General features: G+C 71.5%; 57 protein-coding genes (2 of these 57 running past the window's edge). 24 read left to right on the top strand and 33 right to left on the bottom strand.

Translation table 11 applies throughout. The features are described 5' to 3' along the window. Both Q8A52_RS40625 and Q8A52_RS40620 read right to left on the bottom strand, forming a co-directional pair. Position 1: a 1-nt sliver of a GNAT family N-acetyltransferase gene (locus Q8A52_RS40625; RefSeq protein WP_316761523.1), read on the bottom strand. Its footprint begins 1,100 nt before the window's first position; only 1 of the gene's 1,101 nt is visible here; only part of the start codon is in view: it crosses the left edge, with 1 base visible at position 1; its stop codon lies off the left edge, out of view. 345 nt (positions 2-346) lie between these two features. Next, a complete protein-coding gene (locus tag Q8A52_RS40620) occupies positions 347-1,162 on the bottom strand; it encodes a DUF427 domain-containing protein (protein ID WP_316761520.1) in 816 nt (271 codons plus the stop codon). A gap of 205 nt (positions 1,163-1,367) precedes the next feature. Here Q8A52_RS40620 and Q8A52_RS40615 point away from each other — a divergent pair, with 205 nt between their 5' ends. Together Q8A52_RS40615 and Q8A52_RS40610 are read left to right on the top strand one after the other, a co-directional pair. Next, a complete protein-coding gene (locus tag Q8A52_RS40615; protein ID WP_316761517.1) occupies positions 1,368-2,066 on the top strand; it encodes a type 1 glutamine amidotransferase domain-containing protein in 699 nt (232 codons plus the stop codon). Positions 2,067-2,259: 193 nt separating this feature from the next. Continuing rightward, positions 2,260-2,949 (top strand): DUF4232 domain-containing protein, encoded by a 690-nt coding sequence (locus tag Q8A52_RS40610; protein WP_316761514.1) that lies wholly within the window; start codon positions 2,260-2,262, stop codon positions 2,947-2,949. Positions 2,950-2,960: 11 nt separating this feature from the next. Here Q8A52_RS40610 and Q8A52_RS40605 read toward each other — a convergent pair whose 3' ends face one another. Together Q8A52_RS40605 and Q8A52_RS40600 are read right to left on the bottom strand one after the other, a co-directional pair. After that, positions 2,961-4,175: a GDSL-type esterase/lipase family protein gene (locus Q8A52_RS40605; RefSeq protein ID WP_316761510.1), complete on the bottom strand. Its 1,215-nt coding sequence runs from the start codon at positions 4,173-4,175 to the stop codon at positions 2,961-2,963. 62 nt (positions 4,176-4,237) lie between these two features. Next, positions 4,238-4,807 (bottom strand): TetR/AcrR family transcriptional regulator, encoded by a 570-nt coding sequence (locus Q8A52_RS40600; protein ID WP_316761508.1) that lies wholly within the window; start codon positions 4,805-4,807, stop codon positions 4,238-4,240. Positions 4,808-4,878: 71 nt separating this feature from the next. Between Q8A52_RS40600 and Q8A52_RS40595 the strand changes: the two genes are divergently transcribed. Both Q8A52_RS40595 and Q8A52_RS40590 read left to right on the top strand, forming a co-directional pair. Then, the gene (locus Q8A52_RS40595) at positions 4,879-5,373 is read left to right on the top strand and encodes an FBP domain-containing protein (RefSeq protein WP_316761506.1); all 495 of its coding nucleotides are present in this window, start codon (positions 4,879-4,881) and stop codon (positions 5,371-5,373) included. Positions 5,374-5,588: 215 nt separating this feature from the next. After that, a complete protein-coding gene (locus tag Q8A52_RS40590; RefSeq protein WP_316761502.1) occupies positions 5,589-6,728 on the top strand; it encodes a YbfB/YjiJ family MFS transporter in 1,140 nt (379 codons plus the stop codon). A 23-nt stretch (positions 6,729-6,751) separates the two neighbouring features. Here Q8A52_RS40590 and Q8A52_RS40585 read toward each other — a convergent pair whose 3' ends face one another. The 4 genes from Q8A52_RS40585 to Q8A52_RS40570 form a co-directional block, all read right to left on the bottom strand. Next, the gene (locus Q8A52_RS40585; protein WP_316761501.1) at positions 6,752-7,372 is read right to left on the bottom strand and encodes a TetR/AcrR family transcriptional regulator; all 621 of its coding nucleotides are present in this window, start codon (positions 7,370-7,372) and stop codon (positions 6,752-6,754) included. Between the two features lie 185 nt (positions 7,373-7,557). Further along, complete coding sequence (locus Q8A52_RS40580; RefSeq protein ID WP_316761498.1) at positions 7,558-8,124, bottom strand: PadR family transcriptional regulator; 567 nt, start codon at positions 8,122-8,124, stop codon at positions 7,558-7,560. Positions 8,125-8,180: 56 nt separating this feature from the next. Beyond that, positions 8,181-8,975: an SGNH/GDSL hydrolase family protein gene (locus Q8A52_RS40575; RefSeq protein WP_316761496.1), complete on the bottom strand. Its 795-nt coding sequence runs from the start codon at positions 8,973-8,975 to the stop codon at positions 8,181-8,183. Positions 8,976-9,104: 129 nt separating this feature from the next. Continuing rightward, positions 9,105-12,479, bottom strand: coding sequence for a pyruvate carboxylase (locus tag Q8A52_RS40570; RefSeq protein WP_316761577.1), 3,375 nt, complete (start codon positions 12,477-12,479; stop codon positions 9,105-9,107). A gap of 463 nt (positions 12,480-12,942) precedes the next feature. Here Q8A52_RS40570 and Q8A52_RS40565 point away from each other — a divergent pair, with 463 nt between their 5' ends. Beyond that, the gene (locus Q8A52_RS40565) at positions 12,943-14,148 is read left to right on the top strand and encodes a chitinase (RefSeq protein WP_316761494.1); all 1,206 of its coding nucleotides are present in this window, start codon (positions 12,943-12,945) and stop codon (positions 14,146-14,148) included. A 13-nt stretch (positions 14,149-14,161) separates the two neighbouring features. Here Q8A52_RS40565 and Q8A52_RS40560 read toward each other — a convergent pair whose 3' ends face one another. Genes Q8A52_RS40560 through Q8A52_RS40555 form a run of 3 tightly spaced genes read right to left on the bottom strand, consistent with a single transcriptional unit; the run spans position 14,162 to position 15,981 of the window. Beyond that, complete coding sequence (locus Q8A52_RS40560; RefSeq protein ID WP_361620427.1) at positions 14,162-14,410, bottom strand: hypothetical protein; 249 nt, start codon at positions 14,408-14,410, stop codon at positions 14,162-14,164. After that, on the bottom strand, positions 14,302-15,069 hold the full coding sequence (locus Q8A52_RS49320) for an LLM class flavin-dependent oxidoreductase (protein WP_408649339.1): 768 nt from the start codon (positions 15,067-15,069) through the stop codon (positions 14,302-14,304). Before Q8A52_RS49320 ends, Q8A52_RS40560 begins: the two co-directional genes overlap by 109 nt. Positions 15,070-15,111: 42 nt before the next feature. Next, positions 15,112-15,981 (bottom strand): hypothetical protein, encoded by an 870-nt coding sequence (locus tag Q8A52_RS40555; RefSeq protein WP_316761491.1) that lies wholly within the window; start codon positions 15,979-15,981, stop codon positions 15,112-15,114. Between the two features lie 240 nt (positions 15,982-16,221). On the opposite strand from Q8A52_RS40555, the gene Q8A52_RS40550 reads away from it, so the two are divergent. The 3 genes from Q8A52_RS40550 (at position 16,222) to Q8A52_RS40540 (ending at position 20,451) form a co-directional block, all read left to right on the top strand. Beyond that, positions 16,222-16,626 (top strand): hypothetical protein, encoded by a 405-nt coding sequence (locus Q8A52_RS40550; RefSeq protein WP_316761487.1) that lies wholly within the window; start codon positions 16,222-16,224, stop codon positions 16,624-16,626. Continuing rightward, on the top strand, positions 16,623-18,533 hold the full coding sequence (locus tag Q8A52_RS40545; protein ID WP_316761485.1) for a GMC family oxidoreductase: 1,911 nt from the start codon (positions 16,623-16,625) through the stop codon (positions 18,531-18,533). Before Q8A52_RS40550 ends, Q8A52_RS40545 begins: the two co-directional genes overlap by 4 nt. 61 nt (positions 18,534-18,594) lie before the next feature. Continuing rightward, positions 18,595-20,451, top strand: coding sequence for a peroxidase family protein (locus Q8A52_RS40540; protein ID WP_316761483.1), 1,857 nt, complete (start codon positions 18,595-18,597; stop codon positions 20,449-20,451). A gap of 133 nt (positions 20,452-20,584) precedes the next feature. Here Q8A52_RS40540 and Q8A52_RS40535 read toward each other — a convergent pair whose 3' ends face one another. Next, positions 20,585-20,857, bottom strand: coding sequence for a hypothetical protein (locus Q8A52_RS40535; protein ID WP_316761480.1), 273 nt, complete (start codon positions 20,855-20,857; stop codon positions 20,585-20,587). On the opposite strand from Q8A52_RS40535, the gene Q8A52_RS40530 reads away from it, so the two are divergent. Both Q8A52_RS40530 and Q8A52_RS40525 read left to right on the top strand, forming a co-directional pair. Further along, positions 20,850-22,472: a trypsin-like serine peptidase gene (locus tag Q8A52_RS40530; RefSeq protein ID WP_316761477.1), complete on the top strand. Its 1,623-nt coding sequence runs from the start codon at positions 20,850-20,852 to the stop codon at positions 22,470-22,472. The two genes, Q8A52_RS40535 and Q8A52_RS40530, sit on opposite strands and share 8 nt — an antisense overlap. A 200-nt stretch (positions 22,473-22,672) precedes the next feature. Beyond that, positions 22,673-23,539, top strand: coding sequence for a YhjD/YihY/BrkB family envelope integrity protein (locus Q8A52_RS40525; RefSeq protein ID WP_316761475.1), 867 nt, complete (start codon positions 22,673-22,675; stop codon positions 23,537-23,539). A gap of 46 nt (positions 23,540-23,585) precedes the next feature. Here the strand turns inward: Q8A52_RS40525 and Q8A52_RS40520 are convergent, their stop codons facing one another. The 6 genes from Q8A52_RS40520 to Q8A52_RS40495 all read right to left on the bottom strand — a co-directional run bounded on the left by Q8A52_RS40520 (position 23,586) and on the right by Q8A52_RS40495 (position 29,369). Further along, positions 23,586-24,821, bottom strand: a complete 1,236-nt coding sequence (locus Q8A52_RS40520) for a cytochrome P450 (protein ID WP_316761473.1) — start codon at positions 24,819-24,821, stop codon at positions 23,586-23,588. A 55-nt stretch (positions 24,822-24,876) separates the two neighbouring features. Beyond that, on the bottom strand, positions 24,877-26,268 hold the full coding sequence (locus Q8A52_RS40515; RefSeq protein WP_316761471.1) for an NAD(P)/FAD-dependent oxidoreductase: 1,392 nt from the start codon (positions 26,266-26,268) through the stop codon (positions 24,877-24,879). Then, positions 26,258-26,503 carry a ferredoxin gene (locus Q8A52_RS40510; RefSeq protein WP_316761468.1) on the bottom strand — a complete coding sequence of 82 codons (246 nt, stop codon included), beginning with the start codon at positions 26,501-26,503 and terminating at the stop codon, positions 26,258-26,260. Before Q8A52_RS40510 ends, Q8A52_RS40515 begins: the two co-directional genes overlap by 11 nt. Positions 26,504-26,664: 161 nt before the next feature. Next, entirely contained in the window at positions 26,665-27,339 is a 675-nt protein-coding gene (locus Q8A52_RS40505; protein ID WP_316761466.1) for a hypothetical protein, read from the bottom strand. Positions 27,340-27,483: 144 nt separating this feature from the next. After that, positions 27,484-28,431, bottom strand: a complete 948-nt coding sequence (locus tag Q8A52_RS40500; protein ID WP_316761464.1) for a MerR family transcriptional regulator — start codon at positions 28,429-28,431, stop codon at positions 27,484-27,486. Between the two features lie 68 nt (positions 28,432-28,499). Then, complete coding sequence (locus tag Q8A52_RS40495; RefSeq protein WP_316761461.1) at positions 28,500-29,369, bottom strand: helix-turn-helix transcriptional regulator; 870 nt, start codon at positions 29,367-29,369, stop codon at positions 28,500-28,502. 184 nt (positions 29,370-29,553) lie between these two features. Here Q8A52_RS40495 and Q8A52_RS40490 point away from each other — a divergent pair, with 184 nt between their 5' ends. From Q8A52_RS40490 to Q8A52_RS40475, 4 genes are all read left to right on the top strand, one after another. Continuing rightward, positions 29,554-30,324 (top strand): SDR family oxidoreductase, encoded by a 771-nt coding sequence (locus Q8A52_RS40490; RefSeq protein ID WP_316761457.1) that lies wholly within the window; start codon positions 29,554-29,556, stop codon positions 30,322-30,324. A gap of 107 nt (positions 30,325-30,431) precedes the next feature. Then, positions 30,432-31,340 (top strand): SDR family NAD(P)-dependent oxidoreductase, encoded by a 909-nt coding sequence (locus tag Q8A52_RS40485; protein ID WP_316761454.1) that lies wholly within the window; start codon positions 30,432-30,434, stop codon positions 31,338-31,340. 60 nt (positions 31,341-31,400) lie between these two features. After that, a complete protein-coding gene (locus tag Q8A52_RS40480; protein ID WP_316761450.1) occupies positions 31,401-31,616 on the top strand; it encodes a 4-oxalocrotonate tautomerase family protein in 216 nt (71 codons plus the stop codon). A gap of 36 nt (positions 31,617-31,652) precedes the next feature. Further along, the gene (locus tag Q8A52_RS40475) at positions 31,653-32,387 is read left to right on the top strand and encodes a YqjF family protein (protein ID WP_316761447.1); all 735 of its coding nucleotides are present in this window, start codon (positions 31,653-31,655) and stop codon (positions 32,385-32,387) included. Between the two features lie 13 nt (positions 32,388-32,400). Here Q8A52_RS40475 and Q8A52_RS40470 read toward each other — a convergent pair whose 3' ends face one another. From Q8A52_RS40470 to Q8A52_RS40455, 4 genes are all read right to left on the bottom strand, one after another. Next, on the bottom strand, positions 32,401-32,814 hold the full coding sequence (locus tag Q8A52_RS40470) for a DUF7144 family membrane protein (protein ID WP_316761445.1): 414 nt from the start codon (positions 32,812-32,814) through the stop codon (positions 32,401-32,403). Positions 32,815-32,902: 88 nt separating this feature from the next. After that, entirely contained in the window at positions 32,903-33,319 is a 417-nt protein-coding gene (locus Q8A52_RS40465; protein WP_316761442.1) for an SHOCT domain-containing protein, read from the bottom strand. Between the two features lie 114 nt (positions 33,320-33,433). Next, the gene (locus Q8A52_RS40460; RefSeq protein ID WP_316761440.1) at positions 33,434-34,075 is read right to left on the bottom strand and encodes an HdeD family acid-resistance protein; all 642 of its coding nucleotides are present in this window, start codon (positions 34,073-34,075) and stop codon (positions 33,434-33,436) included. A 49-nt stretch (positions 34,076-34,124) separates the two neighbouring features. Continuing rightward, positions 34,125-34,322, bottom strand: a complete 198-nt coding sequence (locus Q8A52_RS40455) for a hypothetical protein (protein WP_316761438.1) — start codon at positions 34,320-34,322, stop codon at positions 34,125-34,127. Positions 34,323-34,563: 241 nt separating this feature from the next. Here Q8A52_RS40455 and Q8A52_RS40450 point away from each other — a divergent pair, with 241 nt between their 5' ends. Further along, entirely contained in the window at positions 34,564-36,657 is a 2,094-nt protein-coding gene (locus Q8A52_RS40450; protein WP_316761435.1) for a SpoIIE family protein phosphatase, read from the top strand. Between the two features lie 20 nt (positions 36,658-36,677). On the opposite strand, the gene Q8A52_RS40445 is transcribed toward Q8A52_RS40450, so the two are convergent. Then, entirely contained in the window at positions 36,678-38,024 is a 1,347-nt protein-coding gene (locus tag Q8A52_RS40445; protein WP_316761433.1) for a hypothetical protein, read from the bottom strand. A 133-nt stretch (positions 38,025-38,157) separates the two neighbouring features. Here Q8A52_RS40445 and Q8A52_RS40440 point away from each other — a divergent pair, with 133 nt between their 5' ends. Beyond that, positions 38,158-39,378, top strand: coding sequence for a PP2C family protein-serine/threonine phosphatase (locus Q8A52_RS40440; protein ID WP_408649338.1), 1,221 nt, complete (start codon positions 38,158-38,160; stop codon positions 39,376-39,378). A 482-nt stretch (positions 39,379-39,860) separates the two neighbouring features. Further along, the gene (locus Q8A52_RS40435) at positions 39,861-40,484 is read left to right on the top strand and encodes a GNAT family N-acetyltransferase (RefSeq protein WP_316761428.1); all 624 of its coding nucleotides are present in this window, start codon (positions 39,861-39,863) and stop codon (positions 40,482-40,484) included. Here the strand turns inward: Q8A52_RS40435 and Q8A52_RS40430 are convergent. Continuing rightward, complete coding sequence (locus Q8A52_RS40430) at positions 40,472-41,368, bottom strand: aminoglycoside phosphotransferase family protein (RefSeq protein ID WP_316761425.1); 897 nt, start codon at positions 41,366-41,368, stop codon at positions 40,472-40,474. The two genes, Q8A52_RS40435 and Q8A52_RS40430, sit on opposite strands and share 13 nt — an antisense overlap. 24 nt (positions 41,369-41,392) lie before the next feature. Beyond that, the gene (locus Q8A52_RS40425; protein WP_408649337.1) at positions 41,393-41,584 is read right to left on the bottom strand and encodes an AbfB domain-containing protein; all 192 of its coding nucleotides are present in this window, start codon (positions 41,582-41,584) and stop codon (positions 41,393-41,395) included. Between the two features lie 72 nt (positions 41,585-41,656). Between Q8A52_RS40425 and Q8A52_RS40420 the strand changes: the two genes are divergently transcribed. Beyond that, a complete protein-coding gene (locus Q8A52_RS40420; protein ID WP_316761422.1) occupies positions 41,657-42,526 on the top strand; it encodes an SCO6745 family protein in 870 nt (289 codons plus the stop codon). Positions 42,527-42,590: 64 nt separating this feature from the next. Here Q8A52_RS40420 and Q8A52_RS40415 read toward each other — a convergent pair whose 3' ends face one another. Both Q8A52_RS40415 and Q8A52_RS40410 read right to left on the bottom strand, forming a co-directional pair. Then, complete coding sequence (locus Q8A52_RS40415; protein WP_316761420.1) at positions 42,591-43,817, bottom strand: cytochrome P450; 1,227 nt, start codon at positions 43,815-43,817, stop codon at positions 42,591-42,593. Further along, positions 43,814-44,524 (bottom strand): cyclodityrosine synthase, encoded by a 711-nt coding sequence (locus Q8A52_RS40410; RefSeq protein WP_316761419.1) that lies wholly within the window; start codon positions 44,522-44,524, stop codon positions 43,814-43,816. The genes Q8A52_RS40415 and Q8A52_RS40410 overlap by 4 nt, the downstream gene beginning before the upstream one ends. Before the next feature lie 243 nt (positions 44,525-44,767). On the opposite strand from Q8A52_RS40410, the gene Q8A52_RS40405 reads away from it, so the two are divergent. Together Q8A52_RS40405 and Q8A52_RS40400 are read left to right on the top strand one after the other, a co-directional pair. Further along, on the top strand, positions 44,768-45,235 hold the full coding sequence (locus Q8A52_RS40405) for a hypothetical protein (protein ID WP_316761416.1): 468 nt from the start codon (positions 44,768-44,770) through the stop codon (positions 45,233-45,235). 21 nt (positions 45,236-45,256) lie between these two features. Continuing rightward, positions 45,257-46,144 carry a fructosamine kinase family protein gene (locus Q8A52_RS40400; RefSeq protein ID WP_316761413.1) on the top strand — a complete coding sequence of 296 codons (888 nt, stop codon included), beginning with the start codon at positions 45,257-45,259 and terminating at the stop codon, positions 46,142-46,144. 78 nt (positions 46,145-46,222) lie between these two features. Here Q8A52_RS40400 and tap read toward each other — a convergent pair whose 3' ends face one another. Further along, positions 46,223-48,547, bottom strand: coding sequence for a telomere-associated protein Tap (gene tap, locus Q8A52_RS40395; RefSeq protein ID WP_316761411.1), 2,325 nt, complete (start codon positions 48,545-48,547; stop codon positions 46,223-46,225). Positions 48,548-48,563: 16 nt separating this feature from the next. Then, positions 48,564-48,935: a hypothetical protein gene (locus Q8A52_RS40390; protein ID WP_316761408.1), complete on the bottom strand. Its 372-nt coding sequence runs from the start codon at positions 48,933-48,935 to the stop codon at positions 48,564-48,566. A 149-nt stretch (positions 48,936-49,084) separates the two neighbouring features. Between Q8A52_RS40390 and tgmA the strand changes: the two genes are divergently transcribed. Genes tgmA through Q8A52_RS40375 form a run of 3 tightly spaced genes read left to right on the top strand, consistent with a single transcriptional unit; the run spans position 49,085 to position 51,197 of the window. Then, positions 49,085-49,276 carry a putative ATP-grasp-modified RiPP gene (tgmA, locus tag Q8A52_RS40385; protein ID WP_263205316.1) on the top strand — a complete coding sequence of 64 codons (192 nt, stop codon included), beginning with the start codon at positions 49,085-49,087 and terminating at the stop codon, positions 49,274-49,276. Between the two features lie 14 nt (positions 49,277-49,290). Beyond that, entirely contained in the window at positions 49,291-50,274 is a 984-nt protein-coding gene (tgmB, locus tag Q8A52_RS40380; protein WP_316761400.1) for an ATP-grasp ribosomal peptide maturase, read from the top strand. A gap of 35 nt (positions 50,275-50,309) precedes the next feature. Continuing rightward, on the top strand, positions 50,310-51,197 hold the full coding sequence (locus Q8A52_RS40375; RefSeq protein ID WP_316761398.1) for a Gfo/Idh/MocA family protein: 888 nt from the start codon (positions 50,310-50,312) through the stop codon (positions 51,195-51,197). Between the two features lie 15 nt (positions 51,198-51,212). Here Q8A52_RS40375 and Q8A52_RS40370 read toward each other — a convergent pair whose 3' ends face one another. Next, a complete protein-coding gene (locus tag Q8A52_RS40370) occupies positions 51,213-51,536 on the bottom strand; it encodes a hypothetical protein (RefSeq protein ID WP_316761396.1) in 324 nt (107 codons plus the stop codon). 47 nt (positions 51,537-51,583) lie between these two features. After that, positions 51,584-52,492 (bottom strand): GNAT family N-acetyltransferase, encoded by a 909-nt coding sequence (locus tag Q8A52_RS40365; RefSeq protein ID WP_316761394.1) that lies wholly within the window; start codon positions 52,490-52,492, stop codon positions 51,584-51,586. 224 nt (positions 52,493-52,716) lie between these two features. Here Q8A52_RS40365 and Q8A52_RS40360 point away from each other — a divergent pair, with 224 nt between their 5' ends. Beyond that, on the top strand, positions 52,717-53,817 hold the full coding sequence (locus Q8A52_RS40360) for a PP2C family protein-serine/threonine phosphatase (protein WP_316761392.1): 1,101 nt from the start codon (positions 52,717-52,719) through the stop codon (positions 53,815-53,817). A gap of 5 nt (positions 53,818-53,822) precedes the next feature. On the opposite strand, the gene Q8A52_RS40355 is transcribed toward Q8A52_RS40360, so the two are convergent. Further along, positions 53,823-54,263, bottom strand: coding sequence for an Lrp/AsnC family transcriptional regulator (locus Q8A52_RS40355; protein WP_316761389.1), 441 nt, complete (start codon positions 54,261-54,263; stop codon positions 53,823-53,825). 50 nt (positions 54,264-54,313) lie between these two features. Further along, positions 54,314-55,078 carry the 3' portion of a transaminase gene (locus Q8A52_RS40350; RefSeq protein WP_316761387.1) on the bottom strand. The gene runs 585 nt beyond the window's last position, so only the last 765 of its 1,350 coding nucleotides appear in the window; the start codon falls outside the window, past its right edge; it ends in the stop codon at positions 54,314-54,316.

Here is a 55,078-nt window from a genome sequence, read left to right as displayed (position 1 = left end):
CTCAGATCGACCGCCCTTCCGCAGCATCCGCGTGAGACGCGACTGTGGCGGCACGAGCCGGTCGGGCGTGTGGATCATGGCTGTTGGATCGCATCGGCGACCGCTCCCCCCTATGACGCGATGTCCGCGTCCTGCCACTTCTCTCTGCCACTTCGTTGGATCTCTGCTGATCCACGCGGTGTACGCGCTGGTTTTGCGATCGACGACCGAGATTCCGAATTGCCGGGCAAGGCTCAAACGTCGCGAAACAGTACGCACGCTGTCAAGGGTGCCTCCCGCAATGGGAGAATGCAGGGCGAATGACCGAGCCAGGTGAGGCCGCGGAGGCCGGGCGCAGGCGGATGCGTCAGGCCCTGGAGCGGGTCGACAGCGCCCGGCTGAAGGGTGTGGCGGGGCGCTCGAGGCGCTCGCCGTCCACGACGATGTCGACAACTTCGTTGTAGAAGGCCAGGAGTCCCTTGACCGCGGCCACCGCGGGAAGCGGATCCCGGTAGCTCCAGACGACGTTGGGCGGCACGTCGGCCTCGCCGCGCCAGGACCAGTACTCGGCCGTCCCCTTGTACGGGCAGCCGGTGCTGTGGTCGGTGGGGGCGAACAGGTCGAGACGGACGTCCTCGCGGGGGAGGTAGTAGCGGGTGGGCAGGCCCGTCTCGAACAGCAGTACCGGGCGGCGGGTGTCCGCCACGACCGTGCCGTCGATCTCGACCACGACATGGCGGCTGCTCGGCAGGGCGTCCACGCGCTTGTGCGGGTCGCGAGGGTGGATGAAGATCTCTTCCTCCTCCTCGTACCAGTGGTCGAGGCCGCGGCCGGTGCGCTCGAACCACTCGAAGGCGATGTGGCCGGCCAGGTCGGCCGCGGGGTACGTCCAGGCCGCGTTCTCCGTCCGGTCGCCGTCCACGTCGAGGTCGTAGAAGAGCCGCGATCCGCCGTGGGCGCCGGCGGGCGGGTTCTTCGCCGGGCGGAGCAGGTCTGTGCGGACCTCCTCGCGCGGGAAGGCGTACAGCGGCACGGGGAGGCCGGGCTCCCAGACCAGGACGGGGTGCCGGCTGTCCACGACGTTGACCTCACCCTTGTGGCCACGCACCCAGCGTTCGCTCGGTTCCCACAGAAGGCCCTCGGGCGTGGTCCGGACGGTTGCCGCGGTGCGGAGTGTGGTCATGGCCCGTTCTCCCTTCCGGTACTCCTGCAACGCACTCGACCGCCCGACACGTTCCCACCCATTGGGAATCCAATGGCAGGCATGTGATTCCTCATTGGAAACGTATGACATGCGGACCTACCTTCGAGGACATCGCCACACCGACGATCTGCGTCCGCAGGGTCAGGAGGCGCCCCAAGGCCCGCAGCTCTCTTGGAGAAACAGCATGTCGAAGATCCTCTTCGTGATGACCGGCGTCGACCACTGGACGCTCGCCGACGGAACCCGGCACCCCACGGGCTTCTGGGCCGAGGAGGCCGTCGCCCCGTACCGGGCGTTCAAGGCCGCCGGCCACGACATCGTCGTCGCGACGCCGGGCGGCGTGGTCCCCACCGTGGACAAGAGCAGCCTGGCCCCGGAGGTCAACGGCGGCCAGGAGGGCGCCGACGACATCGCGAACGGTCTCGCGGCGATGACCGAGCTGCAGCACCCGATCACGCTGGAGGCCGTCGACCTCGACGAGTACGCGGCCGTCTTCTACCCCGGCGGTCACGGCCCGATGGAGGACCTCGCCGTCGACGCCGCCTCCGGCCGGCTGCTCATCGACGCCCTCGGCTCGGGCAAACCGCTCGGCGTCGTCTGCCACGCCCCTGCCGCGCTGCTGGCCGCCGCCCTGGAGGACGGCTCCAACGCGTTCGCGGGATACGAGGTGGCCGCGTTCACCAACGCCGAGGAGACCCAGGCCGGTTTCGCCGACAAGGCGAAGTGGCTGCTGGAGACCCGGCTCGTCGAGGCCGGCGTGCACGTCCGTGCCGGCGAACCGTGGGCCCCCAACGTGGTCGTCGACCGGAACCTCGTCACCGGCCAGAACCCGTCCTCGTCCGCCCCGGCCGCGGTCGAGGTCCTCAAGCAGCTGGCCGGCTGAGCACCTGCTCACGGACTTGTTCGCCGAGGCCAAAACCATCGGCGATGCCGAGCCCGGCGACGCGGACGGCTCGCTTTGTCACTGCCGTGTCACAGGTGATCAACAGCGGAAACCCGCAGTCCAGGACCCCTGTCTACATGGGCGAGTGGCCGGCGACGGGCCGGCCCCGTGCAATCCGAATTCGGGGGGCGTCATGCAGTACGGAAGCAGCATCCGCAGAACGGCGATGGCGATGGCGGCGATCTCGGCCGCGCTGGTGGTGACCGCGTGCCAGAACGACAGCGACGATTCCGCGGCCAAGTCGCCGTCGCAGGCGCCGAGCAAGGCGGCGACCTCGTCCCCGGTGGCGGGCACCCCGGCCGCCAAGCCGTCCACCGCCGGCACGCCGAAGGCGCCCGCCGCGAGCGCTTCCACCGGATCGGGCTCGTCGGGCACGACGGCCAAGGCGTGCGCGGCGACCGCACTGAAGGTGACCGCCTCCCAGGCCGCCAACCGTCCCGTCGGCACGGGAACCGGAGCGGCGATCGTGGAGTTCACCAACGTCTCCGCACAGGCATGCGTCCTGCAGGGACATCCGACGGTGGCCGGGGCCGGCAACGGCTCGCCGGAGCGCAACAAGCCGCTGGCCGTCACCCCCACGGGCACTGCCGCGCCGGTGACGGTGGCGCCGGGCGCCAAGGCCTGGGTGAAGCTGACCTTCGTCCAGGTCCAGGGTGAGGCCGACGGCTACTGCAAGTCGGGCGCCGAGCCCGTCGTGTATCCGACGCTGGTGATCGGCCTGCCCGGCTCCGGGGCACAGCAAATCGCCCTGGACGACGGCGAGGTCGCCCAGTGCGACAACAAGGTCACCGTCACCGCGGTGTCGGCGGCGAAGCCTTCCTGAGCCGGACCGTGTCACCGGGCCGATCGCGTGTCGCGGTCGGCCCGGCCGCGTTCCGCGAAGGGGCCCTCGGAGGCGAAGGCCAGCCGGGCGAAGCGCTCGCCGATACGGCGGTGGCCGGCGGCATCCGGATGGAGCGCGTCGGGCAGCGGAAGCTCGGCGAAGTCGCTCCGGCCGTAGAGGTCACGGCCGTCCAGGTAGTGCAGATTCGGGTCCTCGGCCGCCCGCTGCTCCACGATCCGGGCCAATGCGTCCCGTACGACGCCCAGGGTCAGCTTCCCGCTCGCGCACTCCGCCGGATCGCCCGCGGCCCGGAACCGCAGCCGTCCGTCGCCGAGGGCGCTCAAGTCCGGGAGGCTGGGTCCCGGCGTGTCCTCGTGGATGGGGCACAGGATCGGTGAGACGACCAGCAGCGGCGCGGTGGGGTGGCCGTCCCTGATCGTGTCCAGGAAGCCATGGACGGCGGGAGTCAAGGCGCGCAGGCGCATCAGATCGGTGTTGACCAGGTTGATACCGATCTTGACGCTGATCAGATCCGCGGGGGTTTCCCGCATCGCGCGGGCGGTAAAGGGGTCGAGCAGGGCGCTGCCGCCCAGGCCCAGGTTGATCAGTTCCACCCCGCCGAGGGAGGCGGCGAGCGCGGGCCAGGTGGTGGTGGGGCTCGCCGCGTCGGAACCCTGGCTGATCGAACTCCCGTGATGCAGCCACACCTTGCGGCCCCGATCCGGCGCGGGCTCGATGGGGGCGTCGGTGCGCAGGGCGACGAGTTCGGTGGTCTCGTTGTGCGGAAGCCAGATCTCGACGTCCTTCTCTCCGTCACCCAGACCCGTGAAACGAAGGGTGCCGGGCGGGCCGGGCCGGGTCTCGGTGGCTCCGGTGCGCATGTCGATGGTCAGGGTGTTGCCGCCGGTCACACCCGACCGGCCGGCCAGGCGGCCGTCGACGAGCAGGTCGTAGACGCCGTCGGGGCGGGGCGGGGCGCCGGTGTAGATCCGCTTGGTGGGCAGCGTGTCCAGTTCGACCGCGGAGGCGCTGGTCCGGAAGACCAGCCGCACGCCGGAGGGCTGGGCCTCCGCCATGGCGAGCTGTTCGTCGGGGACCTGGGCGCGGGCCCTCGCAGGCAGCCGGTGCGGCAGCAGCCCGTGCGCGGTGCGTTCCACATCGAGGGCGCCGCGCAGGAGGCGTGCCGTGAGGGGCGTGGTGATCCAGTCGCGCTCGGTGGAGTGCATGACCTCGGCCTGTTGTCGTCGTACTCGGGTCGATCGGATGCGCCGCTGCGCCGTGGTCCGGGTCAGGCCCCGGGCCAGTTCCGCAGCAGGGCGTCCAGGGCGTCCAGGATCCGCGACCAGGTCTCCTGTGTGTCGGGGGCGCTATGGCTGAACCCCCCGCCCATCTCCAGGCTGACGTAGCCGTGGAAGACGCTGCCCAGCAGCCGGACCGCATGGGTCTGGTCCGGCTCCGTGAGCTCGTAGCCGCGCAGGATCGCGCGGGTCATCTGGGCGTGCCGGCCGCCCGCGCCCGCGGCCGCCGACTGCGGGTCGAGCCTGAACTGAGCCGCGGCGTAGCGTCCGGGATGCTCGCGGGCGTAGTCGCGGTAGACGTTCGCCAGTGCGGTCAGGGCGTCCTTGCCGGCCCGGCCGGCCACCGCGTTGGCGGCCCGGTCGGCGAGTTCCTCCAGGGCGAGCAGGGCGATCCTGGTCCTGAGGTCCTGGGAGTTCTTCAGGTGCGAGTAGAGGCTCGCGACCTTGACGTCGAACCGCCTGGCGACCGCCGAGACGGTCACCTGGTCGAAGCCGACCTCGTCGGCCAGCTCCGCGCCCGCCCGGGTCAGGCGTTCCGTGGTCAGTCCTGCGCGCGCCATAACCTTCCTCCCGCCAGACAGAAAGGATTATGCGTTTGCCTGCACCCTTTAGGCAAATTAGCGTGACCCTTATGAAACCACTGACCGAGCAAGAGATCCGTGCCGCGTTCGTCAACTGCACCAAGGGCGAGGCGAAGCGCCTGTCCGTCCCGCGCGACCTGGCCGAGCACCCCTGGGAAGACCTCGACTTCCTCGGCTGGCGAGATCCCCGTGCCCCCGACCGTGCCTACCTCGTCACCGAGCTCGACGGCCGCCCGAGGGCCCTGGTGCTGCGCGGCTCGGGCAACCCCGTCGCCGGGCAGACGAGGCGCAGTATGTGCTCGATGTGCCTGACCTCCCACACCGGTGGCGTCTCGCTGATGGTCGCGCCGAAGGCGGGGAAGGCCGGGCAGCAGGGCAACTCGGTCGGCGCCTACATATGCAGCGACCTCGCCTGCTCGCTGTATGTGCGGGGGAAGAAGGACGCGGGCGCCGGCGCCCGGCTCCATGAGTCGCTCACCCTGGAGGAGAAAATCCAGCGGACCGTGGCGAACCTCGCCGCGTTCATCGCCAAGGTGACCTCATGACCGCCGGGCGCCGGCGCCCCGACCGAGGCGGGAGACCTGGTGGTGGGTGACGTCGGTGCCGGTGGCGCACTGTCCGGGCCGCCCGTCCTCGCCGTGCGTTCCGTCGTCGTACCGGCGTGCCGCCGGGCGGGCCGCGGCCGCGCTCGCCGCCCTTCTGACCGTCGCCTCCTGGCGGCTGCAACCCGCGGCAGCGCCGACGGCATCCAGGGAGTCCGGTGACGAGGTCTCCGGTGGGCCGCGGCGCCTGGGTGCTGGTCGGTCCGGCAGCCGTCCCGTCCCCGGAGCGGTGGGACCGGCTCGGGCTGCGCCGGTCCCGCCCCGGCCCGCTGCTCCCCGCGCTCGCCATCCAGACGTTCGGTATCGCGCTCCCCGCCCTGCCCGGTGGCACGGCGGCCGCCCTGGTCTCGGCGCTCCTGTTCGGCGCGACGTTCATCGGCGTCAGCACCCTCGCCCTGGCGATCGGCGCCGACCTGCGGTTTCCCCGCTCCGTCGCGCGGCTCACCACCGGTTGGTCCGTCGGCCAGATGCTCGGACCCTGGCCGCAGCACCACTCCTGCGCCATGACTGCCGGCAGGCGCTGGTCCTGGCCTTCGTCGTGGTCCTCGCGGCCGCCGCGACCGCCGCCGTGCTGCGCATCGGCTTCCCGCACCACATGGTGGTGGTGGGACCTGCCGCACCGGTACGACGACCCGCTCCGGCAGACTGCTCGGCGACCGGTTGCCGACGACGCCTCTGACATGGAGTCCGACATGACCACTGCACGGGACCTGTTGATCACCGCCCTGAACGTCGCCTCCGACCGTCCCGTCGAGCAGGGCGACCTCTCGCTGGCCCTCGCCGGAGCCGAACTGATCGACCTCGTCGAGGCCCGGGCCGTCACCCTCGACGGCGACCGCGTCGTTCCCGGCGCGCCGCTGGACATGGCTGACCGTCTGCTGGACGACGCGGTGTCGTCGCTCAGCCGGCAGGAGCCGTACGAGTCCGTCGAGGACTGGCTGTGGCGCCGCGGGCGTGGGCTGTCGGCGGCCTATGTCTCCGCCCTGGAGGCGAAGGGCGAGCTCACCCGGCGACGCCGGAGCTGGTTCCCGCTGCGGAGCGACCGGACGGCACCGGCGGATTCACCGGAGCTCCACCACGCGACCGAGCGCCTGGCCTCGGGCGACCCCGTCCTGGTCGGCCTTGCGGCCGCCGTCGGCACCCACGACGAGCCGACCGAGAACCTCGAGGGCCTCACCGACGACGCGATCGTGACCGTGCTGGCCGCCGTCAACGACGCGGTGACGGAGCTGACGGCCGTACGGCAGCGACGCGAGATCGAGGACGCGGCCTTCGACAACATCTGGCGGGCCCCATGACGCGGACGCGGGCAGGGGGGCCGTCAGACGCGGACCACGGGCGCCCCTGCCGCCGGGGCGCCGAGCAGGGCCAGGCAGTTCGCCCACAGCGGGCCGAGCCGTCCGGTGTTGTTGTAGAGCTTGGCGAACAGCACCTGCCCCTCCAACTGGGCGACCACGGACCGCGCGGCCTCCCGGGTGTCGGTCACGGTGACCTCGCCCCGTCCGAGGGCCTCGGTGATCACCCCGTCGACCATCTCGACCTGTGCGTCGAAGATCTGCTGCAGCCGTGCACGGATGGCCTCGGTGTGGTTGCTCATCTCCAGCGAGAGGTTCCCGAACAGACAGCCCGACACGGTCCCGCAGCTCTGCTGCCCCGCGCGCTGTTCGGCCTCCGTCTCCTCGAACAGCAGGCGCAGCCGGTGCAGCGGCTCCGCCTCGCTGGTCAGAACGCGCGTCCAGTCGCGTCGCTGGGCGGCCCAGTGCTCGTCGATGACGGTCAGAGCGAGGGCTTCCTTGGACTCGAAGAAGTAGTAGAAGCTCCCCTTGGGCACACCGGCGGTCTTGCAGATCTCGGCCACCCCCAGGGCGGAATAGCCACGCAGCTCGATGAGCGATTGCGCGGCGCTGAGGATCTTCCCCCTGGCGTCGCTGGTGCGTCCCATGGTGCGAGTGTACGACCGGTCGACTATGTGCCGGTGCGAGCGCGGGCCTGTCGAGCGGATGGGGGGGGTGCGGTCGGGCCACTGGCCGGCCGCCAGCTCCGCCGGCGTCCTCGAAGGCGAGGGTATGACTGCCGAAGGGCGGCGTGAGCGCCGGCCTGCGATCTACGTGAGCGCCGGCCTGCGATCTAGATGGGCATCGAGGCGCGCCGCTCCAGCGTCTTCAGGACCGTCTGACCCCATTTCACGTTCGCCCGCTCCAGGGCCAGACCGCCCAGCAGGGTCAGGTACGGGCCGACGCGCTCTGCCGTGACGAGGTACTCCTCCTCGGTGCGGCCGGCCAGCAGACGTTCCCGCATGCGTTCGAAGCGGGCCAGCTTGGCGGCCGACCGCTCCACCCGCTCGGTGATCCCGGCCCGTACGGCCGCCAGGTCGCCGACGTCGACGCACTGGACCTTGACCATCAACTCGTCCCTGATGGCCATGGGTTTGCTGGAGGGTTCGGCAGTGTAGGCACGCACGGCTTCACGGCCGGCCCCGGTGAGGGAGAAGAGCCGCTTGTTCGGCCTGCGCTCCTGGTGGACCAGGCGCGCGCAGACCAGGCCCTCGCTCTCCATGCGCTCGAGTTCCCGGTAGATCTGCTGCGGTGTGGCCATCCAGAAGTTGGCGACCGAGGCCTCGAACCCCTTCGCGAGGTCGTATCCGGACGCCTCGCCCTCCAGGAGTGCCGCCATCACCGCATTGCGCAGAGCCATGAACTCAACCTAACAGCTCGTTGATCACTGATTGAGGGGAGTTGTCCGGGGCTCGGTCAGGAGGGTTCCTCGGCGAGCGCGGCCACCGGGAGCAGCGCGGGTCGCTTGGCCCTGCGGCCGTCGCCGGACGAGCGGCCCCGGATCCGGCGGACGAGCCAGGGCCCCAGGAAGGAGCCGGCCCAGCGGAGTTCGGCGCCCGCGGCCCGCAGCGCCGAGGGCGTCCGCCCGTGGGGAAGGGGTCGCGTCCAACTGTCGTCGCTGCCCGGCAGTTCGAGGGCGTGGGCCATCGCGGCCGCGATGCGTTCATGGCCGAGGGGGCTTGCGTGCAGCCGGTCGGGGCTCCACAGCCGGGGATCGGTCACCACCGCATGGTGGGAAGTCTCCGCCACCACGACGCCGTGGCGCCCGGCGGCTTCCCGGATGCGGTCGTTGAGGGCGAGCACCCGGTGGGCGAGGGGGCGGGCCAGCGGGGTGATGCGGGAGACGTCGGGGAAGGTGAGCGTCGCCACGCGGGCGCCCTGTCCCCTCAGCGCGGCATACATCGCCTCCAGGTGGGCGGCCACCTCGTCGGCGTCGAAGCGGGGACGCAGCACGTCGTTCACTCCGGCGACCACGGTCGCGAGGTCCGGCCGCATCGCGAGCGCCGGGGCGAGCTGTTCGGCCCGCACCTGCCCGGCCAGGCGGCCGCGTACGGCGAGGTTGGCGTAGAGCAGATCAGGATTTCCGCCGGCGATCAGCTCGGCCAGGCGGTCGGCCCACCCTCGCAGACCACCGATGTCGTCCCCGTCACCGAGGCCTTCGGTCTGGCTGTCGCCCAGGGCGACGTAGCGCGGATACTCCCCGACCGGCACCGGGCGACCGCCTTCCCACGCCTTAATCACTTCGGCACCTATGTGCACAGTTGACTATAGCAGGGGTGCGCAGATCGGCGGCCGGACCGATTCCTCCGGTCCGGCCGCCGGGGCGCCGGGGCGAGCGGGTCAGGAGAGTTCGACCAGCAGGTCGCCGCCTTCCACCTGCTGGATCCGGTTGATGGCCAGCCGCGACACCGTGCCGCCCTTCGGGGCGGTGATCGTGGCCTCCATCTTCATCGCCTCGATGGTGGCGACGGTGGCACCCGCCTGCACCTCGTCGCCCTCGGCGACCGCGAGGGTCACCACACCGGCGAACGGTGCCGCCACATGGCCCGGGTTGGCCCGGTCGGCCTTCTCGGTGACCGGTACGTCGGAGGCCGCCGCGTTGTCGCGCACCTGGATCGGCCGGAGCTGGCCGTTGAGGGTCGACATCACGGTGCGCATACCGCGCTCGTCGGCCTCGCCGATGGCCTGGAGCTCGATCAGGAGCCGTACGCCCGGCTCCAGGTCGACGGCGTACTCCTTGGCGGGACGCAGACCGTAGAAGAAGTCCTTGCTGTCCAGGACGCTGGTGTCGCCGTACGCCTGGCGGTGGGTGTCGAAGTCGCGCGTCGGGCCGGGGAACAGCAGCCTGTTGAGGGTCGCGCGCGGCGACTTCTCCAGGCCCTCGCGGTCCTCGGCCGCCAGCTCCTGCACCGGCTTGGCGTCGGCGCGCCCCTGGAGCGCCTTGGTGCGGAACGGCTCGGGCCAGCCGCCGGGCGGGGTGCCCAGCTCGCCGCGCAGGAAGCCGATCACGGAGTCGGGGATGTCGTACTTGTCGGGCGTCGTCTCGAAGTCCTCCGGCTTCACTCCCGCGCCGACCAGGTGCAGCGCGAGGTCACCGACCACCTTCGACGACGGGGTGACCTTCACCAGGCGGCCCAGGATCCGGTCGGCGGCGGCGTACATCGCCTCGATGTCCTCGAAGCGGTCGCCGAGGCCCAGGGCGACCGCCTGGGTACGCAGGTTGGACAGCTGGCCGCCGGGGATCTCGTGGTGGTAGACGCGTCCGGTCGGGGAGGCGAGGCCCGCCTCGAACGGCGCGTAGATGCGGCGGACGCTCTCCCAGTACGGCTCCAGGTCGCCGACCGCCTGCAGGTCGAGGCCGGTGGGCCGCTCGGAGTGGTCGGTCGCGGCCACGAGCGCCGACAGCGACGGCTGCGAGGTCGTCCCGGCCATCGAGGCCACCGCCCCGTCCACCGCGTCCGCGCCCGCCTGGATCGCGGCGAGGTAGGTGGCCAGCTGGCCGCCCGCGGTGTCGTGGGTGTGCAGGTGCACCGGCAGGTCGAACTCCCGGCGCAGCGCCGAGACGAGCTTGGCCGCGGCCGGGGCACGCAGCAGCCCGGCCATGTCCTTGACGGCCAGGACGTGGGCGCCCGCCGCCACGATCTGCTCGGCCAGGCGGAGGTAGTAGTCCAGGGTGTACAGGCGCTCGTTCGGGTCGGACAGGTCGGAGGTGTAGCAGAGGGCGACCTCGGCGACGGCCGTGCCGGTCTCCCGTACGGCGTCGATGGCGGGCCGCATCTGGCCGACGTCGTTGAGGGCGTCGAAGATCCGGAAGATGTCGATGCCGGTGGCCGCGGCCTCCTGGACGAAGGCGTCGGTCACCTCGGTCGGGTACGGCGTGTAGCCGACGGTGTTGCGGCCGCGCAGCAGCATCTGCAGACAGATGTTGGGGACGGCCTCGCGCAGGGCGGCCAGCCGCTCCCAGGGGTCCTCGGCGAGGAAGCGCAGGGCGACGTCGTAGGTGGCGCCGCCCCAGCACTCCAGGGACAGCAGCTCGGGCAGGGTCCGCGCGACGACCGGGGCGACGGCGAGCAGGTCCTTGGTCCGCACCCGGGTGGCGAGCAGCGACTGGTGGGCGTCGCGGAAGGTGGTGTCGGTGACTCCGATGGTCGGCGACTCGCGCAGCCAGCGGGCGAAGCCCTCCGGGCCGAGGTCGACGAGGCGCTGCCGGGAGCCCGCGGGCGGCTCACCGGCGTGCAGCGGCGGCAGCTTGGTGAGCGGGTCGAGCAGCTCGGGACGCTCGCCGTGCGGCTTGTTCACCGTGACGTCGGCGAGGTAGGTGAGCAGCTTGGTGCCGCGGTCCGCGGAGGATCGGGCGGTGAGCAGGTGCTGCCGCTGTTCGATGAACGATGTCGTGACCCGCCCGGCCTGGAAGTCCGGGTCGTCGAGGACGGCCTGCAGGAACGGGATGTTCGTGGCCACACCGCGGATGCGGAACTCGGCGACGGCACGCCGGGCCCGGCCGATCGCGGCCTTCAAGTCCCGTCCCCGGCAGGTGAGTTTCACCAGCATCGAGTCGAAGTGCGCGCTGATCTCCGTACCCGCGTGCGTGGTGCCGCCGTCGAGGCGGATGCCCGAACCGCCGGGCGAGCGGTAGGCGCTGATGCGGCCGGTGTCCGGGCGGAAGCCGTTGGCCGGGTCCTCGGTGGTGATACGGCACTGCAGCGCGGCTCCACGCAGGGTCACGGTCTCCTGCGACAGCCCGAGGTCGGCCAGCGTCTCACCGGAGGCGATGCGCAACTGAGCCTGCACCAGGTCGACATCGGTGACCTCCTCGGTCACCGTGTGCTCGACCTGGATGCGCGGGTTCATCTCGATGAAGACGTGGTTGCCGTCCCGGTCGAGCAGGAACTCCACGGTGCCCGCGTTGCGGTAGCCGATCTCGCGGGCGAAGCGCACCGCGTCGGCGCAGATCCGGTCGCGCAGCTCCGGGTCGAGGTTGGGTGCGGGGGCCAGCTCGATCACCTTCTGGTGACGGCGCTGGAGCGAACAGTCGCGCTCGAACAGGTGGATGACGTTGCCGTCCCCGTCGGCGAGGATCTGCACCTCGATGTGGCGGGGCTCCACGACGGCCTTCTCCAGGAAGACGGTCGGGTCACCGAACGCGGAGGCCGCCTCACGCGACGCCGCCTCGATGGACTCGCGCAGCTGGGCGGGGTCCTCGACACGGCGCATACCGCGTCCGCCGCCGCCGGCGACCGCCTTCACGAACACCGGGAAACCGATGTCCTCGGCGGCGCGCACCAGTTCGTCGACGTCGTTGGAGGGGGCGGAGGAGCCGAGCACCGGCACGCCGGCCGCGCGGGCGGCGGCCACCGCGCGGGCCTTGTTCCCGGTGAGCTCCAACGTCTGGGCGCTCGGCCCGACGAACGTGATGCCCGCCTCCTCGCAGGCGCGGGCCAGTTCGGGGTTCTCGGACAGGAAGCCGTAGCCCGGGTAGACAGCGTCCGCTCCCGCCCGGCGGGCGGCGCCGACGATTTCCTCGACGGAGAGGTACGCCCGCACGGGATGGCCCGGTTCCCCGATCTCATAGGCCTCGTCGGCCTTCAGCCGGTGCAGCGAATTGCGGTCCTCGTAGGGGAAGACGGCTACCGTCCGCGCCCCCAGCTCATAACCTGCGCGGAACGCGCGAATCGCGATCTCGCCACGGTTGGCGACCAGCACCTTGCGGAACATTCTCGATCCCTTCAGCCTGCCGGCGACGAACACCATGGTGTCGGCCATCCCCTTGCCGTGCCACGCGGCCACGTTAGGGGTGTGCCCGTGGCTCGCTGAAGGCGGGAAACATCACATTGACATCGCGGCCGGGGTCGGGAGGGTGCAACTCGGCAGGCCCGGTCGGGTGATTTCGGCATGTTGAACGCAAACCCTGACTTCTCGCGCCAAAGCTGCACTCGGTATCCCGTCTTGCCTTTCACATATGCCCATGGGATGCCCGCCGATGCCGTTGCGTCAACCACGTTCCGGGCGAATGATGCGCCGCCCGCCCGCACCGATCGGCTTCGTCGGTACGGGCGACGGTAAAGAAAGCGTATGGTCTAGTCCAAAGTGCATCCTGGACTAGACCAACCTATTGACGTGGTCGCGACAGCTCCCGGAGGCTGGGGCAACTCTCCCCCCACCCCTCTGGAGGCAGGCAGTGAGACGTCTTCGCGCATGTCTGGGCGCGGCGGCCGCCGTCGGGCTCGCCGCGGCGGGCACGACCGCGCTCGTCGCGGGCAACGCCTCGGGCGCGACCACCGCATTGAGCAACCGGTGGTACGCCGCCGCCCCCTATCTGATGCCCCTGGACAACGACCCGCCGGACCCGGCGGCCATCATGGACGCCACCGGCCTCAAAGCCTTCCAGCTCGCCTTCGTCCTCGCCCCCAACGGCGGCGGCTGCTCCCCCACCTGGGGCGGCACGGCGCCCGTCTCCTCGGACACCGCCGTCCAGTCGGTCGTCAACACGATCCGCGCCAAGGGCGGCGACGTCTCCGTCTCCATCGGCGGATACGGCGGCACCAAGCTGGGCCAGACGTGCCCGGACGCGGCATCCACGGCGGCGGCCTACCAGCAGGTCATCACCAAGTACGGGCTGCACGCCATCGACTTCGACCTGGAGGAGCCGGAGTACGAGAACACGGCGGCGATCAGGAACGAGATCGGCGCCGCCAAGATGCTGCAGCAGAACAACCCCGGCCTCTACGTCTCCGTCACCACGGCGGGCACCGCGGACGGCACCGGCTGGTTCGGCAAGCAGATGCTGCTGGAGGCGAAGTCGCAGGGGTTCACCCCGAACAACTTCTCCATCATGCCGTTCGACGGCGGGTTCAACGGGGCGGCCTCCCAGACCGGCGCCCTCACCAACTTCAACTCCATCCTGCAGTCCACCTTCGGCTGGGACCAGGCGACCGCCTACGCCCATGAGGGCTTCTCCGGGATGAACGGCCGCAGCGACACCGGCGAGTACTTCTCCCAGGCCGACTTCCAGACCGTCCTGGACTACGCCACGAGCCACAACATGGACCGCTTCACCTTCTGGTCCCTCAACCGCGACCGCCAGTGCACCCCCGCCGACAACGGCGGCCGCACCTCCGGCACCTGCTCCAGCGTGGCCCAGAACTCCTGGGACTTCGCCAAGTACTCGGTGAGGTTCGCCGGAGCCACCCCGCCCCCCGCGCCCACTCCCACGCCGACGCCACCGGGCACCTCGTGCAAGCCGGCCTGGAGTGCCACGGCGGTGTACACGAACGGCAACGAGGTCTCGTACAACAAACACAACTGGAAGGCCAAGTGGTGGACCCAGAACGAGGTGCCCGGCGCCTTTGAGTGGGGTCCCTGGCAGGACGAGGGCGCCTGCTGAGGCGGCCGGGCCCTCAGGGCACGTCGCCGCGCCAGTCGTAGCGGCGGCCGTCGCTCGGACGGGGCGCGTACAAGGCCCGGCCGCCGGGGCCGTAGCGGCCTATCTCGGTCACCAGCGCCACCTGCTCCCCCGGCGACCCGTCGGACCGGTCCGTCAGGTCCAGCAACAGCCCGTCCAGCGGTCCCCCGACCAACTGCACATAGGTGTGGCCCGGCCGGGGGCCCGCGTCGTCGTGATCGGCCCCGTACACCCTGCCGCGCATGAACTCCTGCTCATCCATGGTGTGCAGGGTCGCAGGCACCACTGACAACGGGCATTCGCGTGAGGTCCCCTCCTCGGTCGGGTCGAACATTGCAGACGAGGTGTTCGACACCGAGGTCGCGGTAGCCGGCGAACCCCTTCGATGTCCGCGGGCTCGCCCGTGAGCACCGGTCGGTGCGGGTCCGTCGCGGTGGTCTCGGCGAGCGGTACGACGTGCACGCCGGCGGTCAGCCCCAGGGACGACGGCTCCCGGCCGACGTCCGCGCAGGCGGCCCGCACCTTGTCGAGGACCCAGGAACAACGGCCGTCGAAATCCAGACCGAACACCTCGAATTCCGGCCGGTGCCGGCCGGAACCCAGTCCGAGAATGAGCCGACCGTTGCTGATGGAGTCGGGCGTGGCCGCCATTTTGGCGAGGACGGCCGGATTCCGGAAAGCGGTGCAGAGGACGAGCGTGCCCAGTTCGATCCGGTGGGTGGCCCCGGCCGGCGCACTGAGCGTCGTCCAGGATTCCGAGAATCCCTCGGTGGGGCCGTCACCCTCACGAAAGAGCAGGTGGTCGAAGCACCAGACCGAGTCGAACGCGGCCGCCTCCGCCTGCCGGGCAGCGTCACACCGACCTTCATGGACCCGCGCCCCCCGATTTATCAAATGGGCCACTTCAGGCAATGGCGGGGAGTCTGGCAGGGAATTAGAAGATCGCTATGTCTTCGTCTTCCCGGATTCACGGGAAAGGCTTCTGCTCATTCTTGATGGAGACGATGCGGGAGAGCTATACAAACGTTCGAGGAAAACGGCGGAAACCCGCGGTCCGGAATTTCCCTGCGCACCACCGAGGGCCGGGCTCGGCAGGGTACCCGGAGCGGTCCCCGGCAGCCACTCCCGGCGTCCGTGGCACAGCCCCAGGACGATCGCCGCGCCCACCGCGATCAGATGCTCACGGCCGGCCAGGTTGGGCACCGCGATCGACTCCCACACCATCGACCCGCCGGTCAGGCTGAAGACGACGGGCGCGCGCCGGATCACCGCGATGTAGGTGAAAAGGCCGACCACCGCCGCGGACGGCCCGGTGTCGAGCACCTTCCCGCACTCGGGCGGCAGCCCGAAGCCCCACCAGCCGGGACCCAGGGCGATCATCACCCGGGCGGTGAGCGTGCCGGCCAATGTGGTGGCGTAGGCGACGAACAGGGTTCTGGCCCGGCCGAGCGAGAGTTCGGCCAGGGCGAAGGCCAGGAACAGCTGGGTGATGCCCGCCCACACCGGCAGATCGAGCGCAGGCACGTACAGCGACACCGGCGTGCGCAGCAGGGACAGCCACAGCGGCAGGTCGGCCTTGACGCCCCCGAGCAGCCACACCGCTCTCGCCCCGGCCGGGTGCTGGGCGATGTCGTGGAAGAAGACGACCCCGAACGCGGCCACGAAGGCCAGGAAGAGCCCGGACAGCCTGCGTCGCAGCAGCTGCCGTAAGGGTTCGACGATGATGCCCCGCCACTCGTCCCGCAGCACACGCCAGACCCACGACACGACCCGCGAGACCGCGGAAGCCGACTCCCCACCCACTCCAGCACTCATGAACTCCCCCTGGCAGGGGCTGTCCGCCGGTCACTGTTGCCTCCCGCCACCGTATAGACGTGTGGATCACACCTCGGGTTGACTCATGTCCCGTCATGACTGTCATGTCCTCAAGGTGCAGGCGGCCAATTGGTCCCATAACGTGGTAGTTGGAGCGTTCCAGGGTCCGCCTCTCCCGTGTCGCGAGGTTCGGCGGTAGATCCCGTCACCGCAAGAATCACCGCACCCCCTGGAGACAACATGGCCACGGATCTTGCCGTCCCCCGCCCTGCCGCGGTCTACGCACTCGCCGCCATACGGCTCTTCAACGGTGCCGCGGGACTCCTGGCACCGGATCTCCTCATCCGTCGCCTCGACCCCGGCCGCGAGCCGCCCAGCCCGGCGGCCGTCTACGCCTTCCGGCTCTTCGGAATCCGTACGGTCCTGCTCGGCCTCGCCCTGCTGGCGCACGACGGCGAGCAGCTGCGGCAGGATCTGTCCGAGGGCGTGCTCATCCACGGCAGCGACACCGCGACGGCGGCGATGCTCGGCATCAGCGGCCAGGTCCCGCCCCGCACCGCGGCGCTGACCACGCTCATCTCGGCCGGCAATACCGTGCTGGCGGCCACCTCGCTCACCAACCCCCTGAAGGGGAAGCGGAAGTGACCGCGGAGCCCGGCGCCGCTCCGGCCGCCGAGACGGGTTTCGACTATGTCGTCATCGGGGCCGGCGCGGGCGGCGGGCCGCTCGCGGCCAACCTGGCCGCCGCGGGCATGCGCACCCTGCTGCTCGACGCGGGTGGCGCCGAGGAGAACGACAACTATCTGGTGCCCGCCTTCCACGCGGACGCCTCCGAAGACCCCGTCCAGTGCTGGAACTACTTCGTACGGCACTACGCCGACGATCAGCAGCACCGACGCGACAGCAAGTTCGTCCCGGGCAAGGGCATCCTGTATCCGCGCGCCGGGACGGTCGGCGGATGCACCGCGCACCACGCGCTGATCACCGTGTATCCGTACAACCGTGACTGGGACGCCATCGCGGCGGAGACCGGCGACCCGTCCTGGCAGAGCGCCGCCATGCGCCGGTACTTCGAGCGGCTGGAGCGCTGCGCCTACCGGCCGAGGCCCAAGGCACTGCCCGACAGCCCGGTGCTGGCCGCGTTGCTCAGACGCGTGCCCTTCGTGGCCGCGCGCTACCGCAACGACGCCCGGCACGGATTCGACGGCTGGCTGCCGACCGCCCTCGCCGACCCCGAACTGGCAGTCCAGGACAAGCAGTTGCTGAAGGTCATCCTCTCCGCGGCGCAGGACACGCTCGCCGACTTCCTCGACCGGCCGCTCTCCCCGCTCGAGGGGCTCGGCTCCTTCGTCGACCCCAACGACTGGCGGGCGCAGACCCATGCGCTGCAGGGCCTGTGGCAGATCCCGATCTCCACGGCGGACGGGCGGCGCAGCGCTGTGCGCGAGCGCGTCCAGGCGGTGCAGCGCAGCCACCCCGGCAATCTGGTGGTGCGGACGAACGCCCTGGCGGCCCGCGTCGTGGTGGACGCGAGCGGTGCGGCGACCGGTGTCGACTACCTCGACGAGGCACACGTGTACGGGGCCGACCCGGCCGTCCGGCCGGTCACCGGAGCGCCGGTGCTGCGCAGGGTCCTCGTCTCCCGCGAGGTGATACTGGCCGCCGGTGCCTTCAACACGCCCCAGCTGCTGATGCTCTCGGGCATCGGACCGCGTGCGGAGCTGCAGGCGCACGGGATCCCGGTGCGCGTCGACCTCCAGGGCGTGGGCGCCAATCTGCAGGACCGTTACGAGGTCGGCGTGGTCAGCCAGATGGACCGCGAGTTCCCGGTCATCAAGGACTGCGGCTTCCATGCGCCGCAGCCGGGAACCGAACCCGACCGCTGCTACCGGGCCTGGCAGCGCGGCGAAGGCCTGTACACGACCAACGGCGCCGTCCTCGGCATCACCCGCAAGTCCCGGCCCGAACTCGACGTACCCGACCTGTTCATCTTCGGCGGCCCCTTCGACTTCCGGGGCTACCGTCCCGGTTACTCGCTCGACCTGACGGGTCACAAGGACCGCTTCACCTGGGCCATCCTCAAGAGCCGCACCCACAACACCGGGGGCCGGGTGCGACTGCGCTCCGCCGACCCGCGGGACACCCCGCTGGTGAACTTCCACTACTTCGACGAGGGCACGGACAAGGCCGGACTGGACCTCGAAGCGGTGGCCGGTGCGGTGGAGTTCGTGCGCGGCATGAACCGCAGGGCGGGGTCCGTGATCCTCAAGGAGCTGTGGCCCGGTGAGGAGGTCGACGGCCGCGACGACATCCGCCGCTTCGTCCAGGACGAGGCCTGGGGACACCACGCCTCCTGCACCTGCCGGATGGGACGCGCGGACGATCCCTCGGCCGTCGTCGACAGCCGTTTCCGGGTGCGCGGGGTGAAGCGCCTGCGAATCGTCGACGCCTCGGTCTTCCCCCGCATTCCCGGCTTTTTCGTCGCCTCCCCCATCTACATGATCAGTGAGAAGGCGAGCGACGTGATCCTCGGCGACGCCGCCCGCGCCTGAACCGGCGCGGGCTCGTCGTCCCCGACGCGAGACGAGCAGGAGCCAGCGAAGGAGCAGCACGATGAGCAAGCAACGACGCGCCGCAGGGGGGTCCGCGACAGCCGGATACCGTACGTCCCTGCCCTGGCGGATCATCACCGACCTCGCCGAATACGCCGACCGCCGCATCGGCTGGGACAAGCTCCCCGTCATCGCGGGCCTGCTGACGCTCCTCGGACTCCGGGTCAGGCTCCGGCAGAAGAACCTGCACGACACCGGCGTCCTGCCCTCGGTCGATCTACCCGATCCCGCGCCTCCTTCCGCGAGCCACCGGATCAACCGGACAGCGGACGGCAGCCACAACGACCTCGGTGAACCCCGCATGGGCATGGCGGGTACCCGCTTCGGCCGGAACATCCCCCTGGAGTCGATCGCCCCGGCCGCGCCCAAGGACGTGCTGTCCAGGCCGAACCCGCGCCAGGTCAGCCGCGAGCTGCTCACCCGTGACGAACTGGTCCCGGCCGAATCGGTCAACTCCCTGGTCGCCGCCTGGCTGCAGTTCATGATCCGCGACTGGTTCAGCCACGGTACGAGCCCCGCGGACCGGCCCTGGGAAGTGCCCCTCATGGACGACGACCCGTGGCCGGAACACCCCATGAAGATCATGCGGACCCCGGACGACCCGACCCGCGACCCACTGGCGCCGGCCGGCACGCCCGACACCCGCGTGAACGTGTCCTCCCACTGGTGGGACGCGTCCCAGATCTACGGGAAGAACGAGGCCGAGCAGCGCCAGATGCGCACCGGCCGGACGGGCAAGCTGCATCTGTGGGACGACGAGCAGTCCCCCATCCCCTCCGACCCGTCCCAGGACCCCTCACAGGTTCCCGGCTTCTGGCTCGGCCTGGCCATGATGCACGACCTGTTCACCCGGGAGCACAACGCGATCTGCGACCATCTGCACGCCATCTACCCGTCCTGGGACGACGAGGAGCTGTTCCAGCGCGCCCGGCTGGTCAACGCCGCACTCCTCGCCAAGATCCACACCGTGGAGTGGACCCCGGCCGTGATCAGCCACCCCACCACCGTCAAGGCGCTGCGCGCCAACTGGTGGGGCATCGCCGGCGAACGCGCGCACAACCTCTTCGGCCGGATCAGCGACAGCGAGGTCATCAGCGGCATCCCGGGCGGCAAGACGGACCACTACGGCGTCCCGTACTCCCTCACCGAGGAGTTCGTCGCCGTCTACCGCATGCACCCGCTCATCCGTGACGAGTGGCACCTGCGCTCCGCCACGGACGACTCGTCCCTGCGCCACTGCACCCTGCGCGACATCTCGGGCCCCGGAGCACTCAAGTTCCTGGAGACCACGGAAATGTCCGATCTGCTCTACAGCTTCGGCACGCTGCACCCGGGACTGGTCACCCTGCACAACTTCCCCAAGTTCCTGCAGGAGTTCGAGCGCCCCGACGGTCACTTCCAGGACCTGGCCGCCACCGACATCCTGCGCTCCCGGGAGCTGGGCGTCCCCCGCTACAACGAGTTCCGGCGGCTGCTGCGGCTCAAGCCCGCGGAGAACTTCCTCGAGCTGACGGAGAACCGGGCGTGGGCCGAGCAGATCGAGTGGCTCTACGACGGCGACATCGAGAAGGTCGACCTGATGGTCGGGCTGTACGCGGAGAAGCTGCCCGCCGGATTCGCCTTCAGCGACACGGCGTTCCGCATCTTCATCCTGATGGCCTCGCGCCGGCTGAACAGCGACCGGTTCTTCACCGAGTACTACACCCCCGAGGTGTACTCCAAGGCAGGCATGGCCTGGATCGACGACAACAGCATGGTCACCGTGCTGCTGCGCCACCACCCCGAACTGCGCACGGCCCTCGCGGGACTGACCAACGCCTTCGTGCCGTGGCACACCGCCGGCCGGACGGGGACCTGAGATGGCGGCGGAGGAGCGGTCCCGCGAGCAGCGGGACCGCCAGGTCGCGGCGGCCGCCACGCGGTATCGCGAGACCAGCGACCAGCGGCAGGCCGTGGAGCGACAGCGGGACGCCGGAGTGGACTTCCCCGACTCACCGCAGGCAATCGCCGCGCGCGCCGCGCGCCTGCTGGACCGGCATGCCGTGCCGGCCGCCCTGGTGGTGGAGGCCGTACGCGCGCAGCCGCTGGCCGCACCCGCCGCGTACGAGCGCATCCTCGGGGTGTCCAAGGAGCTGCAGGCGTGGAGCTTCCTGCCCCGCGGCCCGGGCGGCGCGCACCGTCGCCCGGATCTCACTTCGGGAGAACGGCCGCGAACTGCCGCTCGGCACCGGTTTCCTGGTGTCGCCGAACCTGCTGATGACCAACCATCATGTGCTCACCGACGCGGACGCGGCCCGGCAGTGCTTCGTGGAGTTCGACGCCCAGGTCACCATCGACAACACACCGCAGCCGGTGACCCGCCTCGAGCTCGATCCCGGCGGCTTCTTCGCCGCCGACGAGCGCCTCGACTTCGCCCTGGTGATGGTCGCCGCCGGACCGGACGGCCGGCCGCCCGGTGAGACGTTCGGCTGGAACCGGCTCAGCGCCCAGCCGGGAAAGCTCGTCATCGGCGAGCCGGTCAACATCGTCGGGCATCCGATGGGCCGCCTCAAGGAGATCGCCGTCCGCGACAACATGCTCCAGCTCCGGCTCGACGACTTCCTGCACTACAAGACGGACACCGAGCCCGGCAATTCGGGCTCCCCCGTCTTCAACGACCAGTGGGAGGTCGTGGCCCTGCACCACAGCGGTGTGCCCAGGACCGACGACCAGGGCCGCACGCTGCGTCGCGACGGGCAGGTCTGGCAGCCCGCCGACGGCGACGACGCCATCGACTGGGTGGCCAACGAGGGGGTGCGCGTCAGCTCCGTCCTGAAGCACCTCGCCACGCTGCGCCCCGGTTCCCCGCTGCTGCGGGAGATGGGTGCCGAGTCCGGCCTGGGCGCGGCGGAGGCCGTGACCGCTCCCGCACCGGCTCCCGCGGTGTCCGTACCGCGCCCGGCAGCCGGACGGACCGTCGCGCCGGCGGGACTTCGGGCCCGGGGCGGAGCGTTCGGCGGCCATCGGCACCTGGTCTTCCTGCACGGCCGTTCCCAGGAGGGCAAGGACCCCGAGAAGCTCCGCCGCGAGTGGGCGGCCGGGCTCAATCAGGGGCTCGTCCGCGCCGGGCTTGCGCCGGTCGACCCCGCCGATGTCTGGTTCCCCTTCTACGGCGACCGGCTGGTGCAGGCCCTCACCGCGCACGAGGCCGTCCCGCACGTCGTCGAGGCGCCGGCCGCCAGGGCGGCGGAGGTGGTCGCGCCGGCCTCGCCCACCGCCCGCGCGGTGTACGAGGAGATCATCGGCGAGGCGGCCGCCGCCTGGGACATGCCGCAGGAGAGGCATCTGGCCACCGAACGGATCGGCCTGCCGGACGTGGTGGGCAGGCTGCAGAAGCAGCTGAGCTGGCTGGCCGCCCGCAGCGACGTCGACGCGTGGGCCATCGCCCTGGTCTTCCGTGACGTGGCCGCCTACCTCGACGACCGGCGCATCCGGGACGAAGTGCTCGACTGTGTGCTCGAAGCGATGCCGGACGAGGGAGACGTGGTCCTCGTCAGCCACAGCCTGGGCACGGTCGTCGGCCTGGACCTCACCACACGGCTGTCCCCCGGCGTGCACGCCGTGCACCTGACCACGGCGGGCAGCCCGCTGGGCCTGGACAGTGTGTACCGCAGACTGCTCGTAGGCGGGCCGAAGCGGCCCGACAACGTGGCGGACTGGCTCAACGCGTGGTGTCCGACCGACGCGGTGGCCATCGGCTGCCCGCTGGCCGACGACTGGGCGGACGGACTGGTCGACCTCGCCGTCCTCAACGCCCGCGACCGGGCCCACAGCATCGTGGAGTACCTCTCCCACGCCGAGGTCGCCTCGACGATCGGCGGCCACCTCGTGGCCGGGTGACTCCGCACGGCGCGCGCCGGCCCGATGGGCCGGGCGGGTGACGGTCGGGAGCGGACGCGAGTCCCCCCGCCGTGCGCCTGATCGCCCGTTAGGCTGGCGCCGCCCCACCGGACCCGATCTTCCCGGAGACAGGCCTGGCAACGATCAACCGCGAACGCCTCGTCAGAACGCTGACGTTCTGGCTGCGTCCTGACTTCGCGTTGCGCGTCATCAACCGGTTCCAGAAGATCGTGGGTTTCGACCGCTCGATGGCTCTGGCGTCCAGCGCGCTGACGGCGCTGATCCCGCTCGCGATCGTCCTCGGAGTCGTCTTCGACAACATCGCGCACGGCAATGACGTCGCGAACCGCATCATCACCCGCTACCACCTCACCGGGGGCGGCGCCGAAGCGGTCACCTCCCTCTTCACGCCCGCCGGGGAGACGAGTTCGAGCGTGGGCGTGTTCGGGGTGGTGTTCCTGACCATCTCCGCGCTGAGCTTCGCACGGACCTCGCAGCGGCTGTTCGAACAGACCTGGGAGCTCAAGCCGCTCAGCGTGCGCAACACCCGCAAGGGCCTGTGGTGGATTCTCGCCCTGGGTGGCTATCTGGCGGTCAGCGGCTGGCTGTACGCGGTCCTTCCGCCGGGACGGCTGGGTCTGGCCGCCGCGCTGTGCGACGTGCCGGTGACCGCGGGCTTCCTCCTGTGGAGCGGCCGGCTCCTGTCCGCCAACCGGATCGGCTGGGTCGACCTGTTCCCGTTCGCGGTGACCGCGTCCCTGCTGACCGGGGTCTATCAGGTGGGCGCGACGGTCTACATGCCGCGTCTGTTCAACTCCTACGCCTCCCGGTACGGCTCGGTCGGAGCCGTGTTCGCGATGATCTCCGGCCTCTTCGGCGCCATGCTCGTCATCGTCGGGTCCTCCGCGATCGGGCGTGAGGTACGGGACGAACTCGGCCGGATCCGGCGGGGACAGCGCCCCTCGGAGAGGGAGGTCCGCCGCCAGTGGGACAGCGTGGTCGCACTGGCACGCTCACGCTGGCAGTCCGCCCGGGAACAGATCCCGCACCGCCGGGCCAAGGAGTAGCTCCGGCACTCGGCCCGACGTCCGGTGCGGCAAGGGCCGGCAGGGCCTAGGGGAGCAGGTCGTCGAAGGCGATGGTCAGATGGCGCGGGCCACGCAGCACCGCGTTCGGGCGGTACGGCGGCGGGTCCTCGACCAGACGGGGGTTGCCGAGCCGGCGGGCCAGTTCCGACAGCGCGATCTGAGCCTCCAGGCGGGCCAGCGGGGCGCCGAAGCAGCTGTGGATGCCGCTGCCGAAGCCGAGGTGCTGGATGTCCCCGCGGTCCGGGTCGAAGCGGTCGGGGTCCTGGAAGCGCTCCGGGTCCCGGTTGCCCGCCGCGAGGACGAGCCAGATGCGGGAGCCCTTCGGGATGGTGACCCCGCGCAGCTCGATGTCGGCGATGCAGGTGCGCTGCGGCACGAGCTGTACCGGTGGCTCGTAACGCAGCAACTCCTCCACGATGTTGACGGACAGTCCGGGATCGTCGCGCAGGCGCTGCAGGACGTCCGGGTGGCGCAGCAGGGTGAGCATGCCGTTGGTGATCAGGTTGACGGTGGTCTCGTGGCCCGCGATGAGCAGCAGCACCGCCGTGCTGAGCACTTCCATCATCGTCATGGCGCCGTCCGGGCCGCGGCTGGTCGCCAGGTCGGTCAGCATGTCGTCGCGAGGATTCTTGGTGCGCTCCTCGACCAGCCCGGCCAGATACATGCCCAGCTGCATCCGTGCTTCCTGCGCCGACTTGCGGAACTCGGCGGTGGCACTCTCGCGGGTGTCCGGATCGAGAGAGGCGACGAGCGGGTCGACCCAGGCGCGGAATCGCGGCTCGTCCTCGCGCGGCACTCCGAGCAGCCGGCAGATCACGGTCACCGGGAAGGGGTAGGCGAACTGGTCGACGAGGTCGATCTGCCGCTCGTCCCCGAGGCCGTCGATCAGATCGGAGACGATCTGGGCGAGTTCGCCACGCATGGACTCGATCCGACGGGGCTGGTGCGGCGGACCGAAGGCACTGTTGGCGATGCGCCGCAGCCGGTCGTGCTCCGGCGGGTCGAGCCGGATGAAGCTCGGCGGCAGCCCCGTCTCCTCGATCCCCGCCTGGTCGTCGCCCGCGGCGGCGAGGTTGGCGGCGTCGGAGCTGATCCGCGGGTCGTGGAGCAGGCCCTTGATGTCCCAGTACGAGCTGATGACGTACGGACCGCCCTCCTCGTCCTGCAGCACCGGCGTCTTGTGGAGCTCCTTGTACAGCGGATACGGGTTGGCACGATTGGAGTAGTCGGTGATCTGCCGCAGGATCGAGGCTTGCGTCATGAGGGGTCCTTGGGCGTGCAGGTCCGGGCGGACGTCGAGCGGGGCCGGCCGTCGGTCAGTGCCGGGCCGGGGTGAAGACCAGTTGGCGGTCGGCCGGTGAGTAACCGCTGAGGGTCACGGTCGGGCCGTGGGTCGGCAGCGACGGATCGGGGAAGTCGGCCGCTACCGGCGTGCGGCCCTCGGGACGGCGGTCCACCGTGGGGAACTCCACCGGGAACGGCGCGCCCGTCTCGATCATCCGCTCGTAGAACTCCAGCCACCGCGTGTTGTCGAAGCTCACGGCGGCGATGATCCGGCCCTGGTAGCCGTACACCCCGACGAAACGGCGCTCGGCCAGCGAGCCCTGCGTGATCATGAGCTCCTCGCCCATGGGCGGTACGCCCACCGACTTGATGTTCACGCCGAACTGCGACGACCAGAAGGCGGGCACCCACAGGTGTGGGCGGCGATCGCTGCTGGGGCTGATCATGTTGTGCGCGGCGGTCTCGGCCTGCGCGACGGCGTTGCCCCAGTGTTCGAGGGAGAGGAACTGGTAGCCGAACAGCGCGTGCGGGGACCGTGCGACGTCGCCCGCGACGAAGATGTCGTCGGTGACGATGCCCCGGAAGTCGAAGGCACGGCAGCCCGCATCGCAGGCGATGCCCCGGGGGCCCGCGCCGAGCCCGGATCCGGTCAGCCACTCGGTGTTGCGGGTGGCGCCGAGCGAGACGACCACGACGTCCGCCTCCACGACGCTCTCGTCGGACAGATGGACGGCGCGCACCCGGCCGACCGAGTCGCCCTCCAGCGCGGTGACCATGACGCCGGTGCGCAGGTCCACTCCGTTCTCCCGGTGCATGTCCGCGGCGACCGCACCGATCACCCCGCCCAGGGCACCCGCCAGGGGCGCGCCCGCACGCTCCGCGAGGGTGACCGGGATGCCCTGCTCCCGGCAGGCGGAGGCGATCTCCGAACCGGTGAACCCGGCGCCGATGACGAACACCCGGCGCGGACCGGCCTTCAGCCGCCGGTGCAGTCCGACCGCGTCGTCCCGGGTGCGCAGCACGAAGACGCCGTCGAGCTGGGCCTCCGGCTCCTTGGGCCAGGGCCGGGCCCGTACGCCGGTCGCGATCAGCAGGCGGTCGTACTCGACCTCGTCGCCGTCGGCCAGCCTGACCCGCTTCGCCGTCATGTCCAGGCCGGTCGCGGGGACGCCCAGGCGCCACTTGGCGTCGATCTCGCGGCGCCGGGGCAGCTCGGTGTGGCGCGGGTCCGCCTTGCCCAGCAGAACCGCCTTGGACAGCGGCGGCCGGTCGTACGGCTCGTAGGGCTCGTCGCCGATCAGGGTCAGCGAACCGGCGAAGCCCTCGTCGCGCAGCGTCTCGGCGGCCCGCAGTCCGGCGAGCGAGGCGCCCACGATGACGATCCGGCCCTCGCGCCGGAGCCAGTCCAGGTAGTCAGCCGGCATCGGACGACTCCCGAGCGGGTGCCGAGGACGCGCCGCCCACGCCGTCCAGCCCGTCGGCCGTGATGGCCTGCACGGGGCAGGCGGCGACCGCGCGCGCGAGCCTCTCGCGCTGCTCCGCCTCGGCCCGCGGGTTGTAGACGAGCGACTCCTCGCCGTGCATGGCGAAGACATCCGGTGCGAGGAACGCGCACTGCGCGTACCCCTGGCATTTGTTGAGATCGACGACAAGCCTCATCGACGCTCCGCCCTTTCGGCGGCCAGGTCCGTCGGCGCTCCACCCGCACGGCGGGCAATCGCCTCGGGACTGCGGTCATCTCCCGCACGCCAGCATGGAAGCCGGGACGTGGCCGCGCGCGCCGGGACATGCCGATCGGGTGACACCGCGCGGCGGTGTCCTCACCCGACCGTGGCGGCCCGCCGGCGACGACCGTTCACCGCGAGGATGTATGCGCTCAACAGCAGCGACCATCCCGGGAACACCAGCTCGGACCAGGGGAGGTTCGGCGCGATGAAGAGCAGGGTCAGGGCGGTGAGGAAGCCGAGCGCGGTGAGCCATCTGGGCAGGACGCCGAGGCGGCGCCCCAGCACCGAGAGGGAGCCCGCGAAGACAGCAGCCATGCGCATCGCATACCCGGTCATCAGCGTGTACGCGAAGTGGCGGCCGAAGTTCCAGGTGGGCAGCCCGGGGGCGGCGCCGGAGGGCTGATGGGTGGCCAGCACGGCCCAGGCCGCCGCTGCCGCGCCGAACATGGTGGCGGTGAAGACCAGGCCGCTGCCGAGGAAGACGGTGGCGAGGAACTTGTCCTCGGCGTCGCCGACATGGGCACGTACGGCGCCGACGAACCACAGGAAGAAGATACCGGCGAACGGCACCAGCTCCAGGGCCGCGCGCACTGCACCGCGTCGCGCCGAGTCGGTGAACCCCTGGACGGTGACCGCGTCGGCGCCTTGGGGAATCCCGAGCCGGATCAGGACGATGGCGGCCGCGAGCAGCAGCGCGAAGACGATCCCCGCCAGCCCGGCTGCCCGCGGGGTCTGCAGTGCCTGCTCCCCCGGCCCGATGTTCTGCATGCGCGGCTCGCTTCCTCTCCGGCGGTTCCGGCGGCCCCCGCCACCAGCAAGCCTCCTCCCCACCGGACCCGCCACCGGGAGACACCCGTACGGCACAGAGCCCGGTCCGTCACCTGCGGGGAGCCGCGGCCCGCAACCGCCCCGTCATCGAGGCGCCCGGACGCGCAGTGCCGTCACGGTCCAGGTGAGCAGCGGGGCGAGGTGTTCCGGGGCAGGCCAGCCGTTGATCAGGGCGAGCAGCTGGAAGTAACGGTCCCTGCGCGGATCGATCGCGGTCTCCAGACGCTCCAGCAGCCACCGCCGTGCTTCGGCGTCGTCGGCGCGGACGCCGGCGAGCGCGCACCGTGCGGTGAGGGTCGCCACGACGGCGTCGGCCCGGGGCGATTCCGGGCTCATTCCGGATGCCACGGCAGCGCCCACCGCGTCGCGGGCGACGGCGACGACGTCGGGTCGCGGCGGGACGGGGCCGTCATCGGCCGGCCCGGCACTCTGGTCCTCGGCCAGGCGCCGCACACTGGTCCGGAAGTCCGGGTCGAGGGACAGTTCCGCCAGCTCCACCCATGCACCGACCTGCTCGTCCGAGGGGTTGTCGGGCAGCTCGGGAGTCATCGAGCGACGGGCCGCGGCAAGGCCGGAGTTGTCGCCCGGCCCGGCGGGGCCGTTGAAGACGGCGTCCAGGAAGTCGTCGGTCAGACGCCTGCGTTCGGCTTCGGACAGCTTGGCCAGTTGGTGCATGCGTTCCATCTCCTCGGGGGTCGGCTCCCGTTCGGCCACGGCCGTCAGCACCGCCCGGCGCAGGCGCAGGACGCGGATCTGCATGTCCAGCGCGGCGGCGTGCTCCGCGGCGACCTCGGGGAGGGCGAGTTGCCGGTCCACGACGTGCCGTATCGCGTCCAGGCCGAGTCCGAGTTCACGCAGCGTCCGCACGAAGGCGAGGCGGGCGACGGCTTCGGGGCCGTAACGGCGATAACCGGCGGGGGTGCGGTCGGCCGGCGGCAGGATGCCGCGATCGGAGTAGAACCGGATCGTCTTGACCGTCAGCCCGGTGCGCCGGGCGAGCTCACCGATCGAGTAGAGGGTGCCGCCGTCCATGCCCCCACCTTGCTGTCTCCCCCAGCGGGAGAGTCAAGTCTGCACCCCGGCCCGCCCGCAGAGCCCACTCATCCCCGTCGCCCGAACCCGTCGGCCGCGGTCGTCATGTCCTGGGTCCCGATGACCGAGAGAAGCTCCAGCTGGGCGGCGCCCTCGGTGCCGGGCGGAGCGGTGAACCAGAGCAGGCGCTGGCGCCCGTCCTCGCTGAACAGGCTGTGGCAGTCCAGCTCGATGACGCCGAGCGCGGGGTGGACGATGCGCTTGTGGTCCGTCCGGCGCAGCGCGACGTCATGGGTGTCCCAGAGGGCGGCGAACTCCTCGCTGCGGCGGCGCAGCGCGGCCACCATCCGGGTCACCTCGGGATCGCTGCCCCGCTTTGCGGCGACCGCCTGGAGGTCGGCGACGAACACCCGGGAGTGATGGGGGTGGTCCTCCCGCGGGTAGAGGCCACGGGACTCGGGGTCGGTGAACCAGCGGTGGACGAAGCTCGCCGCGGGTCCGCTGACGGCCGGGGGCGGGCCGACGAGCGCCGCGGCCAGTGGATTCTGTACGAGCACCTCGTGCAGGTCGGTGATGACCTGGGCGGGGGTGGTGGTCAGCCGGTCCAGCAGCCCGAGCAGGGCCGGCTGGACATGGGCGGCCGGGCCGTGCGTCGCCGGGGGCAGCGGCCGGTCGGCGAGGTGGAAGAGGTGGTCGCGTTCGTCGCCGTTCAGCCGTAGCGCGCGGGCCAGCGCGGCCAGGACCTGCGGGGAGGGCTGGGCGCCGCGACCGCGTTCCAGCTCGGTGTAGTAGTCCGCGGACAGCCCGGCCAGCTGGGCGACCTCCTCGCGCCGCAGTCCGGGCACTCGGCGCCGGGGACCGGCGGGCAGACCGACGTCGGCCGGGCGGATCCGGTCGCGGCGGGACTTCAGGTAGGCGGCGAGCTCCGATTGGTTCACTTGTCCATGGTCACGCCTGACGGCGGGCGGAACCAGGGGTTGCCGACCCCAGGGTGGACACAGCCGTGGTTGTCGCGGGGACTGAGGCCGAGGGTTGAGACGCAGGCAGGGCGACGCCGGGTCGCCCGGCGCCACGGACCACGCGTCGTGGCGCCCTCGTACCGCACCTTGCGCAGGAGTCACCATGTCCACCCAGGAAACCGCCGCAGCCCCCACCGTGTCCGAGGCGCCCCGCGTCGCCGTCGTCACCGGCGGCTCGCGCGGCATCGGCCGTGAGACGGTGCGTCGGCTGGCCGCCGACGGATACGCCGTCGTGGTCGGGTACGCGGGCAACCGCGACCTGGCCGAGGCCGCCGTCGAACAAGCCGTCGCGGCCGGTGGCCGGGCGGTCGCCGTCCGGGCCGATGTCGCCGACGAGGAGCAGGTGGCCGCGCTGTTCGCCACCGCCGGGTCCGAGTTCGGCGGGGTCGACGTGGTCGTCCACGCGGCCGGCCGGATGTACCTGGCCCCGGTCGCCGAGCTGGACCTGACCGAGCTCGACGCGATGCACCGCACCAACGTCCGCGGAACGTTCGTGGTCGCCCGGCAGGCCGCCCGGACGCTTCGCGCCGGCGGGGCGTTCGTCACCTTCTCCACCTCCGTGGTGGGCCTGGCGTTCCCCGGGTACGGCGCCTACAGCGCGAGCAAGGGCGCGGTCGAGGCGCTCACCATGGTCCTCGCGCGTGAGCTGCGCGGACGGGACGTCACCGTCAATGCGGTCGCTCCCGGTCCCACCGCCACCGATCTCTTCCTCGAGGGCAAGGACGAGGAGACCGTCGCCCGGCTGGCCGCCCAGCCCCCGCTGGAGCGGCTCGGCACCCCCGCGGACATCGCCGAGGTGGTGGCCTTCCTCGCGTCGCCGGCCGGTCACTGGGTCAACGGCCAGGTCGTGCGCGCCAACGGCGGCATCGTCTGACCGACTGCGGCATCGTCCAGGGCATCGTCCAGCCGCCCGGACGCGCCCGCCACTGTCCGTGCCCGCCCCTTTCATTTCCGTACTTCCCCCCTTCGTGTGAGGACCCCATGCCTTCCGACACCCCCACAACCGTCCTGGTCACTGGCGCCTCCAGCGGCTTCGGAGCGCTGACCGTACGTGCTCTCGCCCACGCCGGGCACACGGTGTACGCCGGCATCCGGCAGACGGCCACCCGCAACGCGCCCGCGGTGGACGAGCTGAACCGGTACGCCGCCGAGCACGACGTGTCCCTGCACGCCGTCGAGCTCGACGTCACCTCCCAGGAGTCCGCCGACGCCGCCGTCGCCCAGCTCATGGCCGCCGAGGGACGGCTCGATGTGATCGTCCACAACGCGGGACACATGGTCACCGGTCCCGCCGAGGCCTTCACTCCCGAGCAGCTGGCGCAGTCGTACGACGTCAACGTCCTCGACGCCCAGCGCGTCAACCGCGCCGCGCTGCCCCACCTGCGCACGCGGGGCGAGGGTCTGCTGGTGTGGATCGGCAGTTCCAGCACCCGCGGCGGCTGCCCGCCGTTCCTGGCGCCGTACTTCGCGGCGAAGGCGGCCATGGACGCCCTGGCGGTCAGTTACGCCGCCGAGGTGCTCCGCTTCGGCGTCGACACCGCGATCGTCGTCCCGGGCGCCTTCACCTTCGGCACCCATCACTTCCTGCACGCCGGTGCACCCGCCGACACCGAGCGGGCCGCCGCCTACCAGGAACGCTACGGCGCCCTGCTGGCCGGTCTCGACGAGAGGCTGGCGGCGCTCATACCGCCGCAGGCCGATGCTTCGCAGGTCGCCGATGCCGTCGTCCACCTGGTCGGCCTGCCCGCCGGAACCCGGCCGCTGCGCACCCACACGGACCCGAGCCGCGACGGCAGCGAAGTCGTCTCCGCGGTCGCCGACCGGGTCCGTGCCGAGTTCTTCCGCCGCGCCGGACTCGACGACCTGCTCACCGCAGGCAGCTCGCTCTGATTTCGCGTCCCGAAGAACCCGTCCCGAAGTAACCCGTCCCGAAGAAGGAGAGACCCCACCATGCCGTTCGCGAACTTCAAGGTTCCCGCGGGAAGCCTCGACGAGAAGCAGAAGGAGCTGATCGTCACCCGCACCACCGAGCTGTACGTGGAGATCTACGGTGAGCGCGCCCGCGCCAACACCATGGTCCTGGTGGAGGAGGTGACCGACGGAGGCTGGGGCATCGGGGGCCGGGTCCTGACCCTGGCCATGCTCCGGCAGTCGGCGGACCACTGACGGACCGGCCCGGTCTCCGTGCTAGAACGCTACGTCATGGAGACCGAGCCGATCACCCTGTCCACCCCGCGGCCCGTGCGGCGGCCGACGCTCGTGCAGGGGTGGCACGAACTGGCCTTCCTGCACTGGGCGGTGGAGCCGGAACGGGTGGCGGGTCTGCTGCCGCCGGGTACCCGCCCCGACACTCTGGACGGGGTCACCTACGTCGGCCTGGTCCCTTTCCTGATGCGCGGCGTGGGCCTGGGGCCTGGGCCGGGGCTGCCGTACCTGGGCACGTTCTGCGAGACGAACGTACGCCTGTACTCGGTGGACGAGCACGGCCGGCGCGGTGTCGTCTTCCGGTCCCTGGACGCGGCCCGGCTCATACCGGTGCTGGTGGGGCGGCTCGGCGTCCGCCTGCCGTACGTGTGGTCCGCCATGCGTCTGCGCCGCACGGGGGACGTGATCACCTACAGCTGCCGGCGCAGGCGCCCGGGAGGCCGGAGCGAGGGGAGCCGGGCCGTCGTGCGGGTCGGCGAGCCGATCACCGAACCGACGCCGCTGGAGCGGTTCCTGACCGCGCGGTGGGGTCTGCATGTGTCATGGCACGGCCGCACGGTGCACCTGCCCAACGAGCACGCACCGTGGCCACTGCACCGGGCCCGGCTGCTCGACCTCGACGACGACCTGGTCACGGCCGCCGGGCTCCCGCCCCTGACGGGCCCGCCGGCCAGTGTGCTCCACTCCCCCGGGGTCACCGTCCGGTTCGGGACCCCCACCCTGCTTCCGTAGGCGCACTCGGCGCTCAGACGGGCTCCTCGGTCTTCGCGACGCACAGGGCCCAGATGATGAACCCCGAGATGGCGATCATCAGGATCGACCAGACCGGGTAGTACGGCAGGGACAGGAAGTTGGCGATGACGATCAGCGCGGAGATGGCGACGCCGGCGATCCGTGCCCAGAAGGTCGCCTGGAACAGCCCGAGGCCGACCACGACGGCGATCGCCCCGAGGAAGAGATGGACCCAGCCCCAACCGGTCAGGTCGTACCGGAAGACGTAGCTGGGCGTGAGGAGGAAGACGTCGTCCTGGAGGATCGCCATGATGCCGCGGCAGATGCCGAGCACTCCGGTGATCATCAGCATGACGGCGGCGAAGGTCATCAGACCTGCGGCCCATGCCTGCTTCGTTCCGGTCTGCGTGCGGGGGGTGGTGGTCATCGCTCCGCCTCGTTTCGTCTGGTCCGGCTGTGGTCGTCGTCCGACTGCGGTCGTCGTCCGGCTGTGGTCGGTGTACGGCGTGCGTCGGTCAGCTCAGGACCTTCGCCTTCGCCCGCTGGAACTCCTCCTCCGTGATGTCGCCCCGGGCGCGGATCTCGGACAGCTTGGCCAGCTGGTCGACGCTGCTCGGCTCGGACGGCCCGCCGGCGGTCTGCCGGATGTAGGTGTCGAACTCCTCCTTCTGCGCACGCGCAGAAGCGAGTTCGCGGCTGCTCATGCCCCTGCCCCGCGCGATGACGTAGACGAAGACACCGAGGAAGGGAACGAGGATGACCAGGGCGAGCCAGCCCGCCTTGCCCCAGCCGCCGAGCGAGTCGTCGCGGAAGATGTCGAAGATGACCTTGAAGAGCAGGATGAACCACATGACCCACACGAAGAACCAGAGCATCGTCCAGAACGCGCTCAGGAGCGGATAGTCGTAGGCGAGGTACGTGTGTACAGCCACTTGTCTCCTCCTCCGTTCGGGGTGGACGCCCTTGTGGCGGTCCGTGCCCACCTCAGCGTGTCCGCCGCGGCGGCCGTGCGCCTCACCCGATGAGGGTGATCGGCGGCCCGGGGCTCACACCGTGTCCTTCTCCGCCCTGCGGATCGCGGACCGGAGGGCGAACGCCATCACCAGCTCCGCCAGCCCGAGCAGGACCAGCCACAGGCCCAGCAGCCGTGTCAGGACGACCGCGGACTCGGTCGGCAGCGCGAGGACCACGATCCCCGCGACGACGCCCAGCGCACCTACGCCGGCGAGGACGCCCCGGTGCGGCAGGCCCTTGACGGCGACGGCGGTGTAGAGGGTGAGCATGCCGGACACGAGCCAGGCCACGCCGACGATCAGGGACAGCGCGGCGATGGTCTGCAGGGGGTGACGCAGGCACAGCACACCGGCCACGACGAACAGCGTCGCGAGCAGAATCCGTGCGAACCGCTCGCCGTGCGCCTCCGGGGCGAACGCCGAGACGAACCTGAGTGCGCCGCTCACCAGCAGATACAGGCCGATGACGACCGCCACCACATGCAGCGTCCCGTGCGGCCACACCAGGATCACAATGCCCGGAATCAGCGTCACGAGCGCCGAGGTCAGCGCCCAGCCCCAGGAGGCGCCCAGAGCGGCCATCACCTCCAGCGGATCCCCCTGCGGCCCGGAGGCCGAGCCGAAGGGGTCCTGGTCCGGTCCGGCACCAGGTCCCGAATGCGACGGTGCGGTCATGTCTCCTCCTCTCCCGTTGGCAGCGGATCGGGTACGGGCCCCGTCCCGCTCACTCCGGCAGCTGCCGCATCTCCAGGACGTGCAGTCCCAGCGACTGGCACCTGGCCAGCAGTCCGTAGAGGTGCGCCTCGTCCACGACCGGGCCGAACAGCAGCGTCTGATCCGACACGACGACATGGTCGAGCTCGGGAAAGGCTTCGACGAGCGTGTCCGACAGGTGTCCGTCGATGCGGATCTCGTACCGCATGAGCTGCTCTCCCCGTGGGTGGAGTGTGGCGCAGGCGAACTGTGGCTTCTTGGCGATCCTCCGCCGCGACGCGCCGCCCTGCCTCACCCCGCAGAGGTGATACGGCGGGAAGCGGGGTACGGGGAGAGTACGGCGCACCGGGCCGCGCACCGCGCCCGGCCAGTGCCTTCAGGCCCCGAATGCGGTGGCTTGCGGCGCGGGGCACGCTGGGAGGTGCGCGTGAGCCCCGGAGGTGGTTCCTGTGGCGTACAGCCGTCCCGGCCGGCAGGTGGACGAGAGGGCTGCCTCGATGGTGGAGGCGCTGTTCACGCAGTCACCGGTCGGGCTCCATCTGCTGGACCCGGAGCTGCGCGTCGTACGCGTCAACACCGCCACACCAGTCATGCGGAACGTCTCCATGGACCAGGTGATCGGACGCCCGCTCCGCGAGGTGTACGACGTCGTCGACGACGAGGAGGAACTCGAGGCCGCCGTGCTCAGGGTCCGGGACACCGGGGTCCCGCTGCGGGACCGCGTCGTCCGGGCACGCTTCAAGGGGGACCCGCCGCGGGTGGGGCACTTCGAGATCACCGTACTGCGGCTGGAGAGCCCGTCCGGCGCCGTGCTCGGCCTGGCCGTCACCGCGGTCGACGTCACCGAACGCGAACGGAACCGGACCCGCGTCGAGGTCCTCGACTCGGTGCGCCGGTGCGTGGGGCGCACGCTGGACGCGGCGGTGACCGGTGAGGAACTCGTCGGGGCCCTGGTGCCCTCGTTCGCCGACGTCGCCGTCGTCGAAGTGGTGGACGCCGTCATCCGCGGCGACGATCCGCCGCTCGCCCCGCTGCCCCAGGGCACGCCGCTGATGCGCACCGCGTTCCGCGCCACGAGGTCGCACCCACCGGAGGCGCACCCGGTGGGTGACGTTCGCCGGCTGCCGGCCCCCACTCCCTTCTCCCAGGCGCTGGCCGACCTGCGACCGCGGGTGGTCGCCCTGGAGCCCGACGCCCCGTGGTTCCACGTCGATCCCGCGCGCGCCGAGGCCATCCGCTCGTCGCGGGCCCACACCCTGCTGGCGGTGCCCCTCACGCTGCGCGACACGGTGGTGGGCCTGGTGAGCCTCTACCGCGCGCGGGAGACACCCCCCTTCGACGAGAGCGACAGACGACTCGCGGTCGAGCTGGCCGCCCACACGGCCCTGTGCATCGACAACGCCCGGCGCTTCATCCGGGAGCACACCGTCGCGGCGACGATCCAGCGCCAGCTGCTGCCCCGCACACCGGAGAGCCACGCGTCCCTGGAGGCCGCCTATCTGTCCGTCACCGGTGCAGATCCCGGGTCCTGGTACGACACCATCGCCCTGTCCGGCGCCCGGACCGCGCTCGTGGTGGGCAGCGTGTCCGGGCGCGGCCTCAACGCGGCCGCGAGCATGGGCCAGTTGCGCACGGTCATCCGTTCGCTGTCCGCGTTCGACATCGCGCCCGACGAGCTCCTGGCCCGGCTGCACGACACGACGGCGCAGCTGGCCACGGAGCGCGCGAATCTCCCGCTGGGCGATCCACTGCGCCGCGAGACCCTCGCCGCGGACTGCGTGTACGCGATCCACAATCCCCTGACCGGCACCTTTGTGATCGCGGGAGCAGGCCGGCTGGCCCCTCTCCTCGTACGGCCCGACGGCACCGTCGGCATCCCGGACCCGCCGTCCGGGCCCCGGCTGGGCACGGACGAGGACGTGCCGTTCACATCCGTCGACTTCGAGGCGCCGGAGGGCAGCGTCCTGGTCTTCACCAGTGATCCCTTGCTGACCTCGTACCTCGCCGACTCCCCGGGGCCCCTGCGTTCGTCGCCGGAGTACGTCGACCGCCCGTTGCAGGACCTGTGCGACGCGGTCGTGTACGCGCTCCCGCCGGACCTCGGTGCGGGCGACGCCGCGGTGATCGTCGCGCGGGTCCGAGCCCTGCCCGCCGACCGTGTCGCCTCCTGGTACCTGGACGCCGATCCCGCCGCGGTGTCCGAGGCCCGGCACCGTGTCCGCGCGCAGCTCACCGCCTGGAAGGTGGACGACGAGACCGCCTTCAACACCGAGCTCATCGTCAGCGAGCTGGTCACGAACGCCATCCGGTACGGGGACCCGCCCCTGGAGCTCCGCCTGATCCATGACCGCAGCCTGACGTGCGAGGTCCGCGACGGCGGTGCCGCGGCGCCGCATCTACGTCACGCCCGCACGGTCGACGAGGGCGGACGGGGTCTGTTCATCGCCTCACAGCTGGCCCACGCATGGGGCACGCGGTACGGGGACGAGGGCAAGACGATCTGGACGGAGCAGTCCTTCGCGTCACGAAAGGACTCCCGCTGATCAGGAGGGACCTCCGCTGATCAGGCTCTTTCTTCCCCCGGCGGGCCCGGCGCCGCCGGCTGCCCCGCGGCCTCCGCGCGGCCGCTCGCGGCCAGCAGAGCCAGCAGGGCCAGCACGGCGAGCAGCACGAGCACCAGGAGCAGGACCGTCAGAACCGTCGGATGGTTCCACAGGGCGAAGACCAGCGCCACGATCAGCAGCGCGGCGAGTGTGATCGCCCGGCGGTACGACTGCGCCCACTCCCCCGCCCGGCCCGTACGGATGTGGTGGTCCGCCGCCCACCGGGCCGTCGCGTCCGCGGTGCTCTCGGACCTGCTGCGGACGGCCACGGGCAGTCTTCCCGGGCCGATGAAGTAGGTGCCGAGCGCGATGACGACACCCAGGACGATCGCCGTGCGCAGGCTGACCCGCAGAAAGCGCACCAGTGTGTCGAAGACCGCGGAGGCCGCCGCCTTCGACTGCACCTCGGGCGGGAGGTGGTCCAGGTAGTAGTCGCGGGCGACGATCAGCGCAATGGCCACGACCAGGCAGGCGAAGGCCGCTCCCAGTGCGGTCCGGGCAAGGGCACGCCGTCGCCCGCGGGCCAGCAGCACACCGCCGACGCCGATGAGCACGACGATGATGGGGAGCCAGTTGCCGAGCGCGTCCAGCAGCCGGGCGCCCTTGCGGGCCTTGGCGAGCTCGTCGGAGTGGAAGAGCACCAGCTGCTTGCTGACCGTGGGGATGTGCTGCGCCGGGGAGAATCCCGCGTCGACCAGCTGCTTCTTGACCCGTTCGACGGCCTCGCCCACGTCGAGGGTGACGGTGCCGCCGGAAACGCCGACCGAGCCGCGCCCCTTGCCGGTGAGCGCGTGCACGACGGCGTTGTGGGCGGCCCGATTGGCGTCCGTCCACACCTTGGCGAAGACGTCGCTCCGCACCACCCGGGTGGCCACCTTGGTCACGGCCTGGTCGACCGCGGAGTTCAGCTGCGGTCCCAGGCCCTTCAGGGCGTCGGCGGCGCGGGGCGGCAGTCCCTGGGACTCCAGCCAGGTGGCGACGTCCGAGGCAACCTGCTGCCCGTCGACATGCACGCCCACGGCCTGGGTGATCCGCTGGACCGCCGCGTCCTGGACGGCCGGTTCGGCGGCGAGGGGGGCGACGGTGGAGATGTACCGGTCGGTGTCGAGCACGATGTCGTGCACCCAGGTCGTCAGCAGGGCGACGGGGACCAGGATGCAGGTGAGCACGATGAGCACGGCCGAGGTGACCTTGCGGGCCACCCGGCCGGCCGCGGACCCGTGGGCCGTCCCCGCACCGCCCGGGGCCGGCGAGGTGCCTTCCGGGCCAGGGCCGGGAGACGAACCGGGCTCGTGCGCATCGCTCATGGGGCCTCCGGCAGGGTGCGTGCCTGATCACCCCATTCCGTCAGCGGGCGGGTGCGTGAGCACGCCGACGGCGTCCATACGGGCGAGAAAGCGAGAGATCAGGCCCTGGCGGCCGGCGGCCGACAGCCATGAAATGGCCAGTCCAACGGGCGTGGGGCACGCTGGAGGGGTGGGTGCGCGGCAGAGCCTCGTGGGTCTGCGGCAGTCCTGGCAATCGAGTCACGCGCTGCTGCTGCTTCCGATCGCGCTCATCGTGGTCATCACGGTGGTCGACATCCGCTCCCCCGAGGACGTCCATCTGGGACCCACGCTGGTCATCGCACCGGCGCTGACCCCGTCCTTCGCCGGGCCCTGGGCGACCGCGCTGGTGGGGGCGCTCGCGGTCGCGGCCCAGACCGTCGTCGCCGTCTTCCACGGCGGGCTGACCACCACGAACCACATCGTGCAGATCGTCACCCTGGCCGTGCTCTCGGCACTCATCGTGATCTACTGCGCGATCCGCGACCGGCACCGTGCCCAGCTGGCCCAGGTCCGGTCGGTGGCCGAGGCCGCCCAGCACGTGCTGATGTGGCCGCTGCCGGAGGAGATCGGCCATCTGCGGATCGCCTCGCTGTACCTGGCCGCCGAGGACGAGGCCCAGATCGGCGGGGACCTCTATGCGACCACCCGGGTCGACAGCACCGTCCGCGTCCTGATCGGTGATGTGCGCGGCAAGGGTCTGTCCGCCATCGGCGAGGCCGCGCTGCTGCTCGGCGCCTTCCGCGAGGGCGCCCACCGGCACACGTCCCTGCCGGACCTCGCCGCCACGCTGGAGCAGAGCGTGACCCGCTACACCGCCGACTTCGAACCGCCCGAGGAGGCCGGTGAGCGCTTCGCCACCGCCCTGCTGGTGGAGATCCCCGAGGACGACGCGGTCACCCGGATGACCAGCTGCGGCCACCCTCCGCCACTCCTGCTGAGCCCCGGTCACGCGGTCTCCGTCCCGAGCCTGCATCCGGCGCCCCCCTTGGGGGTCCACACGTCGAAACCCGGGGACTACACGCTGGACGTGTTCTCCTTCGAGCCCGGCGACACCCTGCTGCTGTACACCGACGGCGTCATCGAGGCCCGCGACGCGGGCGGCGACTTCTACCCGCTCGCGGAGCGCGTCGCGCAGTGGACCGAGGCCAGCCCGGAGGCGCTCATGCACCACATCCGGCGCGATCTGCTGGGCCACTGCGGCGGACGCCTCGACGACGACGCGGCCCTCATCGCCCTCCACCGCACCTCGACCGTCCACCGCCGGCACCATGGACGGCTGACCCATGCCGACGGGTTCCGCCATGGTTCCGGCGCGCATCTGGATGCCGGCTGAGGCTCGGGGCCGGGGAGGCGCTCCCCGGCCGTGGTCCCGGCGCATTCACGGCTTACGGGCGACCGCCGCGTACATCGCGATGTCCTCGTCCCGGATGTGCTGCTCCCATTCGGCCAGGGGATGCCGGGGTAAGGAGGTCAAGTCCAACTCTCGGCGAGAGCAGGGGCGTTCAGAGGAGGAAGCCGGCGTCACCCGCGCCTCCGAACGGCCCCTCCCCCACTCGGCCGAAGGACCCTTGCCGCATGGACACACCCCTGACCCGCGCTTGCCGCACTCCGTGCCGGTCCTCGTCCGACCTCGCGGTACGAGGCCACTGCCCGGCGTGCGGCGGTCATCGTGCGATTCCCCCTGCTCAACCCCCGGTACAGTCGGAGCGCAGGCGATCGTCGACGGCCGGACCGCCGACGGCTCACCGCGCGTCCTGTCCGCTTCGTCCGCCGGGGTTTCACGTGTTCGGGTCACGCATACGTCGCAGACGCGCCGTGTCCTGGCCCCTGGCCCCCGGTCCGTGCGCGCCCGGTCGGCACGTCCTCGCCACGGAGAGTCTGCTCCTCTACACACCGCGGACCCAGCTGGACGCGGTGGCCGCGATCGCGTCCGGTGCGGATCCCGAAGCCCTGCGCTGGCTCGGCCTCCAGACCGACCGTCTGTTCCCCGACGCCGACACCAGGCGGGCCATACTCCGCATGAACCCCCTCGCCGACCCCCGGCGCCGCATCCCACGGCCACTCACCCAGCCCTTCGAACCGGACCCCGAGGACCCGGAGTTCCTCGTCTGCGTCCTGCGGGACGACGGCCGGTACGCCGGAGCCCTCCAACTGGAACAGCACAAGGGCCACATAGGCGGCTGGCTGGCGCCCGGCCTTCGCGGGCAGGGTCTGGGCGCGCAGCTGTTCGGGGCCGGCGCACTTCTCGCCCACACCCACTTCGGCATGGACACCGTCCGAGCGGGTGCGGAGACGGGCAACCTCGCCAGCCGGCGCTCACTCGAACGCGCGGGCTTCGTCCCGGACGAGGGCCCAGCCCGCCACACCCTGCCCGACGGCCGCGAGATCGACTCGGTCTGGCTCCGCCATGACGTGAGCCCCGCCTCCTATTGCCACTGAGAGCGCAGCACCCTCTCAAGAGCCGTACGGCCCGCACTCCCCCACGTCGGCTGACCGCCGGGAAGACCGCGCTCCCAGGCCAGACCGATACCGATGAGGGAGAGGCTGCGCAGGACGGCCCAGCCCCGGGCGCGCCGGATCATCGCCTCGTCGGGCCGGCCGTACAGCTCGAGGAACCGTGTGTCCGCGCCTGCCGGCAGGAGCAGCCAGGCGGCCGCGAGGTCGGTCGCCGGGTCGCCGGCGCACAGGTCACCGAAGTCGATCACTCCGGCGACCGTGCCGTCGGCGAGGACCACGTTCGCCGGATGAAAGTCGCCGTGGATCCATACCGGTGGCTCCTTCCAGAGCGGGGCCGCGACGGCGTCGAACCACACCGCGCGCGCCTCGGCCGCGAGTCCGGTGCCTTCGACGACGTGGAACCTCTCCTCGAACTCATCCGTACGGGACCGGAGGAGAGCCTCCCGGAACGGGTTGGCCGGTGCCTCGGCGGGCGCCTCGTGGTGCAGCGCCGTCAGGAAGCGGGCCAGTGTGCCGGCCGCGTGGTGGTCCCGGGTGACCGCCCCGCGGTCGGCGGGCTCGCCGGGCACCCAGGCCACGACGGTCCACGGTCTCGGGAAGCGGGCCGAGGGGGCGCCGATCCGGACGGGGCTGGGCACGGGGAGCGGGAGGCGCGGGGCGAGGACGGGCAGCCATCGGTGCTCGTTGCGGAGCAGGGAAGGGGCGCGCGGGGTGCGCGGCATACGTACGGCCAACTCGTCGCCCAGTCGCCACAGTTGGTTGTCCCAGCCGCCCGGCGCCCGACGCAGGTCCAGTTCCGCGAGGTCCGGGTGCTGCTCCTGAAGCAGGGACCGCACCAGGCCCTCGTCGATGTCGGTCACGGACATCACCGTAGAGCCCGGTGCCTGGGCTCAGTAGCCGATGAAGAAGGTGGCGTCCGCCTTCTCGATGGCCCTGGAGACCGGGTCGATGCGCAGAACGTAGGTGGCGTACCCGAGGCAGCGGGTGGGGTGGTTGTACGAGCGGAACGACGTCCAGCTGGGATCACGCCGGCCGAGCCGGACTCGCGCCCCCGGGCCGGGACTTGTCGCGGCCGCGGTCATGACGCACCCTGTTCCGGGCACGATTCATGATCGTGCGGACCGAAGGTGCAGGCCGAGGAATGGGAGGATGCCGTGGGCGACGGGATGTCGCGGGCGATGTGGGAGCGGTACGAGCCGGTGCACGACCTCGTCTACTTCACTCCGGAGGCGCGTCAAGCCGCGGACGGGCTCGGGATGCGCGGCTTCTGGATGGGGTACTTCGCGCTGCGCGCGGCGCCGCTGGGCGCGGTGCCCGCCTCCGTCGTGACCGGATCCTTCTTTGTCTTCCATCCCGACCGCGTGGCGCGGGCGCTGCCCGACGCCTGGGGATACGCCGCCCCGGCCGACGCCCTCGCGGCGCGGCAGCAGGCGATGGACGCCGCGATGACGCGGCTGTTCGGCGCGGACGTCGTCGGCTCACCGGAGATGGCCGAGGCCGCCGATCTGGCCTGGGAGGCGGCCATGGCCGCGGACACGGCGGGTCGCGTGCTCGCCGCCGCCAACCAGGCCCTGGACCGTCCCGGGCCATCTCATGTGCGGCTCTGGCAGGCCCTGACCACACTGCGGGAGCACCGGGGTGACGGACACTTCGCGGTTCTGGTGGGTCAGGGGCTCGGACCGGTCGAGGCGATGGTGCTGAAGGCGGCCGCCCGCGAAGGGGACCGGGAGATGCTGCGGGATACCCGCAAGTGGGAGGTCTCGGCATGGCAGGCGGCCGAGAACGCACTGCGCGAACGCGGTTGGCTCGGGGAGGACGGCACCCTGACCCCGGCGGGCACCGTCGGGCGCGCGGCCGTCGAGGCGCAGACCGACGCCGCCGCCGAGCGACCGTGGGCCGCTCTGGGCGCGGACCGCACCGAGCGCCTCGCCGTCCTCCTCGAACCTCTGGCCCGTACCGTCTGGGACTCCGGGGTGCTGCCGTCCGGCAACCCGGTCGGCGTACCGCGCGGCCCCGGCCACTGATCGGTGCCGCCGCACCGGTGTCCCCGTCATGCCGGGTGGGGACACCGGGAGCGCCGGCCTCGGACTACCAGATCACGGGCAGCCGCTCGGGGATCCGTTTCATGAAGCCGGTGCGCCACACCAGTTGCCCGGCCGGTACGGCGAGGGCGAGGTCCGGCAGACGGTCGAGCAGGACCTCCAGGGCGATACGGGCGTGGGCACGGCCGAGCGCGGTCGCGGGGCAGTAGTGGGAGCCGCCGCCGAAGGAGAGATGGTCGGCGGCGTTGTCGCGGTGGACGTCGAACCGGTAGGGGTCCGGGAACTTCTCCGGGTCGAAGTTCGCGCCCTCCACCAGTACCAGCACGAGCTCGCCCTCCCTGACCTCCACCTCACCCAGCCGGACATCGGCGAGGGCCAGGCGGGGCAGGGCGTCCCCGATCGAGAGGTTCACCCGCAGCAGTTCCTCGACCCCGGGGCCGATCAGGTCCGGGCGCTCCCGGAGGAGGTGCAGATCGGTCGGACGGGTGAGCAGATGGACGAGGGCCATGGCGAGGAAGCCCGAGGTGGAGATCACGCCCGCGCCGAACATGGTGACGCCGACCGTGGCCAGCATCTCGTCCGTCAGATGGGCGTAGTCGTCGTCGCACCGGAGGGTGGCGAGTTCACCCATCAGCCCGCCGGTCGCCGGGTCGTCGAGCAGCGCCGTCATCCGGGCGATGTCCCGGTCCCAGTTGATCCGCGCGCCCGTGACCGGGCACGGCGCGTTCATGAAGGCGATGTCGAGGCTGCGCAGAAAGGCCGGTGCCTCCGACTGGGGGATGCCGAGGATGCGGCAGTGCATCCCCGCCGAGTACGGCTCGCAGAACGCGCCGCGCAGATCGGCCGTCGGCCCGGCCGCCACCAGTTGGCCGACCAGGCGGTGGGCCTCCTCGCGCATCCACCCCGCCAGACCCGGCGCCTTGGGGTTCAGCGCCCTCATCACCGCCCGGCGCAGCCCGGCTCCGGTGATGTTGCCCATGTTGTTCACGACCTCGGGCGGGATGGTGAGGGCGTACTGCCGTGGAACGCCCGGCGCCGAGGTGTCCTTGAGCGAGAACCGGTCATCCGTCAGGACCTGTTGGCACAGGCGATGGGAGGAAACCAGCCAGGCCTCGTCGCCGGCGATGGTGCGCACACGCCTCACCGGTGTCGTGGCGCGCAGCTCCTCGACCTCGGCGGGGATGCGGGTCCCGTCCCAGGAGAAGGGGAAGTCGAGCAGCCGGGGCCCGTCGGCCCGGGCATCGTCGGCGGTGACCTCGGTGGCGGTGGTCATGCCGCGGCTCCTTCCGGGGTGGCGGGGGTGACGACGGCGTGGCCCTGGTTGCGGGACGCGCGCAGGCCCGCGCCCCGCGCGTACAACAGCTCGGCCATCGGCAGCAGTTGGTGGTAGCAGTTCAGTGAGGACGGCACCTCGAGGATGGCGGGGGTGTCGAGGAACAACGGGGCCTCGGCGCACACGTACTCCAGGCACACCGCACGCTGCCGCTGGGTGACGGCGTTCCCTCTGGACGACAGGAAACGGCTCACCAGGGCATCGCACACGGCCCGGAAGTCGGCGTCCGTTTCCAGTCGGCTCTTCAGGTGCCGGTGGATCTCCTGGTACGAGGCGTTGGCGCGGAAGCCGGACATGGGGTGCCAGCGCAGCCGCTCCCCGTCGGGATCGGCCTCCGACACCGCGTCACGGACCTTGGCCCGGACGCCGCGCAGATTCTTCACCGCCTTGCGGCGGGCCTCGTCGGGGGTGTAGCCGGATGCCTCGTACATGTCGGCCACATACAGATCGGTGTAGACGAAGTCGACCCTGTCGAAGTGGTCCAGGCCCCAGCGGGCGAGGGCATGCAGGCGCTGGGCGGAGAAGTAGCTGTTGCCCGGGGACACACCGATCAACGCGTGTGTGCCCTCGCCGTAGATGACCTCGCAGTGGGAGGTGTAGGGCTGAACCTCGAAGACGTCGGCCATCAGCACGGATGCTGTGGTCAAGGGGGATACCCTCCGCCGCGCGCTAGTCCCGTCAGGGCCCTGTGCCCCTGGTGTGGCGACGCGGCGCCCTCACGCTAGCCGCACCGGGTCGACACAGGGGGTGACTGACAGGGTTTGGCGAAAAACAGTCGTAGTAACCGTCGAAGTGCCGTGTAATTCAGACGTCTTCGGGATGCCGGAGATGAGATTGTGCCGTCCGGGCCCGTCCGGGCCACAGGGGGAGGTAACACCACAGTGAATCGCATGCGCACGTCCGCCACGGTCCTGGCCGCGGCCGGAATCGTCACCGCCGCTCAGCTCGGCCTCGCGGGAGCCGCGTCCGCGCAGACCTCGGCGTCGACGAGCTCCGGCTGCCCGATCAACCTCGTCTATCCGAGCCGCTTCTACGTCGACTCGCACGGCTGGGTCACCAACGGCGGCCTGTACTTCGGGCTCAAGAACAAGAGCACGACCAAGAGCTTCTCGAAGGTCACCTTCACGGTCACCGACGTGAAGAACATCCGCTTCGGCACGGCCAAGCCCACGGGTGGCAAGATCACCAAGAACACGACCAAGGTCGTGTCGGTGTACACCCTGACGCTGAAGAAGAAGGCCAGCCTCGGCGTCAAGGTGCCGACGCATCTGCTCAACACCCACAACTACAAGGTGAAGTTCACCCTGAAGGGCACGGGCTGGAACTGCGCCTCGGACCAGGGGACCTGGGGCAGCTGATCCCACTCGGACCGTACGCTGATGGCCGTGGGCAAGCGCGGCGAATCAGCGGGCGAGGGGCCGGGCACCGCGGTGTCCCGGCTCACCGGTCGTCCGGTCACCAGTGAGCGGGCGATGTCCGGGAACCTTGCCGAGGTGATGCTCGAGAGCGGCCGGGCCGTGATCGCCAAGCGTGGCGATCACGGCCCGGGCGCCGTACGGGCCGAGGTGGCCGGACTGCGCTGGCTGGCCGCCGCCCGGGCGGTCCGCGTACCGCACGTGCACGGTCACGACGAGCGGTGGATGGTGATCGACCGCGTCCCGGACGGTCGGCCCGGCGCCGAGGCGGCGCTCCGCTTCGGCCATGAGCTGGCCGCCCTGCACACCGCCGGGGCACCGGCGTTCGGGGCCCCGCCGCCCGACGGCCCCGTGGCGGCGTACATCGGTCTCGCCCCCATGCGCAACGTCCGCGGCACCGACTGGCCGCGCTGGTACGCCGAGCACCGGGTGCTGCCGTATCTGCGCAGCGCCGTCGACAACGGTACGGTCCGACCCGGCGAGGCCACCGTCGTCGAGCGCGTCTGCGAGCGGTTGCCGCAGCTCGCGGGACCCGCCGAGCCGCCCGCCCGGCTGCACGGCGACCTGTGGAACGGCAATGTGCTGTGGGGAGCCGACGGTCGTGTCTGGCTCATCGACCCGGCCGCGCACGGCGGACACCGCGAGACCGACCTGGCGATGCTCCACCTCTTCGGCTGCCCCCACCTGGACCGCGTGCTGGAGGGCTACCGGGAGGCGGCACCCCTGGCCGAGGGCTGGGAGGACCGCATCGGCGTGCACCAGCTGTTCCCGCTGCTGGTGCACGCGGTGCTGTTCGGCCGGGGATACGCGGAACAGGCCCTCGCGGTCGCCCGGCGGGCCGCGGCGGCCTGACCGGGCCTCGACGGCGCGACCGGGCCGAGGGGTCCTTCCCGGGCCGAGGGGTCCTTCCTGGGCAGAGTGTCTGCCGGACTACTCCCCCGCGTCCGGGAGCTGGATCTGGCCGGACTTGATGTAGCGGGCCAGGTTGAGATGGTCGCCGTGCTCCTCGCGCAGCCCCTCCGCCCACAGCACGCTCTGGGTGCCCTCGTGCTTGACCATGCCCGGGCTCACACCGATCCGGAAGCCGCCGGGCAGGGGCTTGCCGTCCTTGCAGGGCAGGAAGTCGAGCGGCCCGGGTCCGGCTGAGGCGTACACCGCGCAGTCGGACAGCACCGCCACCGGGTACTGCCCGGTCGTCCGGGCGGTGGCGAGCATCTTGCGGTGCATGTTGATCCGCGCCTTGGAGATGACGGCGGCACGGATGTCGGGCCGCCACGTCGGCCGTTCCAGCGCCGGCCAGCGCTCCCCCGGACGCCATCCGGTGCGGGCCCGTTCGCGCAGCTTGCCGATGCCGCCCTTGACCGTGGCCTTGATCGCCGCCAGCACCAGGGCCAGCTGCGGGTCCCGGTCCTTGTGGCCGTCCATCGCCGTCAGGAACTCCTCGGGCGTCATGCCGGTGGTCACGCCGAGGTCGGCCATGGTCGCGACGTATGCGTCACGCAGCCGGGTGTACCAGGCGTCCAGGTAGGGGCCGTGCTCGGGGCGGACGTACGCCTCCAACGGGGCCACCTCGTAGCCGAGTTCCTGCGCGTACGCCACGGTCGGCGTCGCGTACCAGGCAGGTCCGAGCGGCGCGTCGCCGTCCGGGGTGAACGGGCTCGGCAGGCGCGGGTCGAGCCGGATGTGGGACAGGTCCACCAGCCAGGAGCCGGGCAGCGACGGGTCGAACGCGGGGTTGTGCACGTGGACCGGCGCGCCGAGGCCCACGACGGTGCGGTTGGCGGCCGCCGCGAAGGCCATGTTGACGTCGATCCCGACGAGATACGGCTGCATGCACTCCTCGTCGGTCAGCGGCCGGGCCCAGTCGTACGCCTCCTCGCGCAGCATCTCGGCCGGGGTGCGCTGGTGGAAGCGCGGCAGATGGGCGAGGAGCGGATGGCCGTCGGGGGCCTCGCACGGGGCACAGTCCACCACCCGGGTCAGCGCGCCCGGGTTCGGGGCGGACACCCACTGGCCGTGGTCGTCCTTCACCGCGCGGGTGGGCGGGTGCAGCGCGGTCATCAGCTCCAGGCCGGTGACGGCGGTGGAACCGCGCGGGGTGAGGACCCGGGCGGCGTAGGTGCCGAGAATGCGGGCGAGTTCGGCGGGCGGCAGTTCGGCGGCGTCGCCCCAGTGACGGGCGTCCAGGGCGTGCCAGGCGGGGATGCAGAGCTGGACGCAGTTGCGCCGGCCGCCCTGTGCGGGCCGGTAGATCCGGGCCCATGGGCCGAATCCGCGCTTGGTGAGCTGCCAGTCGGCCTTCTTCAGCTGCCGGACCACCTTGTGGGACTCCGGGACACGGCCCGCGAGGCGCTCCTCGTCGCTCAGTTCGGCGGGCAGCCCGTAGCGCTCGCACGCCGCCGCGGTCAGCACGACGAGGGGGTCCGCGTCCTTGCCCGAGCGATGCAGCCGTGGCTGCCCGAGCCTCGCCTCCGCCAGCGTCCACTCCACCAGCGCCGGGAGCGACTTCGCGGGGACGTCGAGGACCAGCCCGCCGACGCAGTACGCGGTGACCTCACCGTCGGCCGCGTCGACCACGGCGAGGGGGCCATGGACGAAGCGGGGGTCGGCGGCGTCGGCAGGGGCGGACTTGGGGGCGTCCCGGGGCGCTTTGGCCGCGCCCTTCCTCGCGGCCGGACGGCGCGCTGCCGACGCCGGCGCGCGCCCCGCCGCTCCCGACGCCGGGCGCGCGCCGGACGACTCCCGGCCGGACGACTCCCGGCCGGACGACTCCCGGCCGGACGGGCCCGCTTCGGAATCGACCCCGGCGGGCCGCTGCCCGGCGCTCGCGCCGCCGGCCGTACTCCGCCCGGCGGACGTCCCCTCACCGCCCACGACCGACGCCCGATGCTCCCCGACGGCCGCCTCTGGGGCGCCGTCCACGTCGAGCGGCGGCGCTCCCTGCGCGTGCGGGAGTTCGGGACCCGCGCCCGTCGCCGGTTCGGGCGGCGGCGCAGCCGGATAGCGGTGGGCCAGGCCGTCGAGGAGTCTGCGGTAGGCCTCGAGGCGTTCGCCCCTGGGTTCGGCGCGGCCCGCCTCCCAGGCCTGGATGCTCGGCACACGTACCCCGAGCGCCTGGGCCACGGCGGCCTGTGTCAGCCCGGCGGTCTCGCGCAGCCTCAGCCGCTCCGCGGGCGCGGGTAGCACGGTGCCGCCGTCGACGGCGGCGAGCAGGGAGTCGACAGCCGCGAACAGCTCATCGGGCTGGTCCGTCATTTCCACATCCGTCTTTCTACCTGACGCCCTGGCGGATCTCTTCGAGCCGGGTCGTCAGCCGCTGATGGCGCTGCGAGGCCGCCTGGGAGGAGTTCAGGCCCTGGTACCCGGCGATCCGCCGCCAGTCCATGCCGCGGCGCCGCGCCTCCATGACCACCTGGCTCTCCAGACGGTCCAGTTGGTGGCGCAGATCGTCGAAGAGGCTCAGCGCCGCGCCGACGTCGTCCACCGTCACCTCCGGCACCGGGGCGTCGGCGGCCACCAGCAGTCGCCCGAGCAGCGCCGCGTCCCGGGCGAGCCGGTGTGCCGGAGCACCGTCGTCGACGGGATGTTCCCCCAGGGCGGACAGCCGCCGACGGGCCTCGTCGTCCTGGGTGTCATGTGCCATGCGGGCATGCTATCTCAGTAACCCAACGAAACAACGTTCTGTTGGTTCCTTAATGGGAACTTAAATCGGGCTGAGATTACTCAGAGTAAGGAAACCAACCAGGCGTTCGATTCGTATAAGTGCATGGAAGCTTTAAACAGGGAGAGACCATGCAACCGTTCACGCTCAACTACGCGCGCCCCGCAGTGCAGTTGGAAGTCACCGCTCCGTACGCGTACGACTCCGGACTGCAGTTGAACGTGTTCCCCGATGGCCGGATCGCTGCCACCGATCACGCAACGCTAAGAGCGCTGGGGACCACGACCTCCACGGCCGGTTCCAAGACGCACTTCGACGACTGACCGCGGATCCCCCGATGACCGTGCTCATCCTGACTTCCGACGAGGACGTGACGGCGGACATGGTGGTCCTCCGGCTCAACGAGGCCGGTGTGCCCGTCGTCCGATTCGATCCCGCCGATCTCACCAGCCGGGTCGCCCTCTCGGGCGAGTACGTGCAGGGCGTCAGCCGTGGACATCTGTCCATCGCGGGCCGCCTGGTGAGCATGAACGGTCTGCGCTCCATCTGGGTGCGCAGACCGGGAGTGGCGGCCGCCCGGGCCGCCCATCCGACCGCCTGGCTGACCGAGGAGTCCTCCCAGGCGCTGTACGGCATGCTGCGCTGCACCGACGCCCGCTGGATGAACCACCCCGACGCGGCCCGGCGGGCCCGGCACAAGCCCTGGCAGCTGAAGCTGGCCCAGCGCAGCGGACTGCCGGTGCCCGCCACCCTCATCACGACTTTTCCGCAGGCGGCCCGGGAGTTCGCGGAGCGCTTCCCGGACCTGGTGGTCAAGCCGGTCTCCGGCGCGCATCCGCAGGAACCGCCCCGGGCGGTGCCGACCAGCCGGGTCGCGCCGGACACCGACTTCTCGGCCGTCGCCTTCGGGCCGACCCTGCTGCAGCGACGGGTCGGAAAGCGGGCCGACATACGGCTGACCGTCGTCGGCGACCGACTGCTCGCCGCGCGCAAGCCGGTCGCCCCGGACGCCGACCCCGACGACGTGGACGTCCGCTTCGCCCCGTCCGCTTCCCCCTGGGTTCCCGTGGACGTGCCCCCACGTACCGCGGAGGCCGTCCACACCTATATGAAGCAGGCCGAAATCGCCTACGGGGCCTTCGACTTCGCCGAGGACGCCGACGGGATCTGGTGGTTCCTGGAGTGCAACCAGTCGGGCCAGTTCGGCTTCATCGAGATGGACACCGGTCAGCCGATCGCCCGCTCCATCGCGCAGTGGCTGGCGCAGGAAACCGAACCGGCACGGCCGTACGTCAATGGCGGCAGGAGATCGACTCCTTGACGGCATCGGCGACGACATCAGGAAGGGACCACCGCATGCGCGTGGGACTGCTCGGGACGGGACCGTGGGCGCAGGCGGCGTACGCCCCCGCGCTGAGCGGGCACGGCGAACTGGACTTCGCCGGGGTGTGGGGCCGCCGTCCGCAGGCCGCCTCGGCGCTGGCCGAGCAGTACGGCACGCGTGCGTACGACGACGTGGACGCCCTGCTCGACGACGTGGACGCGGTGGCCGTCGCACTGCCGCCCACCGTGCAGGCGGACCTGGCGGTGCGCGCGGCCCGGGCGCGCTGTCATCTGCTGCTGGACAAACCGCTCTCGCTCGACGTCGCCGACGGGCGGGCGGTGGTCGAAGCGGCCGAGGGGGCCGGTGTCGCGACCGTGGTGTTCTTCACCACACGGTTCCAGAAGGAGCCGCAGGCCTGGATCGACGAACAGGCCGCCGTCGCGGGCTGGTTCACCGCGCGGGCGGAATGGCTCGGCGCGGTGTTCACCAGCGACAGCCCGTTCGCCGCCTCGCCCTGGCGCCGGGCGAAGGGCGCGCTGTGGGACGTGGGCCCGCACGCGCTTTCCGTGCTCCTGCCGGTCCTCGGCGACGTCCGCGAGGTGACGGCCGCGGCCCACGGTCCCGGGGACACCGTCCATCTCGTCCTCGATCATGTCACCGGCACGTCGAGCACCCTGACCCTGAGCCTCACCGCCCCGCCCGCGGCGGCCGGGGCGGCGGTCGAACTCCGGGGCGAGGCGGGAGCGACCCTCCTGCCGCGCAGCTCGGAAGGGGCGGTCCCGGCCCTCACCAGAGCCGCCGACGCCCTCCTCGCGGCCTCCCGCACGGGCCGCCCGCACCCCTGCGACGCGGCGTTCGGCCTGCGGGTCACCGAGATACTCGCGACGGCCGAGGCCCGCCTCAACGGCAAGACCGAATAGGCCGCGTCCGTCAGTTCATTCCTCGTCGAACGGTTCGTCGCTCCACCGGAACCAGGCCCGGTCCCCTTCTATGTGCAGCAGGAACTCGGGGACGGGCCCGCCCGGCGAGGACAGGGACACCCTGCGGCGGATCTCGTCGTACGCCTCCTCCCACTGCTCCCAGTCGTCGTCCCGGTCGGCCAGGGCGAGTTCACGGGCGAAGAGCTCTTGCACGGAGCCGAAGGCGGGGCCGGGGGTGAACCTCCCCGACAGCCAGGGGAAGTCCATGTCGTCGATCAGGATCTCGCCCACGGCCTCCCCGCCACTGTGCACGCGCCACACCGAACCGTCGAACGCCATGCCCGCACCCTCCGCCGCCCGCTGTCGATCACCACGCGGACAGCATGTCACCCGGCACTGACATTCCGGGCCGACCGGAAAGTGGCGAGCTCCCGGACGACTGGATACCCGGCCCTGGTGAAATGCGCGGCCATGGGGAAGTTGCACTGGTCGGTGGCGCCGGCGATGACCTCGGCTCCCCGCTCGACGAGGAAGTGGGTGCACTCCGCGAGGAGGTCGTAGGCGTAGCCGTGACCGCGCTGTTCCGGCAGGACGCCGATGAAACCGATGCACGGCCCCGAAGGATTGTGTGCGGGGATGTGGATGCCGACCGGGTCCCCCTGGGGGGTGCGGGCGACCTGCCACCACTGGCGCGGTGAGGGGCACCAACGGAAGAAGTCGAGTTCCTCCTGGGCAGCCCGGTCCACTCCGCCTTCTTCGACGGCCCTGCGGGCGCGGGCGTCCAGGGTGGCGGAGTCGATGCGGCGCAGCGCGTCGAAGAACACCGCATCCTCGGGCTCGGCGCAGAAGACCAGCCGGCCGGGCCGCTCCGGGAGGCCGCACTCCGGTGTCCACCGGTACACGAAGCGCTCCACCAGGAGCTCGTACCCGGCCTTGCGTGCGGCGTCGAAGCGCGTCTCGGCGGCGGCGCGCAACAGGGGTTCGGCACGCCAGCCGCTCGGCAGGTTCAGCTCCAGGCCGTCGACCTGCCAGGGTGCGGTGCGCAGAAGCTCGGCCCCCGCGTTCTCCTCACCCTCGGCCACGTCGAAGCAGTCGACGGTGAGCGGCTCGGGGTCGTCGGGGCCGCCCCACCAGACACCCCTCGCCACCACCGTGCCGTCGCGCAGGGCGACGCGCTTCCAGTCGGGGCGGTGCCGGGCCGACCGGAACGCCTCCCGCGTGCGCAGCGGGTCGGGCATGGTGTCGAAGACATGGGCGCTGCTCTCGTCGAGCGTGCGAATGACCAGGGTGGTCATGGCTTCCTCCGGGATGCGTACGCCGTGGAGCGCTCCCGGTCGGGTCAGCTGTGGCCCGCCCGGGCAACGGGAAGGGAGCGCTGGATGGTGGTGAACCTCATGGCACTCGCCTCCTTCCGTCCGGTCGTCGGGCGTGATGCCACACGGTAAGCGGGTGCGTACGCGTGCGTCCATCGCTTTCTCGCGGGCGAGCCCGGGACCGGGCGGGGGCGTAGCTTGGGCTTGTGAGGACGGTGGGCGGGCGCTGGTCGCGCCAGTACCGGGACGAGCGCAGCTGGCTGCGGGGCGCTCCGCCGCCGCGGTGGGTGCGGGTGCTGCCCGTCGCCCTGCTGGTGGGCGTCACCGCGGTCACCGTCGCCAGTCGCAACTACCTCGACCTGGGGTTCCTGCTGGGCGCGATTCCGCCGCTGGCCGTCCTGTCGTACGGTCCGCTGGCCACCGCGCTGCTCGGCGCCATGGTCGTCGTGGTGCTGCACGTGCCGGCCACCCATCTGAACCGGCCCGGCAACACCGATCTGCTCACCATCATCTTCGTCGCCGTACTGAGCGTGTTCGTGTCCTATGTGCGAAGTCACCGGGACGCCCAGCTGGTCACGGAGCGGACGGTCGCCGAGGTGGTGCAGCGTGCCGTCGCGCCGCCGCTGCCGGAGCGGGTCGGGAGGATCAGGTGCACGGGGCTGTACCGGGCCGCCCAGCACGGGACGCTGGTCGGCGGGGACTTCTTCGACGTACGCGACGGACCGTACGGCGTCCGGGCGGTGATGGGCGATGTCCAGGGGCACGGGCTGTCGGCCGTGGCGACGGTGGTGTCACTGCTCGGGGCCTTCCGGGAGGCGGTGCTCGACCAGCCCGACCTGGAGTCGGTGGCGGCCCGCATGGACCGCAGACTGACGGTGGACTCGTCGGGGGTGCGGCATGCCGAACTGTTCGCCACCGCCATGCTGCTGGAGTTCTCCGGCGACGCCCGCTCGGTGCGGATCGTGGCCTGCGGCCATCCGCCTCCGCTGCTGCTGCACGACGGGCGGGTCCGCGAGGTCGGCGTCGAGTCGGGCACTCCCCTGGGGCTCGGTCTCGTCGGTGTCGATCCGCCGAAGGAGGTCACGGTGGCGCTCGCGCCGGGCGACCGGCTGTTCCTGGCCTCGGACGGGGTGTGGGAGGCACGGGACGACTCCGGCGGCTTCTATCCGCTGCCCGAACGGCTCGCGGAGCTGGCCGGCGACCGCTCGACCGCGCTGACCGACCTGGTCTGGTCGGATCTCGTACGGCACTGCGGCACCATCCGCGACGACACGACGATGCTCGTCCTCGCCCCCGATCTGCGCTGACCGGGTCAGCCCACGTCCCACAGGAAGCGGTGGGTGTGGATCGCGAAATACGGGAAGGACTGGACCTGCCGTACGCCCTCGATCGGCCGGACCACGTCGTTGACGAAGTCCAGCAGGTCCTTCGGGCCGGGGGTGACCACCTCGGCGAACAGGTCGAAGCCGCCCGAGGTGAGCACCGAGTAGACGACCTCGGGTCGGTCGGCCAGGGCGTCGGCAACCGCGCGCGGGTCGCCGTCCACGCCGATGCCGAGCAGCGCCATGGCCTGCCCGCCCATGGCCATCGGGTCGGTGACGCCGACGACCTGGACGGCCTTGGTGTCCAGCAGCCGCTGCAGCCGCTGCCGGGCCGCCGAGGCCGACAGCCCGACCTTCGGACCGAGGTCGGCGTACGCGATGCGTCCGTCGGTCTGCAGTTCACGCAGGATGGCCCGGTCGATCTCGTCCACGTGCTTCCTCTCCCCGCCCTGGCCTGCTCGGGTCAACCCTAGGTCCTGTCTCAGCCGTTCAGCTCGGCCAGGGCGGCGGCGAAGACGTCGGTGTGCGTGTCCACATCCTGCTCGGTCGTGTCGGGACACATCAGCGCCATGTTGTGGAACGGGGTCAACAGGATGCCCCGGTTGGCCAGGTAGAGGTGGAGGAAGTCCTCCAGCTCCGGGTCGGCGGCGGCCTCGGACTCGGTGCCGGTGCGCGGTGCCGGGTCGGCGAACCGGTACTCGCTGCGCGCGCCGAGGCGGCTGACCGACCAGGGCAGCGCATGGGCCGCGATGCCCGCGCGGACGCCGGCCTCGAAGCGTTCGGACAGCTTGGCCATGTGGGCGAACGCCTCGTCGGTGAGGACGTGTTCCAGGGTGGCCCGCATCGCGGCGACGGAGAGCGCGTTGCCCGCCAGGGTGCCGCCGACCCCGCCCATGTCCACCAGGTCCAGGTCGTCGCGGGCGAGCAGCCGCTCGGCCAGGTCGGCCGAGAGGCCGTAGGCGCCGGCCGGGATGCCGCCGCCGATGGCCTTGCCGATGGTCAGCAGGTCGGGGTCCAGGTCCCAGGCGGCGGTGCAGCCGCCCGGCCCGGCGGAGAAGGTGTGCGTCTCGTCGTTGATGAGGAGGGTGCCGTACTGCCGGGTGAGAGCGCGTACGCCGGCCAGGTAGCCGGGTTCGGGCAGCACGATGCCGATGTTGGTCAGCGCGGGTTCCATGAGGACGGCGGCGACGTCGCCGTGGGCGAGCTCGCGCTCCAGCTGCGCCAGGTCGTTGAACTCGGCGACCCT

Origin of the sequence: Streptomyces herbicida, from assembly GCF_032656585.1 — a bacterium.
In the GTDB taxonomy this organism is placed as follows: Bacteria; Actinomycetota; Actinomycetes; order Streptomycetales; family Streptomycetaceae; genus Streptomyces; species Streptomyces herbicida.
This window is presented reverse-complemented; position numbering and strand designations above follow the sequence as displayed.

Excerpts from the sequence above, each read along its gene's own strand:
- Q8A52_RS40445 (WP_316761433.1), bottom strand. The coding sequence starts at position 38,024 with ATGAGCGATGCGCACGAGCCCGGTTCGTCTCCCGGCCCTGGCCCGGAA.
- Q8A52_RS40400 (WP_316761413.1), top strand. The coding sequence starts at position 45,257 with ATGGCCGTGGGCAAGCGCGGCGAATCAGCGGGCGAGGGGCCGGGCACC.
- Q8A52_RS40365 (WP_316761394.1), bottom strand. The coding sequence starts at position 52,492 with ATGACCACCCTGGTCATTCGCACGCTCGACGAGAGCAGCGCCCATGTC.
- Q8A52_RS40595 (WP_316761506.1), top strand. The coding sequence starts at position 4,879 with ATGAAACCACTGACCGAGCAAGAGATCCGTGCCGCGTTCGTCAACTGC.
- Q8A52_RS40370 (WP_316761396.1), bottom strand. The coding sequence starts at position 51,536 with ATGGCGTTCGACGGTTCGGTGTGGCGCGTGCACAGTGGCGGGGAGGCC.
- Q8A52_RS40600 (WP_316761508.1), bottom strand. The coding sequence starts at position 4,807 with ATGGCGCGCGCAGGACTGACCACGGAACGCCTGACCCGGGCGGGCGCG.
- Q8A52_RS40460 (WP_316761440.1), bottom strand. The coding sequence starts at position 34,075 with ATGACCGCACCGTCGCATTCGGGACCTGGTGCCGGACCGGACCAGGAC.
- Q8A52_RS40470 (WP_316761445.1), bottom strand. The coding sequence starts at position 32,814 with ATGACCACCACCCCCCGCACGCAGACCGGAACGAAGCAGGCATGGGCC.
- Q8A52_RS40375 (WP_316761398.1), top strand. The coding sequence starts at position 50,310 with ATGCGCGTGGGACTGCTCGGGACGGGACCGTGGGCGCAGGCGGCGTAC.
- Q8A52_RS40415 (WP_316761420.1), bottom strand. The coding sequence starts at position 43,817 with ATGACCACCGCCACCGAGGTCACCGCCGACGATGCCCGGGCCGACGGG.
- Q8A52_RS40425 (WP_408649337.1), bottom strand. The coding sequence starts at position 41,584 with ATGACCGCGGCCGCGACAAGTCCCGGCCCGGGGGCGCGAGTCCGGCTC.
- Q8A52_RS40405 (WP_316761416.1), top strand. The coding sequence starts at position 44,768 with ATGCGCACGTCCGCCACGGTCCTGGCCGCGGCCGGAATCGTCACCGCC.
- Q8A52_RS40455 (WP_316761438.1), bottom strand. The coding sequence starts at position 34,322 with ATGCGGTACGAGATCCGCATCGACGGACACCTGTCGGACACGCTCGTC.
- Q8A52_RS40580 (WP_316761498.1), bottom strand. The coding sequence starts at position 8,124 with ATGGCTCTGCGCAATGCGGTGATGGCGGCACTCCTGGAGGGCGAGGCG.
- Q8A52_RS40505 (WP_316761466.1), bottom strand. The coding sequence starts at position 27,339 with ATGCAGAACATCGGGCCGGGGGAGCAGGCACTGCAGACCCCGCGGGCA.
- Q8A52_RS40500 (WP_316761464.1), bottom strand. The coding sequence starts at position 28,431 with ATGGACGGCGGCACCCTCTACTCGATCGGTGAGCTCGCCCGGCGCACC.
- Q8A52_RS40550 (WP_316761487.1), top strand. The coding sequence starts at position 16,222 with ATGGCCACGGATCTTGCCGTCCCCCGCCCTGCCGCGGTCTACGCACTC.
- Q8A52_RS40480 (WP_316761450.1), top strand. The coding sequence starts at position 31,401 with ATGCCGTTCGCGAACTTCAAGGTTCCCGCGGGAAGCCTCGACGAGAAG.
- Q8A52_RS40510 (WP_316761468.1), bottom strand. The coding sequence starts at position 26,503 with ATGAGGCTTGTCGTCGATCTCAACAAATGCCAGGGGTACGCGCAGTGC.
- Q8A52_RS40390 (WP_316761408.1), bottom strand. The coding sequence starts at position 48,935 with ATGGCACATGACACCCAGGACGACGAGGCCCGTCGGCGGCTGTCCGCC.
- Q8A52_RS40620 (WP_316761520.1), bottom strand. The coding sequence starts at position 1,162 with ATGACCACACTCCGCACCGCGGCAACCGTCCGGACCACGCCCGAGGGC.
- Q8A52_RS40485 (WP_316761454.1), top strand. The coding sequence starts at position 30,432 with ATGCCTTCCGACACCCCCACAACCGTCCTGGTCACTGGCGCCTCCAGC.
- Q8A52_RS40585 (WP_316761501.1), bottom strand. The coding sequence starts at position 7,372 with ATGGGACGCACCAGCGACGCCAGGGGGAAGATCCTCAGCGCCGCGCAA.
- Q8A52_RS40555 (WP_316761491.1), bottom strand. The coding sequence starts at position 15,981 with ATGAGTGCTGGAGTGGGTGGGGAGTCGGCTTCCGCGGTCTCGCGGGTC.
- Q8A52_RS40515 (WP_316761471.1), bottom strand. The coding sequence starts at position 26,268 with ATGCCGGCTGACTACCTGGACTGGCTCCGGCGCGAGGGCCGGATCGTC.
- Q8A52_RS40520 (WP_316761473.1), bottom strand. The coding sequence starts at position 24,821 with ATGACGCAAGCCTCGATCCTGCGGCAGATCACCGACTACTCCAATCGT.
- Q8A52_RS40530 (WP_316761477.1), top strand. The coding sequence starts at position 20,850 with ATGACCAACCATCATGTGCTCACCGACGCGGACGCGGCCCGGCAGTGC.
- Q8A52_RS40475 (WP_316761447.1), top strand. The coding sequence starts at position 31,653 with ATGGAGACCGAGCCGATCACCCTGTCCACCCCGCGGCCCGTGCGGCGG.
- Q8A52_RS40610 (WP_316761514.1), top strand. The coding sequence starts at position 2,260 with ATGCAGTACGGAAGCAGCATCCGCAGAACGGCGATGGCGATGGCGGCG.
- Q8A52_RS40430 (WP_316761425.1), bottom strand. The coding sequence starts at position 41,368 with ATGTCCGTGACCGACATCGACGAGGGCCTGGTGCGGTCCCTGCTTCAG.
- Q8A52_RS40560 (WP_361620427.1), bottom strand. The coding sequence starts at position 14,410 with ATGCGCGGCAGGGTGTACGGGGCCGATCACGACGACGCGGGCCCCCGG.
- Q8A52_RS40615 (WP_316761517.1), top strand. The coding sequence starts at position 1,368 with ATGTCGAAGATCCTCTTCGTGATGACCGGCGTCGACCACTGGACGCTC.
- Q8A52_RS40605 (WP_316761510.1), bottom strand. The coding sequence starts at position 4,175 with ATGCACTCCACCGAGCGCGACTGGATCACCACGCCCCTCACGGCACGC.
- Q8A52_RS40540 (WP_316761483.1), top strand. The coding sequence starts at position 18,595 with ATGAGCAAGCAACGACGCGCCGCAGGGGGGTCCGCGACAGCCGGATAC.
- Q8A52_RS40490 (WP_316761457.1), top strand. The coding sequence starts at position 29,554 with ATGTCCACCCAGGAAACCGCCGCAGCCCCCACCGTGTCCGAGGCGCCC.
- tgmB (WP_316761400.1), top strand. The coding sequence starts at position 49,291 with ATGACCGTGCTCATCCTGACTTCCGACGAGGACGTGACGGCGGACATG.
- tgmA (WP_263205316.1), top strand. The coding sequence starts at position 49,085 with ATGCAACCGTTCACGCTCAACTACGCGCGCCCCGCAGTGCAGTTGGAA.
- Q8A52_RS40440 (WP_408649338.1), top strand. The coding sequence starts at position 38,158 with ATGGCCAGTCCAACGGGCGTGGGGCACGCTGGAGGGGTGGGTGCGCGG.
- tap (WP_316761411.1), bottom strand. The coding sequence starts at position 48,547 with ATGACGGACCAGCCCGATGAGCTGTTCGCGGCTGTCGACTCCCTGCTC.
- Q8A52_RS40570 (WP_316761577.1), bottom strand. The coding sequence starts at position 12,479 with ATGTTCCGCAAGGTGCTGGTCGCCAACCGTGGCGAGATCGCGATTCGC.